This window comes from Hymenobacter sp. BRD128 (assembly GCF_013256625.1).
Taxonomy (GTDB): domain Bacteria; phylum Bacteroidota; class Bacteroidia; order Cytophagales; family Hymenobacteraceae; genus Hymenobacter.
Genome location: NZ_CP053908.1, coordinates 3763505 through 3819382, shown reverse-complemented (window position 1 = coordinate 3819382; position 55878 = coordinate 3763505). Strand labels below are relative to the sequence as shown.

At 63.8% G+C, this 55878-nt stretch carries 52 protein-coding genes, 1 tRNA gene and 2 pseudogenes (2 of these 55 only partly in view); 21 read left to right on the top strand and 34 right to left on the bottom strand.

Annotation, left to right across the window (positions count from 1 at the left end):
* From GKZ68_RS17025 to GKZ68_RS17010, 4 genes are all read right to left on the bottom strand, one after another.
* Window positions 1–701 carry the 5' portion of a M56 family metallopeptidase gene (locus GKZ68_RS17025; RefSeq protein WP_173116889.1) on the bottom strand. Its footprint begins 637 nt before the window's first position, so only the first 701 of its 1338 coding nucleotides appear in the window; its start codon is at window positions 699–701; the stop codon falls past the left edge of the window.
* 2 nt (window positions 702–703) lie between these two features.
* Window positions 704–1069 carry a BlaI/MecI/CopY family transcriptional regulator gene (locus GKZ68_RS17020; RefSeq protein WP_173116887.1) on the bottom strand — a complete coding sequence of 122 codons (366 nt, stop codon included), beginning with the start codon at window positions 1067–1069 and terminating at the stop codon, window positions 704–706.
* A 196-nt stretch (window positions 1070–1265) separates the two neighbouring features.
* Complete coding sequence (locus GKZ68_RS17015) at window positions 1266–1694, bottom strand: hypothetical protein (protein WP_173116885.1); 429 nt, start codon at window positions 1692–1694, stop codon at window positions 1266–1268.
* A gap of 46 nt (window positions 1695–1740) precedes the next feature.
* Window positions 1741–2991: a TCR/Tet family MFS transporter gene (locus GKZ68_RS17010; protein ID WP_173116883.1), complete on the bottom strand. Its 1251-nt coding sequence runs from the start codon at window positions 2989–2991 to the stop codon at window positions 1741–1743.
* A 208-nt stretch (window positions 2992–3199) separates the two neighbouring features.
* Between GKZ68_RS17010 and GKZ68_RS17005 the strand changes: the two genes are divergently transcribed.
* The 3 genes from GKZ68_RS17005 (at window position 3200) to GKZ68_RS16995 (ending at window position 7030) form a co-directional block, all read left to right on the top strand.
* Window positions 3200–3272, top strand: a tRNA-Met gene (locus tag GKZ68_RS17005).
* A 1428-nt stretch (window positions 3273–4700) separates the two neighbouring features.
* Window positions 4701–5684: an aspartate carbamoyltransferase catalytic subunit gene (locus GKZ68_RS17000; RefSeq protein ID WP_173116881.1), complete on the top strand. Its 984-nt coding sequence runs from the start codon at window positions 4701–4703 to the stop codon at window positions 5682–5684.
* Between the two features lie 68 nt (window positions 5685–5752).
* On the top strand, window positions 5753–7030 hold the full coding sequence (locus GKZ68_RS16995) for a dihydroorotase (protein ID WP_173116879.1): 1278 nt from the start codon (window positions 5753–5755) through the stop codon (window positions 7028–7030).
* Window positions 7031–7252: 222 nt separating this feature from the next.
* On the opposite strand, the gene GKZ68_RS16990 is transcribed toward GKZ68_RS16995, so the two are convergent.
* Entirely contained in the window at window positions 7253–7393 is a 141-nt protein-coding gene (locus tag GKZ68_RS16990; protein ID WP_173116877.1) for a hypothetical protein, read from the bottom strand.
* Window positions 7394–8198: 805 nt separating this feature from the next.
* Between GKZ68_RS16990 and GKZ68_RS16985 the strand changes: the two genes are divergently transcribed.
* Window positions 8199–12998 carry a gliding motility-associated C-terminal domain-containing protein gene (locus tag GKZ68_RS16985; RefSeq protein WP_173116875.1) on the top strand — a complete coding sequence of 1600 codons (4800 nt, stop codon included), beginning with the start codon at window positions 8199–8201 and terminating at the stop codon, window positions 12996–12998.
* Between the two features lie 87 nt (window positions 12999–13085).
* On the opposite strand, the gene GKZ68_RS16980 is transcribed toward GKZ68_RS16985, so the two are convergent.
* Entirely contained in the window at window positions 13086–13511 is a 426-nt protein-coding gene (locus tag GKZ68_RS16980) for a hypothetical protein (RefSeq protein WP_173116873.1), read from the bottom strand.
* A 98-nt stretch (window positions 13512–13609) separates the two neighbouring features.
* On the opposite strand from GKZ68_RS16980, the gene GKZ68_RS16975 reads away from it, so the two are divergent.
* Window positions 13610–14361, top strand: a protein-coding gene (locus GKZ68_RS16975) for an IS5 family transposase (RefSeq protein WP_217275360.1) whose coding sequence is annotated in 2 segments (ribosomal slippage) — window positions 13610–13942 and window positions 13945–14361 — 750 coding nt in all. Because the reading frame shifts where the segments join, the coding sequence is not laid out codon by codon here.
* A 411-nt stretch (window positions 14362–14772) separates the two neighbouring features.
* Here GKZ68_RS16975 and GKZ68_RS16970 read toward each other — a convergent pair.
* The 3 genes from GKZ68_RS16970 to GKZ68_RS16960 all read right to left on the bottom strand — a co-directional run bounded on the left by GKZ68_RS16970 (window position 14773) and on the right by GKZ68_RS16960 (window position 16618).
* Window positions 14773–15054 (bottom strand): hypothetical protein, encoded by a 282-nt coding sequence (locus GKZ68_RS16970; RefSeq protein ID WP_173116871.1) that lies wholly within the window; start codon window positions 15052–15054, stop codon window positions 14773–14775.
* A 122-nt stretch (window positions 15055–15176) separates the two neighbouring features.
* Window positions 15177–16340, bottom strand: coding sequence for a signal peptidase I (gene lepB / locus GKZ68_RS16965; protein WP_173116869.1), 1164 nt, complete (start codon window positions 16338–16340; stop codon window positions 15177–15179).
* Window positions 16341–16444: 104 nt separating this feature from the next.
* A complete protein-coding gene (locus GKZ68_RS16960) occupies window positions 16445–16618 on the bottom strand; it encodes a hypothetical protein (protein ID WP_173116867.1) in 174 nt (57 codons plus the stop codon).
* 184 nt (window positions 16619–16802) lie between these two features.
* Between GKZ68_RS16960 and GKZ68_RS16955 the strand changes: the two genes are divergently transcribed.
* The 3 genes from GKZ68_RS16955 (at window position 16803) to GKZ68_RS16945 (ending at window position 22870) form a co-directional block, all read left to right on the top strand.
* Window positions 16803–19829 (top strand): CheR family methyltransferase, encoded by a 3027-nt coding sequence (locus tag GKZ68_RS16955; RefSeq protein ID WP_173116865.1) that lies wholly within the window; start codon window positions 16803–16805, stop codon window positions 19827–19829.
* Window positions 19830–19968: 139 nt separating this feature from the next.
* Window positions 19969–22329: a PAS domain S-box protein gene (locus GKZ68_RS16950; protein WP_173116863.1), complete on the top strand. Its 2361-nt coding sequence runs from the start codon at window positions 19969–19971 to the stop codon at window positions 22327–22329.
* A 136-nt stretch (window positions 22330–22465) separates the two neighbouring features.
* Window positions 22466–22870: an STAS domain-containing protein gene (locus tag GKZ68_RS16945; protein WP_173116861.1), complete on the top strand. Its 405-nt coding sequence runs from the start codon at window positions 22466–22468 to the stop codon at window positions 22868–22870.
* 27 nt (window positions 22871–22897) lie between these two features.
* Here GKZ68_RS16945 and GKZ68_RS16940 read toward each other — a convergent pair whose 3' ends face one another.
* From GKZ68_RS16940 to GKZ68_RS16900, 9 genes are all read right to left on the bottom strand, one after another.
* The gene (locus tag GKZ68_RS16940; protein ID WP_173116859.1) at window positions 22898–23515 is read right to left on the bottom strand and encodes a lipopolysaccharide assembly protein LapB; all 618 of its coding nucleotides are present in this window, start codon (window positions 23513–23515) and stop codon (window positions 22898–22900) included.
* Window positions 23503–24708, bottom strand: a complete 1206-nt coding sequence (locus tag GKZ68_RS16935) for a hypothetical protein (RefSeq protein WP_173116857.1) — start codon at window positions 24706–24708, stop codon at window positions 23503–23505. The genes GKZ68_RS16940 and GKZ68_RS16935 overlap by 13 nt, the downstream gene beginning before the upstream one ends.
* The gene (locus tag GKZ68_RS16930; protein WP_173116855.1) at window positions 24705–26942 is read right to left on the bottom strand and encodes an urea transporter; all 2238 of its coding nucleotides are present in this window, start codon (window positions 26940–26942) and stop codon (window positions 24705–24707) included. The genes GKZ68_RS16935 and GKZ68_RS16930 overlap by 4 nt, the downstream gene beginning before the upstream one ends.
* Before the next feature lie 42 nt (window positions 26943–26984).
* A complete protein-coding gene (locus GKZ68_RS16925) occupies window positions 26985–28343 on the bottom strand; it encodes an alanine racemase (RefSeq protein WP_173116853.1) in 1359 nt (452 codons plus the stop codon).
* Between the two features lie 8 nt (window positions 28344–28351).
* Window positions 28352–29407, bottom strand: coding sequence for an ATP-grasp domain-containing protein (locus GKZ68_RS16920; RefSeq protein WP_173116851.1), 1056 nt, complete (start codon window positions 29405–29407; stop codon window positions 28352–28354).
* A gap of 16 nt (window positions 29408–29423) precedes the next feature.
* Window positions 29424–29672 (bottom strand): HPr-rel-A system PqqD family peptide chaperone, encoded by a 249-nt coding sequence (locus GKZ68_RS16915; RefSeq protein ID WP_173116849.1) that lies wholly within the window; start codon window positions 29670–29672, stop codon window positions 29424–29426.
* A 162-nt stretch (window positions 29673–29834) separates the two neighbouring features.
* Window positions 29835–31259, bottom strand: coding sequence for a gliding motility-associated C-terminal domain-containing protein (locus GKZ68_RS16910; protein WP_173116848.1), 1425 nt, complete (start codon window positions 31257–31259; stop codon window positions 29835–29837).
* The gene (locus GKZ68_RS16905; RefSeq protein ID WP_173116845.1) at window positions 31184–31741 is read right to left on the bottom strand and encodes a hypothetical protein; all 558 of its coding nucleotides are present in this window, start codon (window positions 31739–31741) and stop codon (window positions 31184–31186) included. Before GKZ68_RS16905 ends, GKZ68_RS16910 begins: the two co-directional genes overlap by 76 nt.
* Window positions 31742–31938: 197 nt before the next feature.
* Window positions 31939–32112: a hypothetical protein gene (locus GKZ68_RS16900; RefSeq protein WP_173116843.1), complete on the bottom strand. Its 174-nt coding sequence runs from the start codon at window positions 32110–32112 to the stop codon at window positions 31939–31941.
* Between the two features lie 321 nt (window positions 32113–32433).
* On the opposite strand from GKZ68_RS16900, the gene GKZ68_RS16895 reads away from it, so the two are divergent.
* The 4 genes from GKZ68_RS16895 (at window position 32434) to GKZ68_RS16880 (ending at window position 34827) form a co-directional block, all read left to right on the top strand.
* Window positions 32434–32592: a hypothetical protein gene (locus GKZ68_RS16895; RefSeq protein ID WP_173116841.1), complete on the top strand. Its 159-nt coding sequence runs from the start codon at window positions 32434–32436 to the stop codon at window positions 32590–32592.
* Window positions 32589–33479, top strand: a complete 891-nt coding sequence (locus GKZ68_RS16890) for a sensor histidine kinase (RefSeq protein WP_254244045.1) — start codon at window positions 32589–32591, stop codon at window positions 33477–33479. Before GKZ68_RS16895 ends, GKZ68_RS16890 begins: the two co-directional genes overlap by 4 nt.
* Window positions 33452–34222, top strand: a complete 771-nt coding sequence (locus GKZ68_RS16885; RefSeq protein WP_173116839.1) for a LytTR family DNA-binding domain-containing protein — start codon at window positions 33452–33454, stop codon at window positions 34220–34222. Before GKZ68_RS16890 ends, GKZ68_RS16885 begins: the two co-directional genes overlap by 28 nt.
* Window positions 34223–34326: 104 nt before the next feature.
* On the top strand, window positions 34327–34827 hold the full coding sequence (locus GKZ68_RS16880; protein ID WP_173116837.1) for a hypothetical protein: 501 nt from the start codon (window positions 34327–34329) through the stop codon (window positions 34825–34827).
* A gap of 102 nt (window positions 34828–34929) precedes the next feature.
* On the opposite strand, the gene GKZ68_RS16875 is transcribed toward GKZ68_RS16880, so the two are convergent.
* Window positions 34930–35985, bottom strand: coding sequence for a UDP-glucose--hexose-1-phosphate uridylyltransferase (locus GKZ68_RS16875; RefSeq protein WP_173116835.1), 1056 nt, complete (start codon window positions 35983–35985; stop codon window positions 34930–34932).
* A gap of 69 nt (window positions 35986–36054) precedes the next feature.
* On the bottom strand, window positions 36055–37224 hold the full coding sequence (gene galK / locus GKZ68_RS16870; RefSeq protein WP_173116833.1) for a galactokinase: 1170 nt from the start codon (window positions 37222–37224) through the stop codon (window positions 36055–36057).
* Window positions 37225–37392: 168 nt separating this feature from the next.
* On the opposite strand from galK, the gene GKZ68_RS16865 reads away from it, so the two are divergent.
* A complete protein-coding gene (locus GKZ68_RS16865; RefSeq protein WP_173116831.1) occupies window positions 37393–37605 on the top strand; it encodes a hypothetical protein in 213 nt (70 codons plus the stop codon).
* A 97-nt stretch (window positions 37606–37702) separates the two neighbouring features.
* Here GKZ68_RS16865 and GKZ68_RS16860 read toward each other — a convergent pair whose 3' ends face one another.
* The 5 genes from GKZ68_RS16860 to GKZ68_RS16840 form a co-directional block, all read right to left on the bottom strand.
* Window positions 37703–38365, bottom strand: a complete 663-nt coding sequence (locus GKZ68_RS16860; RefSeq protein WP_173116829.1) for a sterol desaturase family protein — start codon at window positions 38363–38365, stop codon at window positions 37703–37705.
* An 83-nt stretch (window positions 38366–38448) separates the two neighbouring features.
* Window positions 38449–38985: a shikimate kinase gene (locus GKZ68_RS16855; RefSeq protein ID WP_173116827.1), complete on the bottom strand. Its 537-nt coding sequence runs from the start codon at window positions 38983–38985 to the stop codon at window positions 38449–38451.
* Window positions 38986–39086: 101 nt separating this feature from the next.
* A complete protein-coding gene (locus GKZ68_RS16850) occupies window positions 39087–40148 on the bottom strand; it encodes an ABC transporter permease (protein WP_173116825.1) in 1062 nt (353 codons plus the stop codon).
* Between the two features lie 84 nt (window positions 40149–40232).
* The gene (locus tag GKZ68_RS16845; protein WP_254244044.1) at window positions 40233–41375 is read right to left on the bottom strand and encodes a BT_3928 family protein; all 1143 of its coding nucleotides are present in this window, start codon (window positions 41373–41375) and stop codon (window positions 40233–40235) included.
* Window positions 41376–41412: 37 nt separating this feature from the next.
* Complete coding sequence (locus GKZ68_RS16840) at window positions 41413–41970, bottom strand: DUF1599 domain-containing protein (RefSeq protein WP_173116823.1); 558 nt, start codon at window positions 41968–41970, stop codon at window positions 41413–41415.
* A gap of 192 nt (window positions 41971–42162) precedes the next feature.
* Between GKZ68_RS16840 and folP the strand changes: the two genes are divergently transcribed.
* Window positions 42163–43041, top strand: a complete 879-nt coding sequence (folP, locus tag GKZ68_RS16835; RefSeq protein WP_173116821.1) for a dihydropteroate synthase — start codon at window positions 42163–42165, stop codon at window positions 43039–43041.
* 69 nt (window positions 43042–43110) lie between these two features.
* Window positions 43111–43935: a diadenylate cyclase CdaA gene (gene cdaA / locus GKZ68_RS16830; protein WP_173116819.1), complete on the top strand. Its 825-nt coding sequence runs from the start codon at window positions 43111–43113 to the stop codon at window positions 43933–43935.
* Here cdaA and GKZ68_RS16825 read toward each other — a convergent pair.
* On the bottom strand, window positions 43913–44335 hold the full coding sequence (locus GKZ68_RS16825; protein WP_173116817.1) for a hypothetical protein: 423 nt from the start codon (window positions 44333–44335) through the stop codon (window positions 43913–43915). The genes cdaA and GKZ68_RS16825 overlap by 23 nt on opposite strands.
* Window positions 44336–44688: 353 nt before the next feature.
* Here GKZ68_RS16825 and GKZ68_RS16820 point away from each other — a divergent pair, with 353 nt between their 5' ends.
* On the top strand, window positions 44689–44988 hold the full coding sequence (locus GKZ68_RS16820; RefSeq protein ID WP_173116815.1) for a KGG domain-containing protein: 300 nt from the start codon (window positions 44689–44691) through the stop codon (window positions 44986–44988).
* Between the two features lie 98 nt (window positions 44989–45086).
* Here GKZ68_RS16820 and GKZ68_RS16815 read toward each other — a convergent pair whose 3' ends face one another.
* The 4 genes from GKZ68_RS16815 to GKZ68_RS16800 all read right to left on the bottom strand — a co-directional run bounded on the left by GKZ68_RS16815 (window position 45087) and on the right by GKZ68_RS16800 (window position 48845).
* Window positions 45087–45731, bottom strand: coding sequence for a response regulator transcription factor (locus GKZ68_RS16815; protein ID WP_173116813.1), 645 nt, complete (start codon window positions 45729–45731; stop codon window positions 45087–45089).
* A gap of 89 nt (window positions 45732–45820) precedes the next feature.
* A complete protein-coding gene (gene kbl, locus GKZ68_RS16810; protein WP_173116811.1) occupies window positions 45821–47017 on the bottom strand; it encodes a glycine C-acetyltransferase in 1197 nt (398 codons plus the stop codon).
* A gap of 26 nt (window positions 47018–47043) precedes the next feature.
* The gene (locus tag GKZ68_RS16805) at window positions 47044–47688 is read right to left on the bottom strand and encodes a hypothetical protein (protein ID WP_173116809.1); all 645 of its coding nucleotides are present in this window, start codon (window positions 47686–47688) and stop codon (window positions 47044–47046) included.
* 62 nt (window positions 47689–47750) lie between these two features.
* A complete protein-coding gene (locus tag GKZ68_RS16800; protein ID WP_173116807.1) occupies window positions 47751–48845 on the bottom strand; it encodes a patatin-like phospholipase family protein in 1095 nt (364 codons plus the stop codon).
* A gap of 124 nt (window positions 48846–48969) precedes the next feature.
* On the opposite strand from GKZ68_RS16800, the gene GKZ68_RS16795 reads away from it, so the two are divergent.
* Window positions 48970–49962 carry an NAD-dependent epimerase/dehydratase family protein gene (locus tag GKZ68_RS16795; protein ID WP_173116805.1) on the top strand — a complete coding sequence of 331 codons (993 nt, stop codon included), beginning with the start codon at window positions 48970–48972 and terminating at the stop codon, window positions 49960–49962.
* A 22-nt stretch (window positions 49963–49984) separates the two neighbouring features.
* Here the strand turns inward: GKZ68_RS16795 and GKZ68_RS16790 are convergent, their stop codons facing one another.
* The 3 genes and pseudogenes from GKZ68_RS16790 to GKZ68_RS22760 all read right to left on the bottom strand — a co-directional run.
* Complete coding sequence (locus tag GKZ68_RS16790; protein ID WP_173116803.1) at window positions 49985–50896, bottom strand: alpha/beta fold hydrolase; 912 nt, start codon at window positions 50894–50896, stop codon at window positions 49985–49987.
* Between the two features lie 17 nt (window positions 50897–50913).
* Window positions 50914–51495: pseudogene (locus GKZ68_RS16785) on the bottom strand (DUF475 domain-containing protein); the annotation flags it as partial.
* Window positions 51496–51533: 38 nt separating this feature from the next.
* Window positions 51534–51677: pseudogene (locus GKZ68_RS22760) on the bottom strand (hypothetical protein); the annotation flags it as partial.
* Window positions 51678–51806: 129 nt separating this feature from the next.
* Here GKZ68_RS22760 and GKZ68_RS16780 point away from each other — a divergent pair.
* From GKZ68_RS16780 to GKZ68_RS16765, 4 genes are all read left to right on the top strand, one after another.
* Window positions 51807–52562, top strand: coding sequence for a DUF3891 family protein (locus GKZ68_RS16780; RefSeq protein WP_173116802.1), 756 nt, complete (start codon window positions 51807–51809; stop codon window positions 52560–52562).
* Window positions 52563–52677: 115 nt separating this feature from the next.
* Entirely contained in the window at window positions 52678–53646 is a 969-nt protein-coding gene (locus GKZ68_RS16775; protein WP_173116801.1) for a YihY/virulence factor BrkB family protein, read from the top strand.
* A gap of 227 nt (window positions 53647–53873) precedes the next feature.
* The gene (locus tag GKZ68_RS16770; protein ID WP_173116800.1) at window positions 53874–54851 is read left to right on the top strand and encodes a hypothetical protein; all 978 of its coding nucleotides are present in this window, start codon (window positions 53874–53876) and stop codon (window positions 54849–54851) included.
* A gap of 20 nt (window positions 54852–54871) precedes the next feature.
* On the top strand, window positions 54872–55537 hold the full coding sequence (locus tag GKZ68_RS16765; RefSeq protein ID WP_173116799.1) for a hypothetical protein: 666 nt from the start codon (window positions 54872–54874) through the stop codon (window positions 55535–55537).
* Between the two features lie 61 nt (window positions 55538–55598).
* Here the strand turns inward: GKZ68_RS16765 and rlmN are convergent, their stop codons facing one another.
* On the bottom strand, window positions 55599–55878 hold the 3' end of the coding sequence (gene rlmN / locus GKZ68_RS16760; protein ID WP_173116798.1) for a 23S rRNA (adenine(2503)-C(2))-methyltransferase RlmN. 794 nt of this gene lie beyond the right edge of the window; the window shows 280 of its 1074 coding nt (coding positions 795–1074); the start codon falls outside the window, past its right edge; the stop codon is at window positions 55599–55601.

The window sequence follows — 55878 nt, the reverse complement described above, 5'->3', positions numbered from 1 at the left end:
TGCTGGCGCAGCAGGCTGTATTGGTAGGCGCGGCGGTCGAGGCCGGTGTGCAGGGCGGCGCGGTCGGCCAGGTATTCGAGGTTGTCGAGCACGGCGCGGCGCAGCAGCCACGCGGCGGGGTTAGCCCAGGCCAGGGCGGTGGCGAGCTGGGTCAGCAGCACATCGAGCGTATGATATTGACGCACATGCGCGTGCTCGTGGCGCAGGGCGGCGGGCAGGCTATCTGCGTCGGCCAGGGCCACCTCGCTTAGGTACACCGTGCGGCCAAATGAAAACGGTCCGCCCGCGCCCGGCAGCACTCGCACCGCCTGGCCCAGCACCACGGTGGGCCGGCTGCGCCGCCGCACCAGCGCCAGGCTGCCCAGCTGGCCCAGCAGGCGCAACAGCAGTCCGGCCGTGCCAGCCGCGTACAGCCCCAGCGCCAGCCGCGGCCAGTCGAGACCAGCGCTAGCGGCCACTTCCGGCGGGGCTGGGCTAGCCACGTGCGTCACTACTGTGGGCAATAGCGGCAGCGCCCGAGCCGGCAGTAGCGCCGGCACCGGCAGGGCCGGGTACACGGCCGCAAACAGCAGCGCCAGCAGCAGGTAGGCGCGGTTCAGGCCAAAGAAGGTGAGGCCGCGCAGCAGCCCGTAGTAGGCCGCCGCAAAGAGGGCTAGCACCACGTTGGCTTTCAGCAGGTAAGTGAGCAGAACGGCCGCCATGACTACTCTCCTTTCGGCTTTTCGATGAGGCGGATAATTTCCTGCAAGTCGGCGGCGCTCACTTTCTCCTCCTTCGCAAAAAAGGACACCAACTCCTTATAGGAGTCGCGGAAGTGCTCGCGCACCAGCATTCCTAGCGAGCGGCGCTGGTAGTCTTCGGCGCTCACCAGCGGGGCGTAGCGAAACGAATTGCCGAGCTTTTCGGCCTGCACATACAGCTTGCGCTCTAGGTTGCGCAGCGTGCTGGCCAGGGTGGTGTAGGGTGGGCGCGGGGCGGGCAGCTGCTCCAGCACGTCTTTCACAAAGGCCGGGCCGGTGTGCCAAAGGGCGCGCAGGGCATCTTCTTCGGGTTGGGTGAGGCGTTCCATAAAGAGATTTACGAATTTTTCGTAATACTACGAATTTTTCGTAAATCTGTATCAAAACGCACCTGACTTTTTTTGCGCAAAAACTATAAAAGGGCTTTTTAAGTCTAAGGACAGCCCTTTCAAGCCCGAACTTTTTTGAGAAGCTACCAGCTTCGGTACATTTAAGCAGCTAGTGGCAGCCGGGCTAGCCGGCGCACTACCGGGCGGGCTGGTGAGTCTGTAGCCAGTGAATAGCCGCTCCTTCATCGCCAAAAAAATTGAGCGAATAGGGAGTTTCCTCGAATGTTTGGGGCGGGGCGTAGTCGGGTGCCTCTGTTATCTGGCGGTGCATGTCGGGGCTAAAGAGGTAGGCCACGTACAGCCGCTGCCCCAGGCGCTGGGCCACGGCGGGGTAATACTCATCGAGCAGCCAGCGCTTGGTTTCTTGGTCGGGCGAGGCCCGGCGGCGCAGGTCCTGCAGCCAGAAGCGGCAGCCCGTAGCCAGGGCCAGATTGGCCAGGTGCTGGTAGCAGGGGCGCAGCGCGGCGGGGTGCTCGGGCTGATAGCGCCAGCGGCCCAGCAGCACATCCAGGTCGGGGCGCAGAGTTAGCTCCAGTAGTGGAGTGTCGGGTAGCTGGTCGGGCATACGGCAGCAGTGCCGGGGGCTAGCGGCACTGCCACTCTAACGAAAATTAGTGCCCAGCGGGTGCTGCCGGCAACGGTGCCGGGGCCGTTGGCAGGCGCCGCAGCGGCCCCAGCGCCACCAGCAAGGCGAGCAGCGTGAGCCCCGCGCCTACCAAAAACGGCATTCCCGGAAAATAAACCGGGGCCTGGGGCCGCGTAAACCAAGCGAATAAGCTCGTCATCAGCAGCGGCCCCACCACGCCGGTGGCGCTGATGAGCGAGGTGAGCGCGCCCTGCAGTTCGCCCTGCTCGTTGGGCGGCACCTGGCTCGAAATGCTGCCCTGCAAGGCCGGCCCCGCCAGCCCGCCCAGCGCAAACACGCCGGTGAAGGCAAACATCATCCAGCCCCGCGAGGCGAAGGCAAACAGCACAAAGCCCGCGATATAAAAGGCCATGCCCACCAGCGTGGCCCGCGCCACGCCCAGCCGGGGGATGAGCACCCGCACCAGCCCGCCCTGCACCACGAGGGCACCCACCCCCACGGCGCCCAGCGACCAGCCAATCATGCTTTCATCCCACTTGAACTTGAGGATGGTGTAGAACGTCCAGACCGACTGCGTGGCCGAACCGGCCAGGTAGAGCAGCACCAGGGCCACCACCAGCCCGATTATCTGCGGGTAGCGGCCTAGCCGCGCCAGCGAAGCCACGGCATTGGCCCGCGCCCACTCGAAGGGGCGGCGCTGCGCGGCGGGCAATGATTCGGGCACCAAAAACAAGCCGTAGAGGAAGTTGCACAAGCTCAGCCCCGCCGCCACCATAAACGGTACGCGCGGCCCAAAATGCGCAAATAGCCCCCCCAGCACCGGCCCGATGATAAAGCCCAGCCCGAAAGCCGCGCCCACCAGCCCAAAGTTTTGGGCACGCTTTTCGGGCGGGCTCACATCGGCAATGTAGGCCGTGGCCGTGGTGAAGCTAGCCCCCGTGATGCCCGCGATGATGCGCCCCACAAACAGCCAGGCAATGCTCGGGGCCAGGGCCAGAAAAATGTAGTCGCACCCCAGCCCCAGCAGCGAAGCCAGCAGCACCGGCCGCCGCCCAAAGCGGTCGGAGAGCCCGCCCACCACCGGCGCAAACGCAAACTGCGCCGCCGCATAGGCAAACGAGAGCCACCCCGCGTATTGCGACGCCCGGCTCACGCCCTCGCCCGTGAGCTGCTCGATGAGCGTGGGCAGCACCGGGATAATAACCCCTAGCCCGATAACGTCGATGAGAATGGTGACGAAGATGAAAGCCAGCGCGGCCGGGCGTTTGGGCGACATAAAGCAGGTAGCAAATAGAAACACTACCCCAAAGCTGGCACAGAAAACGTGCTATTCGTGCTAACCTAGCCGTGCTTGGTAGCAAGCAGCCCTAGCGGATGTAAAAAATTTCTCCTTGTAAATCAATAGGTCAAGTCGATAAGCAGTGATTTTTTACCTCATTACTTGCAGCCCGGCCCTTTTGATGTACCTTTGCACTCCCAAACAATGCGGGGTGGAGCAGTTGGTAGCTCGTTGGGCTCATAACCCAAAGGTCACTGGTTCGAGTCCAGTCCCCGCTACTAGTGAGAAAAGAGGTTGTACCTAGCGTATGGCCTCTTTTTCTTTTTTACTAGGTCAGTCCGTGGCAGATTTTGAGTCACTTTTTTCCTGCTGCAAATAGTAGCCCTGGTGTTGGGGCTTCACTTATACGCCCGCCCTACTGGTGAAGCTTTCCAAGCTGGCCAAGGATGGGAGACGGATGCTAGCATGGTGGTAGTATCCCACCGAGGAAGGGAAAATGAAGGCGGTAGGACTATACCCTTAACTCCATCACTGACCAAAAAAGCAGGGAGATGACCCAGCATAAGGATGACGCAGGGCATAAGAACGCGTATTTTTCCGTTATGTCAGCAAAGCTCAGTGGGGCGTTGCCCGACAAAGGGCGTAAATTATGATGAGGCGCTCAAAGCCGAAACCTTGCGCCTGGCTGGCGAGAGCCGCAGGTCGCAGCTGGGCCTCAACCCAAGCTGCTTGCCCGCTGGCAGCAAGCGCAATTCGTAGCTGAGGGGGCAGTGCGGAAGTGGCCTGTGCCCCGAGGTGCGCGGCCTGCTCTGCCCACCTCAAGCGGGCGGAGCAGGAGCTCGACCTTTTAAAAAGCCTTAGCCAGTCGCCCGCTATAGGCGCAGGCTCGGCCAGCTAGCCCGGTGAGTACTTATAGGGTGGCTGGCTCTACCTAGCCGTGTGGCCAGCCCGCCGCTGCTCGCGCAACATCGTGGGCTGGGAGGAGGGTGCGCGATACCGTGCCCGAAGACCTGGTGAGCACGGCCCTGCGCCGGGCCCTGGTAGTGCGTCGGCCCCCGGCCGGGCTCGTCATTCACTCCAACCAGGGCAGCCAATACACGGCCACTCGCTTCAAAGCCGCACCGCGCGACGGCAGGAGCTTTCCTAACCTGGCCGAAGCCCAACTCGGAATTAGCCACCGCATCGCCTATTACAAGGCCGCACGGCAGACACTCCGCACCCAGCTACTATCCGCCCCAATATTTCGAAACCTAATGCAAAACCGCGTCTTAATTCTGCCCGGCTTAGCTAGCCTGCCTCACGCGGTAAATTCGGATGCTTTGAGCTTGTTTGTTCGCCATACGCACGTTTACCGCAACGGAAATTCTTACTTAACATGCGTAAAGGACACGTAACACTGCCGTATCTTTGCCCCGTGCTTCAACCAAAAAACTTGTTGACGAAGCGCGGCCCCCTGCTAGCCAAGGAGCCGCGAGTAGGCCGCAAGGTCTTCGCCACCATTGGTTTTTCCGATTTTGTCTTCGGCACTTTCATTATTTTTTTTCTGTTTACTGCCCCGCCACCGTTTCGGATTTCGAAACGGTTTTTTTATGCCCGTTGAGGTCGGCCGCCGCTGCGCCGCCGAGCAGGCTACACGCCGCGGGTAAGGGCAAAACTTTACTTGATTTTTGTTAGCTAGTCACCCTCATTCTTCCTCCCCCTTCGGTATGGCACGTAAAGACCTGCTCGACATCGCCTCCCTCCACCGGGAGGAAATCGAGTTTTTGCTCGACCAATCCACGTCGTTTAAAAAGTTGTTCACCCACTCGGTGAAGAAAATCCCCGCCCTCGAGGGCAAGTCCGTGCTCATGCTGTTCTACGAGGCTAGCACCCGGACGCACTCCTCCTTTGAAGTCGCGGCCAAACGCCTCTCGGCGGAGGTCACGAACTTCGACGTGGCCCACTCCTCCATCACCAAGGGCGAGTCGGTGCGCGAAACCATCGAGACGCTTCAGGCGATGCGCACCGACTACATCGTCGTCCGCCACAGCCACCCCGGCCTGCCCGGCATGATTGCCCGTCAAACCACGGCCTCGGTTATCAATGCCGGCGACGGGGCGCACGAGCACCCCACCCAGGCCCTGCTAGATGCCTTCACCATCCGGGAGAAGTTTCCGGACCCCAGGGGCAAGAAAGTCCTCATCATCGGGGATATTCTGCACTCGCGCGTGGCGCGCTCGACCAGCACGTTGCTGCAAAAGCTGGGCATCGAGGTCGCTTACCTGGGGCCGGGCTCGCTGGTGCCCAAGTACGTGCCCGAAAGCATCCGCCGCTTCACCGACTACGAGGCGGCCATGGCCTGGGCACCCGACGTGGTGTACCTGCTGCGCGTGCAGCTGGAGCGCCAGGACGTGCAGTTTTTTCCCAGCGTGCGCGAGTACCACCGGGTCTACGGCATTACCAACACCCGGCTGGCCGAAATCCGCGACCGCGGCCTCTACATCATGCACCCCGGCCCCGTGAACCGGGGGGTCGAGCTGTGCGACGCCGTCATGGACTACGAGCGCAGCCTCATCACCAATCAGGTTGAAAACGGCATTTCCATCCGCATGGCCGTGCTCGACTGGCTCACGCCGGGCGGAGAATTTCCGAAGCAGGAATCGACCTACGCCACGCGGCAGCGCGCTGGCTCATCGGTGGTGATGCCCTAGCGGCGGCTCGCCCCATTCTTTATTTTATATCTCCCATAGCCCTAGCGGTTTACAAAAATTACCACTTCATGCTCCTCCTTCAAAACGCCCGCATCGCCTCCGAAAACTCACCCGGGCTGCGCGAGGGCGATGTCCTGATTGTCGAAGGAATAATTCAGGACATCGGTACTAAACTGGCCGCGCCCGCAGGTGCCCGCGTCATCGACGCGCGGGGCCGGGTGCTGCTGCCGGGCATGTTTGATGCCCACGTCCATTTCCGCGCGCCCGGCTTCGAAAACAAGGAAACCATCACGACGGGCAGTGAGGCGGCCATCAACGGCGGCGTGACCGGCGTGGTGATGATGCCCAACACCCGCCCGGCCCTCGACTCGGCCACCACCGTGGCTACAGTGCTGGAGAATGCCAAGGACCGCTCGCGCATTCCGGTGTACACCTCGGGCTGCGTCACTAAAAACCGCGAGGGCAAGGAGCTGGCCGAAATTGAGGGCATGCGCGGGCTAGGGGTCAAAATGCTGACCGACGACGGCGACACCACCAACGACCCGGCGGTGCTGCTGCGGGCTATGCAGTACGCCACCGAGTTCGGGATGTTTTTTGCCAGCCACTGCGAGGTGCCGGAGCTGGCCGGCCCGCGCGCCCTCAACGAAGGCGTGATGAGCTACCGGCTCGGCATCAAGGGCTCGCCGGCCTGCGCCGAGGAGATTATCATCGACCGCGACATTCGGCTGGCCCGGGCGGCGGGCGCGCACGTGCACATCCAGCACGTGTCGAGCAAGCTCGGCATGGAAACTATCCGCTGGTGGAAGTCGCGCGGCGACGTGAAAGTAACGGCTGAGGTAGCCCCGCACCACCTGCTGTTCACCGACGAGCACATCGGCGACTACGACACCAACTACAAGATGAACCCGCCGCTGCGCACGCAGGCTGATTGCGACGCGTTGCTTGACGGGCTTATCGAGGGGGTCTTCGACCTCATTGCCACCGACCACGCGCCGCACACGCCGTTCGAAAAAGCCCAGGATTTCATCAGCGCGCCCAACGGCATCACCGGCCTCGATACGGCCCTGGTTTCGCTCCACCACTTCTTCGTCGAGCCCGGCAAATTTGGGTGGGACTTGGTGGTGAAGCGCTACTCGGCGGAGCCCCGCCGCCTGATGGGCCTGCCGGTACCCACCATCGAAGTCGGCCAGCCAGCCAATTGCGTGCTGTTCGATACGGCAGCGGAAACGACCTTCACGCGCGACTTCATGAAATCCAAATCTCAGAACACGCCCTTTATCGACCAGACGCTGAAGGGCCGGGTAGACCTGGTGATTTTGGGGGCGGAAATTCTACTCGAGCGCTAACCGTTCGTTGCGCGGGAATCTGTGTTGTTTAGAATTTGCCTCGCAGCGGCCTCCGGAAGCAGAATCAGCTTCCGGAGGCCGCTGCGAGGCAAATTCTTTTAGCAAGACTTTGTACACGTCTTGCTAGCGATGGGTAAAGCTAGATTCGCTCTCTTTCAAATGTAGCAGCAAGGTATGCTTCGGCACCCCCGCAAACTGCTGTAAGCGACTTTTAGCGAAGCCCTAGTTGGGCTTAATTCCGGTGCTAGGCGCGGCTCCCCGCACAAAGCCGTCAGCGCCGTGCTGGACCCGGTAGTGGCGGTTGAAGCCCACATTCACCAGCCCGTCATAGCCGCGCCAGCCATCGGCATTGCCTAGCACCACGGGGTCGATTTTGCCGCGAATAATGCCTTGCCGCGCTGCTTTCGAGCAGTCCGGTAGATTTCCGTGTGCATTTGGCCGCCGCGTTTAGTTAGACAGCCTAAAGACCAGTGTTTTGCCCCCGCCCTCACTTGCTCCGTGCCCGGCGCAAACCAAGGTGCGATTCTTTGAGTTCGAGCGCCCGCCCAGCTCGGCCGGTACTGGGCAGAGCTGAAGCAGCCGGTGGTGAATGAGCAGATAAATGGTGTTGACCGAGCTACACGCAAGCCGGTCAGCCGGGCCGCGTCCGAGGCCGCCAAATCCAGGGCAAGCAGGCGCAGCAAGTGCCGAATTTGACCGTCGAAATCCTACTGTACTCGTAGTGATAATTAAGTATCTATATAACAACAAGTTAAGCTTATTACTCTGCTTTGCGCTTCCCAAGCCTCATGGCTAATAGCCTACCGGCCTCTAGCGCGCGCAACTATCACAATCAACTGCTTGCCGGACGGGGATAGACTGATTCAGCTAGCACGTTTTTGCGCTGCTTACTGCCTGCGGGGCGCAAGCGGCTAGGGCTGGTATTTATTACTATTCGAGCATTAGCTTGCATAAACCTGGCCGGCAGTGCGTAGCTTTACTAAACCCGGCTAGCCGCGCTTTTTTAAGCGGTAGCTAGTCTCCCGGCTCCGTTCCTTTCAAGGGTTGCAAGTGGGGCTCTTTTTGCTGATTACCTGCTTATTGCCTGCCCCTTACCCGCCCCACTATGCCCGCAGAGCTATCGCATCCTGCCCTTGCTACTACCAGTACTCCCGCTTCGTTCATTTGTATGCCTGGCCAGGGGGCTAATCGCCGGCGCCCGGTGGCTGGTTGGCTGCTGACCCTGCTGCTGCTCTGGCTAAGCGGCGCGGCTACTACCGCCGTTGCCCAAGGCACACCGCCCCCGGAGTGCGCGGCCGATGAGAAGTTTGCCAACACCTGGTACTTTGGCTTTAAGGCGGGGCTCGATTTCAACCAGGCTACCGACTCTATTCCGCCCAAGGTGCTCAAGGATGGGGCGATGGATGCGCCCGCCGGCTCGGGGATAATGTCGGACAGCAACGGCAAAATTCTCTTTTACAGCAACGGCGAAACCGTGTGGAACGCCGACGGCACCGTGATGACCAACGGCACGGGGCTAGCGGGCAACCGCTTTACCACCGACGGCCCCCTGCCGCTCAAGATGCCGGGCATCGTTATGCCGGGCCAGCCGACGCGCTACCTGCTCTTCACCCTGAACAGCACCGTGGGCCTGAGCTACTCGGAAATAGATATTCCGGCGGGCGGGGGGCCGGGTACCGTCATTGCCGCTACCAAAAACAAGCCCCTGGCCCGCGGCACGGCGGAGAAGCTAACGGGCGTTTTTCATAAAAACGGCTGCGATATCTGGGTTATCGCCCACGGCTGGGGCGATGCCAAGACCGGCAATAACAACCGCGGTGATGCCTTTCTGGCCTACCGCCTGCGCCTGACCGGCTTGGATACCATTCCTATTATCTCGCCCGTTGGCAGCTTGCACGCGCCGCGCAAGGCGGCCCTGGGCTACAAGGGCCAGATGCGGGTAACCCCCGATGGGCAGCGGCTGGCCCTGGCCCGCTACAGCGAAGTAGTAGGCGACAGCAGCAGCACCGTCGAGTTTTTTGGGTTTAATGCCGGTACGGGCCAGGTGAGCGTCAACCCGAGGGTGCCGTACATCGTGGACAGTGGCGCCGGGAAATACTACGGGGTGAGTTTTTCGGCCGGCAACTACCTCTACGCCACGGTACGCAACCCGCCCAAGCTGCTGCAATTTAATGTCAGCGGCAATGGGCCGGTGACCAAGCAGACTATTCCGCTCAAGCAGAAAACGCCCGTCGACCTGGGCTCGATGCAGGCCGCGCCCGATGGCAAGATTTACGTGGCCCGCGACAACCAGCCCGCGCTGGGCTTCATTGCCCATCCCGACTCGCTGGGGGCCAAGGCCCGCTACGCCGACGACAGCCTGCAGCTAGGCGGCCGCCTGAGTGGCCTGGGCCTGGTCAACTTCAACCAAAGCTCCCTACTGCGCGTGGGACCTAGCGCGCAGATTACGGGGTGCCGGCAAATCTCTTTCATGGCCCCGCCCATTGATTTTGACGGGAAAACCTACGCGTGGAAATTTGGCGACGGGGCTACCTCTACTGAGGAAAACCCCGTGCACGTGTACGCTACGCCCGGCGACTACGTCGTGACGCTGCGCATCACGACCGCGTGCTTTTGCCGCGAAAGCTCGGGCCGGATTCGGGTGCCGAGCCTCCCCGCCCCGGGGAGTATTGCCGCCCCTCAGGTGCTATGCGCCGGCACCGCGCCGGCCGCGCTTACCAGCAGTGCCGCAGCTGCGGGCGATGCCGGCTTGCCGCTCGTCTACCAGTGGGAATCATCGACGGATAATGTCACGTTCAGCGCCATCTCCGGGGCTACCGGGGCTAGCTATGCCCCCCCCAGCTCGCTGCCGGTTGGCACGACTTATTTCCGGCGGCGGGCCCAGTTGCTGCTGCCCAGCGGCTCGGGGCCTTATTGCACGCCCAGCTTTACGGCTTCGGTAGCCATTACTGTGCTGCCGGCCGTGGTAGCCGGTACTATCGGCACCGACCAGACCGTGTGCGCCGGCACTCCCGCCGCGCCGCTCACGAGCACGGCCCCGGCTACGGGCGGCACCGGCAGCTTTGCCTATCAGTGGGAATCGTCGCCGGATAATTCGACCTGGACGGCCATCGCGGGCGCCACCGGCGCAACATTTGCGCCCGGCTCGCTCCCGGCCACTACGTATTTCCGCCGCCGGGTCTTTTCCGGCGCGTGCACCACTGCTCCTTCTAACACCGTCACGGTAACGGTGGTGCCAGCCCTCGTGGCCGGTACTATTGCCGCCGACCAGGCACTGTGCGCGGGCGTTACCCCTAGCCCCTTCACCAGCCCTACCCCGGCTTCGGGCGGGGCGGGCGCGCTCACTTACCAGTGGGAAGCATCGGCGGATAATGTGAACTGGTCGGCCATTGGCGGGGCTACCGGGCCGACCTACGCACCCGGCCCGCTGAGCGCGACTACTTACTTCCGGCGCCGCGTGACGGCGGGCACCTGCGCGCCCGCCATCTCCAACGTCGTTACGATTACGGTGACCCCGGCGCTGACGGCCGGCACCATCGGCGCTTCCCAAACGCTGTGCCTGGGCGCCACGCCCGCGCCGCTCACCAGCACGGCGGGGGCTAGCGGGGGCACCGGCAGCTTCGCCTATCAGTGGCAGTCGTCGCTGGATAACGCGACCTGGACGGCCATCCCCGGTGCTACCGGCGCAACGTATGCACCGGGGCCGCTCACGGTCACGACCTACTACCGCCGCCAGGTGACGTCGGGCCCCTGCGACCCGGTGTACTCGCCGGCCGTCGCCCTGACGGTGCTGCCCGCCCTGACGGCCGGCCGCATTGCCGCCGACCAGGCTATTTGCACGGGCACCGCGCCTAGTCCGCTGAGCAGCGCGGCGGGAGCTAGCGGGGGCACGGGCACGTTTGCGTATCAGTGGGAATCGTCGCCGGATAATTCGACCTGGTCGGCCATCGCGGGCGCTACCAGCGAGACGTATGCACCCGGCCCGCTCACGGCCACTACCTACTACCGCCGCCAGGTGAGTTCCGGCGCGTGCACCACTGCACCTTCTAATACCGTCACCATCAGCGTGCTGCCAGCCTTGCTGGCCGGTGCCATTGGCGCCGACCAGACGTTGTGCGCGGGTGCCACGCCGGCGCCCCTTACCAGCACGGTGGGGGCTAGCGGTGGCACCGGCACAGTTGCCTATCAGTGGGAAGCATCGGCGGATAATGTGAACTGGTCGGCCATTGGCGGGGCTACCGGGCCGACCTACGCACCCGGCCCGCTGAGCGCGACTACTTACTTCCGGCGCCGCGTGACGGCGGGCACCTGCGCGCCCGCCATCTCCAACGTCGTTACGATTACGGTGACCCCGGCGCTGACGGCCGGCACCATCGGCGCTTCCCAAACGCTGTGCCTGGGCGCCACGCCCGCGCCGCTCACCAGCACGGCGGGGGCTAGCGGGGGCACCGGCAGCTTCGCCTATCAGTGGCAGTCGTCGCTGGATAACGCGACCTGGACGGCCATCCCCGGTGCTACCGGCGCAACGTATGCACCGGGGCCGCTCACGGTCACGACCTACTACCGCCGCCAGGTGACGTCGGGCCCCTGCGACCCGGTGTACTCGCCGGCCGTCGCCCTGACGGTGCTGCCCGCCCTGACGGCCGGCCGCATTGCCGCCGACCAGGCTATTTGCACGGGCACCGCGCCTAGTCCGCTGAGCAGCGCGGCGGGAGCTAGCGGGGGCACGGGCACGTTTGCGTATCAGTGGGAATCGTCGCCGGATAATTCGACCTGGTCGGCCATCGCGGGCGCTACCAGCGAGACGTATGCACCCGGCCCGCTCACGGCCACCACCTACTACCGCCGCCGGGTTACTTCCGGCACCGGCAGCTGCTCGACGGCGGTTTCCAACGTGGTGACGATACTGGTGCAGCCCCTCGTGACGCCTACTGTGAGCCTGGCCACCCCGCCCGTGCAGTGCGCCGGCACACCCCTCACCTTCACGGCCGTGGTTACCAATGCGGGCGCCGCGCCCACCTTCCAGTGGTTTGTCAACAACGTGGCCGTGGCTAGCGGGCCCACGTTTACCAGCAGCACCCTCGCCACCGGCGACCAGGTGCGGGTGCAGGTAACGCCCACGGTGGGCCTGTGCAGCACCGGCCCCGCCACGGCCACCGTTACGGTAACGCGCACGGCCACGCCGCTGCCTACGCTGGCCATTTTTGTGCAACCGGGCGGGCCAGTGTGTCCCGGCACGCCGCTTACGTTCAGCATCACCAGCGCAACCGGTACCGGGTCGGCCCCCACTTACCAGTGGCAGGTAAATGGCAACGACGTGGCCGGAGCCACTACCCCGGTGTTTACCAGCAGCACCCTGCGTGATGGCCAGACCGTGACGCTGCGCCTGCGCACCACCGACGTGTGCGGCCAGCCCGTAACGGCCGTGTCGAACGGCGTGGTGGTGCGAATTCAGCCGCCGGTGGTGGTGAATGCGGGGCCCGATAAGGAGATTCTGGCCGGCTCTTCGGTGGTGCTGGAGGGCAGCGCCGACGGCAGCTACCCCGTAACGTGGACGCCGGCCCTGGGCCTCACCATCCCGGCCAACGACCCGCTGCACCCCGTGGCCGCGCCGCTGGTCACCACCACCTACACCCTCTCGGCCGGCACGGGCGGCTGCGCCAGCTCCGATGAGGTGACCGTGACCGTGCGCCCGGCCATTCGCATTCCCAGCGCCTTCTCGCCCAACGGCGACGGCGTGGACGATACCTGGCAGATTGACTTTATCGAGCAATTTCCCGACAACACGGTGAATATATTCAACCGCTGGGGCGATAAGATTTTCTCGGCCGAGAACTACAGCCGGGCCAATGAGTGGCGCGGCGACATCAACGGCCAGCCCGCGCCGGTGGGCACGTACTACTACGTTGTCGTCACGAAAGGCCCGCTGGGCCGCTCCTACGCGGGGCCCATTACGATTGTGTACTAAGGCACCAGCCCGGCGGCAGTAAGCGCCGCCGGGCTAGTAATGGCAAGCTGCTGAGGCTAGGCTGCGCAGCAAAGCGCGCCGCTACGGCTAGCCCGGCGAAACAGTAAAAACCTGGTTATCATTCAGCAACGCTTGGTCGACGCGCGTGCCACTGCTGGGGTCAACCCAGGCGGTGGGCGTCAGCTGCCGGTAAGTGGTGTTGAAAAGGCACACCATCGTTTTGGCGCCGATGCCGCGCGTCAGCAGGTACACGCGCACCAGCCGGTTATCGCGGAAAATGCAGGTGCGAATGCTCTCGCTGCCCCGCAGCGACTGCGGCAGCCGAAACGACATCTGGCTCAAATGGCCGGAGTCGGCCGTTTTTTGCAGGGGGCGCAGCTGCTCCCACCCCAATTGCTGCACCTGCTGCTGCACCTGCGCGGGGCTACTTCCCCACCCCCATTGCAACTCGGCGGGCCGGCTAGCCCAGGCCGGCGCAGCAAGCAGCGTCAAAACGAGTAGCGTTGTTTGCATAGTAAGATTTAAACAGGTTTTTGTAGGACAAAGGTAGGGCGGCCTCTGGTAGTAGTTGCTAGGTTGTACGGACAATTATCTTTGCGTTCGTGAGCAATCTGGATGAAATCAGTGACCGTGCTTGGACCGCTTTGGCCCCACATTTATCGGGCAAAGCGGGCGACGTGGGCCGAACAGGCGTCGATAACCGACTCTTTCTCAACGCCGTGTTCTGGGTGGCGCGCCACGGCTGCGCCTGGCGTGCACTGCCGGCCCGCTTTGGCAAACACGACACGTTGCGCAAACGCAGCCGGCGCTGGGCCCAAAAAGGCATTTGGCAACGCTTGTTCGAAGCCGTGCAGGAACCAGACCTGGATTGGGTGATGCTTGATTCGACCGTGGTGCGGGCCCACGCGCAGGCGGCGGGCAGCCGAAAAAAAGCCGCGTCGGCGACGAAGCCCTCGGCCGCAGCCGCGGCGGGCTGACGACCAAAATCCACGCCCTCGTCGACGCGCTGGGTAACCCGTTGCGCGTGGTGCTCGGTCCCGGCCAGCAAGCCGATTGTCGACGCGTAGCGGAACTGCTGCCGGCCGCTGAGGGTACCAGCAACGTGCTGGCAGACAAAGCCTACGATACGGACGCCGTACTCGCCAGCGTGGCCGCCCTCGGTGCCCAAGCGGTGATTCCCAGCAAAAAGAACCGCCTCGTCCAACGCGTGATTGACCGAAATCTGTACCGCGACCGCAACAAAGTCGAGCGCTTTTTTAGTCGCCTCAAGCAGTTTCGCCGGCTGGCCACGCGCTATGATAAAACGGCCAGCAGCTTCTTAGGAATGGTGCATTTCATCTCAGCACTCTTGTGGCTTCGCTAATTGTCCGTGCAACCTAGCTTGCTATTCCTGAAGTGTAAAAATTTCTGGTTATTTTCTTATTAAGTATATTCCAAGTGTTTGATAAGGCAGGGCATAAGCAAAAAGCTGCTTACTGTTATTGCCCACCTAGCCAAGTGCTTAGCATAATAGCTGATAGTGCTCCGCAGCAATTGCGGGTTTCACCAACTGCTGGCTGGCTAGAATAATACAACCCACTACAGAGCGCGGCTTGCTGACAGGTGGCCAAGGCCCGATAAAAACCTGCTGGCAGCGTCCCCGTCATTTTTGCCCAACTGCCGGCTCGGCGTCAAAACGCAGGGCTGAAAAATTCAATAAAAAGGCCGCTGGCATTGCGCCAGCGGCCTTTTTGGCACGCGATAGTGAAACAGTAAGTGCTTAGACAACAGTTGGCTACATCTTGGCCTTCATCTTGCCTTTGCCGTCGGGCATGGTGCTTTTATCTTTTCTGTGCTTCATGGCGCGGCGATTGCCGGTGCTGCCGTTGGGCGCGCCCGTAGTAAATACTTCGCCCGCTGAAACGGCGCCTTTGGGGTCGTTAGGCATGGGAGCCGTACCGCTGGGTACCGTGCTGGGAGTAGCCGTACCGACAGAGGTCGAGTTGGGCGTGGTTTGGGCCGAAGCGGCGGTGAAGCTGCACAAGCCAGCGGCGAGGAGAAAATGCGAGAGTTTCATGAGGAAAAGGAAAAATCGTAAATCGGTGGCCGTTTTACCTCAAAACCCGGTGTAAGGTTGTGACCTGCGCTAGTAAGCTGTCCATCAAGCGGCTAGCCACTCGATTTGCTGAAATTTGCTGGCTAGCTCACGGGGCGCAGCACGCGGCTCCAGCGCACGCGGTGCCAGAAATCGGCGTGGGGGTCGAGCGAGAGCCACACAAACACGGCCTTGCCCACCACGTGGTCTTCGGGCACGAAGCCCCAGAAGCGCGAGTCTTCGGAATTGTGGCGGTTGTCGCCCAGCATAAAGTAGTAGTTCTGCTTGATGGTGTAGCGCGTCAGCGGCTTGCCATTTTGCTGAATCATGCCGTCCGGGCCCCAGGTAACGCCCGGGTTGTGCTCGTACTGGCTCACGATTTTGTAGTAAATGGCGGCGTTGGCGGGCGTGAGCGCGATGGTCTGGCCTTTTTTGGGCACGGGCAGCGGGCCATAGGTGTCAAGCTGCCACTTGCGCGGCACCGCGCTCCGGGCGCCCGATACGTCAAAATCGGCCACGTCGGGGAAGAGTTCAGCGGCCGGCTCTGCTACGCTGAGCGACTGCACGTAGGGCTGTTTTTTGAAATAGGCGGCCACCGTGGCCGGGCAGCTGATGAAGTAGCCTAGCTGGCCGGTTTCAGGATTGGTGCCGGCGGCGGGCAGGCCATCGGGCTGGGTGTAGTCGGCCACGCCCTGGTCGTGCAGCGCCTGGCGCACCTCGTCGTTGGGCTGGGGCACGGCCATGAAGTAGGTAGTCTGGGGCTGGCCGGCAACGGCACCGGGCTGGCCATTGAGAAACACCTGGCCCTGGCGAATAGTCAGCGTATCGCCGGCCACCGCGATGCAGCGCTTGATGAGAAACGTGCGCAGGTCGGCCGGGCGCTGCTGCTCGTGCGGCACGTGAAACACCACCACGTCGTTGCGCTGCACCGAGCTAAAGCCCGGAAAGCGGTACGTGGGCAATTGAATGAGGTCGGAATAGCTTTTCCACCCCAGCAGCGGCAGCGTCTGGTGCGTCAGGGGCACCTGCAAGGGCGTCTGGGGCGTCTGGGGGCCGTAGTGCAACTTGCTCACAAACAGGTAGTCGCCCACCAGCAGCGAGTGCTCCATGCTTTCGGACGGAATGACGTAGGCCTCGACCGCCGACCAGCGCAGCAGCGTGGCCGCCACCACGGCAAAGATGAGCGAGCCCAGCCACTCGCGGGCTTTGCTGGGGGCGGGGGCCGGAGTAGGCGGGGCGCTAGGCTGCGGGCGTGAAAAAAGAGCCATGAAAGTGAAGAAGTAAGAGGGTGAAAAAGAAAGAGCTTCGGCAAGAGAATCTCGGCGAAGCCCAACGCTAAATACCTTCGTTTTCTTGTGCTTACCGGCCCGGGCTAGCCCGGGCCCGGCTCGGTGGGCGCCATGCCCTCGCTACCGTTGAGCAAGAACTCGCGCAGGCAGTTGAGGTGGCGCTTCATGTCTTCAACCCGCCCGGTTTTTTGCTGGCTCCAATGGCCTTCGCCGTGGGTGGCCATATTGCCGAGCAGGCTTTTGCGCTCTTCGAGCATGCGCAGGGCCTCGCCGGTACCCTGGGCGGCTTTGCGGCGAAGACCGGAAATATGATAACGCAGCCCACTACTTACCTTAGCCAGGCAATTCCCGCACTCTTTGCGCGGCTGGCTAGCCTGTTGCGCTGGCCAAAATCAGTGCGGCCGGGCCCGTTGTGCCCGGTAGTCTCTTCCGTTATTTCTTATGACTTACACCGCTAGGCAGGATGGGGAGCCTGCTGAGGCCGCCGGCACGGCTCCCAGTAGGGCCGAGTCGGTAAAGCCCGAGTTGCCGCCCGGCCCCAGGGGCAGCCGCCCCCGCGCCGGGCGGGGCGCCGCCGACAAGTTTCCGGTGGTGGCGCTCTGCGGCTCGGCCGGCGCGCTCGAAGCATTTGAGAAGTTTTTTGTCCACCTGCCGGCCCAGAGCGGGCTAGCCTTTGTAGTGGTGCTGCACCGCCTGCCCGACCCCGCGCAGGGCACGGCCCTCGCCCAGGTTATTCAGCGCTTTACGCCGCTGCCCGTGGCCGAGGCCCACGACGGCCTGCGCGTGCGCCCCAACCACGTCTACGTCATTCCGCCCGGCTGCGACCTGAGCCTGCTGCACGGCAGCCTCTTTTGGCGGCGGCCTACCCAGCCGGTGGGCCGCCGCCAGCCCATCGACTTTTTTTTGCAAACCCTGGCCAAGGAGGTGGGCGAGCGTGCGGTGTGCATCATCTTTTCGGGGCCGGGGGCCGATGGCACCATCGGGCTGAAGCTCATCATGGAAAATTTTGGCGTGGTGATGGCCCAGGCCCCCGAAACGGCCGCCTTCGATGCCATGCCCCGCGCCGCGATGGCCACCGAGTTTGTCGATTTTGTGCTGGCCCCCGAGCTCATGCCCGCCCAGCTGCTCGACTACGTGGCGCGCCCCCTGCGCGCGCCCGCCGCCGAAAGCACCAGCCAGCCTAGCCACGCGCTCCAGAAAATATTTCTGCTCATTCGCCAGCAAACGGGCCACGACTTCAGCTTTTATAAGCGCAATACGGTATTTCGGCGCATCGAGCGCCGCATGAACTCGCACCAAATCAAGGAGTTTACGCACTACGTGCGCTACTTGCAGGAAAACCCCGCCGAGGTCGAGCGGCTGTTTCACGAGCTGCTGATTGGCGTCACCAGGTTCTTCCGCGACCCCGAGGCCTTCGCTAGCCTCAAGGAGTACCTGCGGCCGATTTTGGCCGAAAAAGAGCCCGATAGCACCGTGCGGGTATGGGCGCCCGGCTGCTCGACCGGCGAGGAGGCCTACTCGCTGGCCATGATGCTTTTTGAGTGCCTCGACGAGGTAGACAGGGGCCGCCACCTCAAGGTGCAGATTTTTGCTACCGACATCTCGCCCGAGAGCGTTGCCCTTGCCCGCGTGGGGCAGTACCACGACACTATTGAGGGCGACGTGAGCCCCACGCGCCTGAAGCGGTTTTTTCAGAAAAGCGACGGCCAGTACCAGATTCGCAAGGAAGTGCGCGACGTGGTGGTGTTTGCCCTGCACAACATTAACAAGGACGCGCCTTTCATCAAGCTCGACCTGCTGGTGTGCCGCAACCTGCTCATCTACCTCACTGCCGAGCTGCAGCGCAGCCTGCTACCGGTCTTTCACTACGCACTCAATCCCAGGGGGCTGCTCTTTCTGGGGCCCAGCGAGAATATGACCGGCTACCACGACCTGTTTCAGCCGCTCGATGTGAAGTGGAAGATTTCGCGGCGCAGCACCCAGGCGGCGGCGCTGCCGCACCTCACCAAGTTTCCTTTTTTCCTGGCGCGGCCCATGGCCGCGCCGCCGACTACGGCCCTCATGTCCGCCTCTGCCGCCAACCACCGCCAACCCAGCACCTTTGCCGCGCTGGTCCAGAAAAAGCTGCTGCAAGCCTACGCCCCGCCCGCCGTGGTCATCGATGCCAAGGGCGAAATCCTGTACGTGAACGGCCGCACCGGCAAGTATCTGGAGCCCGCCCCCGGCCTGGGTGGCATGAACCTCTTCGAGATGGCCCGCGAGGAGCTGAACTTCGAGCTAAGCGGGGCCGTGCACCGCGCCACCCAAAGCCGCGAAGACGTGACCGTGGACAACGTGCGCGTGCGCACCGATGCCGGCCAGCAGCTGCTGCGCCTGAGCGTGCGGCACCTGGCGGGTCCCGAAACCCTGGCCGGCCTGCTGCTAGTGGTATTTGAAGACCAGCCCACCCCGCGCAAAGTGCGGCTAGCCAAGCACAACCCCCAGGACGACGGCCGGCACCGCGACGCCGTGGTGGCCGCCCTCAACAAGGAGCTGCAATACACCAAGCACCGCCTCCAAACTACTGTGGAGGAGATGGAGAGCAGCCTCGAAGAGCTTAAAAGTGCCAACGAGGAACTGCAAAGCACCAACGAGGAGGCCATGACCAACAAGGAGGAAATGCAGAGCCTCAACGAGGAGCTGATGACCCTCAACATGCAGTACCTGGCCAAAACCCAGGAGCTGGGCCAGACGGCCAACGACATGAAAAACCTGCTCGACGCCACCGAGATTGCCATTGTTTTTCTGGATAATGACCTGGTGATAAAGCGGTTTACGCCGCCCGTGGGGCGCATCATCAGCCTGCTGCCCGGCGATGTGGGCCGGCCGCTGGCCCACTTTACCAGCAGCCTGCGCTACGAGCACCTGCTGCGCGATGTGCAGCAGGTGCTCGACCGCCTCACCAGCGTCGAAACCAACATCCAGACCACGCGTGGCGAGTGGTACACGCTGCGCATTCTACCCTACCGCTCGCTCGACAACTACATCAACGGGGCGGTGCTCACCTTCACCGACATCACGGCTCTCAAAACCCTCGAAGCGCGCTTGCAGGCAGCTGCCCGCTTTGGCGCGAGCATGATGGCTACCATGCGCGAGCCCCAGCTAGCCCTCGACGCCGACCTCGCCATCGTGAGCGCCAACCAGGCCTTTGCCGACGCCTTCCGGCAGCCGCTGGCCGGGCTGGCTGGCCGGCCGCTGGCTAGCCTGGGGGGCGCCTGGGCGCAGCCGGCGCTGCTACAGCAGTTGCAGCAGCTGCTCGACCTGGCCACACCCACGGCTGAATTCAGCGGCCTGGCCCTCACCGCCGACTTTCCGGGCCTGGGCCGGCGGCGGGTGGTGCTCTACGGCTGCCGCCTGCTGCACCAGGGCCAGCCCACCGGCCAGCTCATGCTGGGCGTGCGCGCGCAAACACCAGCGGAAGGGCCCTAACCAGCTACCCGCTACATTCGTAGCTAACGCTCCAGTCGCCAAGCTTTTGTGCGGGCTTGCGCCAGGCAGGCAGTTTTATTGCTTTATTGCCTAGGGCTGGTTTTGGCCTGGGTTTGTGTGTCGTTGTCCTAAACGTCCTATGTCCGTCCCGCATACTCCCCTCCCCGACCCCCACCTGGCTTTGCAGCAGCTGCGCAGGCGCGCCGAGCGCCAGCGCCTGGCGTCGGAAAGCCTGCCGCCCGATACTCCGGCCGAAACGCAGCGCCTGGTGCACGAGCTGCAAACCTACCAGCTGGAGCTGGAAATGCAGTACGAAGAGCTGCTGCGCGCCCAGGCCGAGGCCGAGCGCAGCCACCGGCAGTACCTCGATGTCTACGATTTTGCCCCCGTAGGCTACTGCACCCTGGCCGCCGATGGCACGCTGCTCCAGCTCAACCTGCGCACCAGCCAGCTGCTGGGCCAGGAGCGCCAGCGGCTGCTGGGCCGGCGGCTAGGCCTGTTTGTGGCCCCGGCCGAGCGCATGCGGTTTGCCGAGTTTCTGGGGCAGCTGTGGGCCGCGCCCGGCCAGCGGCAAAGCTGCGAGCTGGCCATGCGCGGCCCCCACGACGAGCTGTTTTTTGCCCAGCTCGAAGGCGCGGCCACGTCGGAAGGCGACGACGAAAGCCTGCCGCCCAGCAGCTGCCGGCTGGTGCTGCTCGACGTGACCGCCCGCCGGCAGGCTACCGACCAGCTGGCGGCGAGCGAGGCGCGCTTCCGGGCCACTTTCGAGCAGGCCCGCGATGGCATGCTGCTGCTCGATGGCCAGCGCTTTGTCGATATCAATGTGGCAGGACTAAATCTACTGGGAATCAGCGATAAACGACGGGTAGTGGGCCAGCCGCTGGCTGCATTCTGGCCCAGGTTTCAGCCCGATGGCCGGCGCTCGCTCGATATGCTCACCCACTGCCTGCACACGGCCCAGGCGCGCGGCTGGTGCCGCCTCGTATGGATGCGCTATAGCCCGGCCGGTGAGGAGCTCTGGGACGAGATGTCGTTTAACCCCGTGCTCATCAACGGCCAGCCAATGCTACACGCGGCTTGGCGCGACGTGACGGCCGCCAAGCAAGGCGAGCAGCAGCTGCGCGAAAGCGAAAGCCGCCTGCAGTTGGCCCTGGCCGCCGCCAATACGGGCGTGTGGGCCTGGGAGCCCCCTTCCGACCTGCTGTATCAAGATGTTCGCGCCCAGGAAATCCTGGGATTAACTCTGCCGGCCGAACCTGATGGCATGCTGTTGCCTTTTGGGCGGCTGCAACAAGCGGTGCACCCCGCCGATGCGGCCCGCGTAGAAGAAGCCCTGGGCCAGGCCCTGCGCGAGCACTCGGTATTTGACCAGCAGCACCGCCTGTTGCGGCCCGATGGCACCGTGCGCCACGTAGCGGCGCTGGGCCGCTTTAGCTACGATGAGCGCACCGGGCAGCCAGTGCGCTTTGTGGGCCTGGTGCGCGATATCACCGACCGCCGCCAGGTAGAAGAGGCGCTGAATTATAAAAACCGCCTGCTGGGCAACATTCTCCAAAACCTGCCCGTGCTGCTGGCTCGCCTCGGCCCCGACGGCCGCTACCGCGAGCACGTGGGCCAAACGGTGGGCCGCCTGGGCCTGGCCCAAAACGAGCTGGTGGGCCAGCTGGCTGCCGAAATGTTTCCGGAAAGTGCTGCCCACTTTCAGCGGCTGCTGGCCGGTGAGCGCCACAGCTACGTGGCCAGCGTGGTGCGCAACGACCAACCCATTCACCTGCAATGCTTTGGGTTTTTTGACGAAGAGCAGCAGGAGGTCGTCATCTTTGCCCTCGACATTACCGAGCCCGAGCTGCTGAAGGAAGAAGCCACCCGCCTGCGCCTGCGCCAGCAGCAGGAGCTGCTCTCGGCCATTCTCAGCACCCAGGAAGAAGAGCGCCGCCGCATTGCCGAGGGCCTGCACAACGGCGTGGGCCAGCTGCTCTACGGGACCCGCCTGCACCTCGATGCGCTGCCACCTTCCGCGGCCGTGCAGGCTAGCCGGCTGCTGCTCAACGAGGCCATTGAAACCACGCGCAGCATCTCGTTCGAGCTCACACCCAGCATTCTCGAAGACTTTGGGCTGGAAGTGGCCCTGCAAGAGCTGGTGAGCCGCATTCCGGCTAGCCTGCCCGTCGACCTCAACCTGCACGGGCTGGCCGTGCCGCTACCCGCCCTGCTGGCCATTGCCGTGTACCGCATCGTGCAAGAGCTGCTTAACAACGTAATGAAACACGCGCAGGCGCAGGAAGTATTTGTGCAGGTATCGCGTGAGGAAAACCAGCTGTACCTGAGCGTGGAAGACGACGGCGTGGGCTTCGATACCGGCGCCGAAACCAGCCTGAGCGGCATTGGCCTGGCCGGCATTCGCACCCGCGTGGGGCTGCTGGGCGGCACGGTCAGCATCAATTCGCGGCCCGGCCGGGGCACCGGGTTTTTCTTGCAGGTGCCCATACCGGCGGCCTAGCCGGTGGGTGAAGTACGTAACAGATTATCAGCAGGCTTATCGAAAAAAAACAAGATTTTTTGACTGGATTTTGTGGAAGTTATCCCCTAGCTTTGTCTAACAAATTCATGCTTAAAACCTATTTAATTCCTGAGCCATGGCAACGACTGCCACCTTTACCGTGCACGCAAGCAGCCAGCAAACCAACGCGGGGCTGAGCTTGCGCGGTAGCTGCCACAGCACCAGCGCGGCCCGGCAGCTCGAGCAGGCCGTGTCCGAGCTGCTGGCCGCCGGCCGGCCGTTTATCTGGGTAGATTGCCGCTACCTGCTGTTTTTGAGCTGGCACGGGCAGCGGGCCGTTTTCAATGCCCACCAGCAGGCGCGCCAGGCGGGCTGCACCTTGTACTGGTGCGGCTTCACACCGTCGGTGCGCGGCCAGCTGGCCGATACCGGCCTGCACCTGCTGTTAAATCTATTGCCCGCCGGCAGCTACCAGGGGCCTACTGCCCTGCTAAAGGAACCACTGCCGGCGGCCCTGCATACCCGCACATTTAAGCAGTGAGTAGTTCTTCTAACTGATAATTGCCTATTACAGTCGCCGCAGGCCGGCCAGGGCGTTGGCGTCGTTGGGCCGGATGAGCAGCACCTTGTTGTAGAGGGCGCGGGCCTCGGCTTTCTTGCCCAGGTTGAGGTAGGTCCAGGCCAGCGAGATATTGCTGTCGTAGTCGAACGGATACAGATTGACGACGCGCTCGAAGTGACGGGCGGCCTGGTCAAACTGCTTGCGGTTGAGGTAGATAACGCCGGCCCAGTAGTTGGCCTGGGTGTTTTGCGGGTCGGCTTGCAGAACGGCCGTGTACAAGCCCAGCATCTTTTCGACCTGCCCGAGCGCGTTCAGGGGCTTTATCAGGCCAAGCTTGGGCTCGACGGCATAGGGGCGCTGCTCCACCGCCTTCTGGTAGTAGGTGACGGAGGCGGTGTAGTTTTTGGCCAGAAAGTAAAGCCAACCCAGGCGCAGGTTTTGCTCGTACATGCCCACGTAGGTCGGCCGCAGGGCCGCAATGGCCTCGGCGTAGTCGGCCTTGGCCTCGGCCGCGTAGCTAGTGGCAAAGGCCGCCGGCAGGTCGGCCCCCTGAGCCCGGGCGTGGGCCGGAGCCAGCAGCCCCAGGGCGAGCGCGGCGGCGAGGGCGGGCTTTACCAGGTCCATGCGAGGCGGGCGGTGAGGGAATAGAGCGTGTAGGTAGTGGGGTAATAATCAGCCAGCAAACGCCGCTCGGCAATGCCGGAGAGGCGCAAACTTAGGCGCTGTGGCCCCAAGATAAGGAGGCTGGCCCCGGCGCGCCGGCCCAGCGTGTCGAAGAGGTTGTAGACGTAGGTGCCATCGGCCTCGGCCAGCACGGGCACCCGGCCGGCGCTGCCCCAGGCTTCGGCCCACAGCCAGGGCCGCAGCCGCCCGCCCGCCCCGAGCAAAAAATTGGGAAAAGCATTGCCATTCGAGCTTACTACGCTGCCCCACCCAAAAGCGTAGAGCGCGGGCCGCCCCAGCGGAAACACCATGAGGCGCAGGTCGGCCTGCACCCGCGCCGTGTCGGTGAGCTTGCCCGCATACAGGCCCGCCTGCGCCACAAGTACCGGCCGGGTATAGGCCAGCGCCAGGTAGCCCAGGTGGTTGACGCTCTGGCTGATGAAATGGTAGCCGGCCTTCAGCTGCCAGCGCGGGGCCAGCTGCGCCAGCAGCAGCGCCTGGTACTGCACCTGGCCGATGGCGCGGTTGTCGGCCTGGCCGGGGATGCCGTGCCGGGCCAGCTCTATTTCCTGGTGATAAAAACTCACGCCCTGGCTCAGGCTGAGGTGCGGACTCAGGCGGCTGCCCACCCCTAGCCGCCCAAAAGTGGCGGCCCCGCGCCGCCGCTCATCGGTCTGGAAAGTGCTGCCCTCCAGCTCGACGTAGGTAAGAACGCGGCTGGGCGTCAGGCGCAGGGCACGCCGCAGCGAGTCGGGCAGGTCGCGGGCCAGCAGCGCGGCCGCCCCTACCTGGTTGAAAGCCAAATAGCTGGCGACTAAGCCGGCGCGGGCCGTGGTATCGAGGGGGTTGGCGCGCAGGGCCACGCGGTAGTGGCGCTGCGCCGCCGCGCTGCGGCCCGTAGCCAGCGCCCCCGCGCCCAGGCGGCGCCGCAGGGCCGGGTAGTCGGTGCCCAAGGCCAGGGCTAGCCGGCCCACCGAGTCGAGGTCCGCCCAGCGCTGCTGGCCAGCCAGCGCCTGAGTAAGGCTGTCGACATACGGAAAGTCGAGCAGGCGCTGCGCCTGGGCGGCGGGCGTGGCTGCCAGCAGCCCGGCCAGCAGCCCTAGCCAGCCCGCTCGCCGGCCGTGCCCAATTAGAAACCCCCGCGCCTCGCTCATAGCTCAGCCTTTAGGAGAAAGCCTACGGCCTGCCCGCCGCGCTGCGCGGTGAGGCTAGCCAGCTGCCCGTCCTGCACAGTTAGTTCGGCCTGCTGCACCAGGTGCTCGCGGCCGAAATACGCTACCTGCACCTCGCTGCGCAGCCGCAGGCTGCGGGCAGTGGGACCCGGGTCGCCGCCCTCCCAGCGCAGGCGGTAGCTTGGCCGCACAAAGCGCGCGAAGGGGGCTAGCGCATCCTGCAGCCAGCTCAGGCCCCAGCGGCGGCCCACGCTTAGGGGCAGCGCCACGGCCTCGGGCTGCGGCAGGTGCAGCAGCGGCACCCGGTAGGCGGCCAGGTAAAACCAGTAGAGTGCCGCCTGCGGCGAGCCGTAGTAGGCCGTGAATTGCAGCACGGCCCCATCCTGCTCAAAATACGCCACTGCCCCGGTGCTATGGCAGCGCAGGTAGCGGGCATTGTAGGCATTGGTAAATACCTCCCAGCGCTGGCCGGGCGCGCTGGCCGGCGCCTCGGCCAGGCGCACCTCCAGCACCTGGCCGGGCGGCAGGCGCAGGGCCCGCGCTAGCTGGGGCTGCGGCACGGGCGGGCGCACCACGTCGCCGGCGTGGGGCACGGCGTAGGTTTTCAGGGAATGAGGAATTACGAAGGTGGAATTTAAGATAATGGCCCTGGTGGTAGCGCGCTGGCTAGCTGGTTTTTGCACCAGAAAATCGGCCAGCGGATACGCCACCGTGGGCGAGCCGATGGCCGGCGCGGCCTGCACCTGAAAGTGCAGGTGCGGCTCGGGCGAGCGGCCCGAGCTGCCGCAGGCGGCCAGCACCTCGCCGCGCCGCACGGCCTGGCCGGGGCGCACCCGCACCGAGTGCGCCCGCAGGTGCGAGAGCTGGGTATACAGGCCCGCGCGGTGGCGCAGCACCACGGTATTGCCCCAGTTCTGGCGGGTATCGACCTGGCCGATGGGGTTGTCGGGCAGGTGCTCGATTACCTCCTCCACCACGCCGTCGGCGGGGGCCAGCACGGGCTTGTTGTAGCAGTAGTAATCGCTGAGCAGCAGGCCCTCGTTTTCGTAGGTACGGCCGTCGGGGTCGGCCACCACAAAGTCGAGCGCCTGGCCCCAGGGGCCCTGGTGAGTGGGGCCGCCGTCGGCGTAGCCCTGGGTGCAGCGCCATTCGCCCAGAAAAGGCAACGCCAGCGGCACGTAGGTAGGGTCGGCGGGGCGCCGGCTGAGGCCAGCCAGGTGCGCGTAGAGGTTGGCCTCGGGCGAATACCGTTGCACCGGCGTGAGGATAAGCCGCTTGCCGGGCTTTTCGCGCAGCAGCAATACGTAAAGAAACAGCAAGGACGTGAGGCAGTATGGGAGCGACAGCGCCGGTAGCCCGGCCGCCCCGCTCGCCGGCCGCAGCCCCGCGTCGAGGCTAGTCAGAAATACCGCCGTGACGGGCAAACTCAGCGCGCCCCAGCCGTAGCTCGCGGCCGAGGGCAGCGCAAACACCGCCCCCACCGCCACGGCCGCCATGATGTAGTTGGCCCCCAGGTCGTAGGCATCGGGCGTGCCGGTGAGGCGGGCTAGCCCCCACGCCCCGCCAAAGGCCAGCACCGACAGCGAAAAGGCAATGCGCGAGTGCCCCAGCAACCCCGCGGCCACCAGCAGGCCCACCCACGGGTTGTCTTGCAGCAGCACCGCGCTCAGGGCCCGCAGGTAGGTGCCCAGCGCGGCCGGCCAGCTCAGCTCGTGCAGCCAGGTGGTTTCACTCACCAGGCGCGGCCCGCCCACGGCATACAAGGTATTGAGCCAGAAGGCGCTGGGTTCGGCGGGCAGCAGCTGCGGCACCTGCCGGCTACCCAGCAAGAGCAGCCACATCGTCAGCACAAAGGGAATAGACAAAAACGGCAGCCCACGCGCCCCTAGCCAGCCGCCCAGCGCCACGCTCAGCAGCAGCGCCACACCGGCGCCCACCAGCACCAGCGCCGCCAGCGCCGGCCCCGGCGCAAAGTAGAGCGGCAGCGCCAGCCCCACCAGCAGCGCATTAAAGCTATAAGCGCCCAGGTCGGTGTAGTCGCGCCGGAAGCCGCCCAGCCGCGCCCCGGCCACCGCCAGGCCCGCCGCCGCCAGCCCCGCCGCGCCCGCGCCGGGGCTAGCCAGCGTGGCCAGCAGCAACAGCCCCGCCAGCCCCCGGTGCTGGGAGAAAAACAGCATACTGTAGCTGCGCAGCACGGCACGGAGATAGGCAGGCATTAATTTGATAATTAATAATTTATAAAAAATAATTTTTAACTGTCATTGCTCACTGACTAAGTGAGCCGGCACGCGCTCGTTCTGTTGCAGGTATTCCAGGGTTTCAGCTTCGCGGATAACGTGCGCCTGGCCTTGCGTATCCAACAGTACCACGTTGGGCCGCAGGGTGATGAATTGCTGCCACTGGCTCATATTATAGGCGCCCACGCGGTGCACCACCACTTGGTCGCCGGCCACGAGCGGGGGTAAGCTGATGCTTTCGCGCAGCACGTCGATGTTCATGCACAGCGGGCCGTAGAGCACGGTGGCCTCCGTCTGGCCCGAGGCGGCGCGCACGGGGCTGATGTGGTGGTCGTACCAGTAAGAGGTGAACAGCAGGTTCACCCCAAAATCTACCACGGTGGCGCGGCGGCCGTCGGCCAGGCGCTTGGTAGCCAGCACGGTACCTAGCAGGTAGCCCGCCTCATCCACGAGGGCGCGGCCGGCTTCGAGCACCAGCAAAGGCAGCGCATCGGGCCGGAAGCCCGCGCCGAGCAGCGCGTCGGCCACGGCGGCGGCGTAGTCGTCGAGGGGCGGCACGGCGTCGGGGCCGGGCAGGTAGCTGCCTTTCAAGGTATTTTGGGAAGGGAAGCCGCCGCCCAGGTCGAGGTAGCCGATGGGCAGTTGCAGCTCCTGCTGGCAGCGCAGGGCTAGCGCGGCCAGCTTGGCGGCCGCCGCGCCGTAGGCCGCCGGCTGCAAGATGAACGTGCCCAGGTGGCAGTGCAGGCCCACCAATTCGAGCCGGTCGCTAGCCTCCGCTACTTGCTGTAAGGCCTGCCAGGCCTGCCCGTTTTCGAGGTTGAAGCCGAAGCGGTCCCACTGCGGGAAGATGCCGGCGTCGAGGTTCACGCGCAGGGCCACGCGGGGGCGGTGCGGCCGGCCGGCGGCCACGTCGAGCAGGCGGTGCAGCTCGTCGGCATTGTCGAGGTGAATGATGGCCTCGACCTCGGCGGCGCGCCGCAGGTCGGCCAGGGTCTTGCCCGGGCCGTTGAAGAGAATCTGGGGGCCGGGCACGCCGTTGGCGAGCGCTTTTTCCAGCTCCATACCGCTCACCACCTCGGCCCAGGCGCCTTCTTGGTGAAACACGCGGCACACGGCGTTGAGGTAGTTGGTTTTATACGACCAGGCCAGCTGCACCCGTGGGTAGCGCGTGCCAAAGGCCCGGTGCATGGCCTGGTAGCTGCGCCGCAATTGCCGCTCGCTCAGCACAAACAGCGGCGAGCCAAACCGGGCCAGCAGCTCGGGCACGGGCACGCCCTCCAGCTCGGCCACCGGCCGCGGGCCAGCCTGCGGGCCAAACTTGGCGAGCGGCGCGGCCGTGAGGCGGCGCAGCGTGGGGCGCTCGTAAGGGAGTTTAGGCATGAGGTAATTTATAATTCGCCTAACCCGGCTATCTGTTGAAAATCAGTGTAATCCGTTATCAAATCCCAGGCGTAGCGCACGAAAAGCTTGCCGGCCGCCACGGCCCCGAAGGGCGCCACCGGCTCGCCCAGTGCCAGGCGCAGCAGGGCGGCGGGCTGGTTGTGGCCGGCGGCGGCGGTGAGGTAAACCCAGGCCGGAAAGCGCGGGTTTATTTCCAGGATGAACACCTCGCCACTGGCCGTGCGCAGCAGCTCCAGCTCGAAGGGGCCGCGCCACTGGCTAGACGTGGCGAAGCGCCGGGCCAGCTCAGTAAGGCGCTCATCTTCAATGGTGATGCCGGCCCAGGCCTTGCCTTTGTCGGTGATGGTGAGCTTGCGCATGGGCACGGCGCTGAGCAGGTGGCCCCGGCCGTCGGCCAGGCCGGCCACGTTCAGCTCCTGGCCCTGCACGTACTGCTGGGCCAGCAGCGGCAGGCCCCAGCGCGCCGCCAGGCCCGCAAAAACCGCTTCGGCCTGGGCGAGCGTGGGCACTACCTGGGCCTCGTACCAGCGGCCCTTCAGCACCAGCGGCCAGCCGAGCGCCTGGCCGGCGGCGGCTAGCTCGGCAGCGTGGTGCAGGGGCTGAGTGGCGGGCACCGGCAGGGCGTGGGCTGCGCCAAAGGTGTTCAGGTTCAGCTTATCACGGGTGTCGAGCTGGGCGGCGGTGGGCAAGAATACGCAGATGCCCAATGCCCGCAGCTGCGGCGCGAGGCGAATGAAGTGCGGCAGCTCGGCATCGAAATTGGGGATGATGACCTGCACATTTTCCCGCTCATGGATGTAGGCCAGCCGCTCAAGCAGGGCCGCCGAGCCGGCGGCCGGGTAGGGCAGCAGGTAGGTTTTCTGGAACAGCTCGCGCAGAAAAATGCCCGGCTCCAGCGCCTCGTAGCTCAGGCCGATGAGGCGCACTTCATAATCGGGGCTAGCCAGCAGGGCGCGCGCCACGGCCACGCCCGCGCCGGGGCTGTCGGTGGCATTGATGCCAGTGAGGGCCACGGTGAGCGGCGGGCGGGAGGCGGCGGGCACGGATAAAGGTAGGGCGCTAGGCAGCGGACTCAAGTAATTGGAAGCTATGCAGCTGGGCCAGAAAATCGTCGAGGTCGCGCCGCAGCTGGCTTTCGCTCACGTCGTAGCGCGCCAGCAACTGCGCCACGATACCCGCCGCTGGCTCGCCGGCCCGCAGCAGCGCCAGAATTTCGGCCGCCAGAGGGCTAGCGGCGAAGGAATCGCCGGTGGCGGGGTTGAAGACGAAGCCGGCTTCGCTGGTGGCTATGTTGGGCTTGAGCTTCAAAGGGGGGCAATGGAATAAATGATATTTAGGTACTGGTCGATAAAAACTGTCTGTCATTGCGGGCCTGCGAAGCAATCGCACTAGGACGGCCCTAGCGGAACGACCGGCGCGGGTATCGTGCGGGTGCGATTGCCGCGCTTGCAATGACAGGCGGCGCAGTGCTTACGGCACCACTTCCAGCCAGCCTTTGTACTTGCGGCCGTCGGTGTAAGTGATGAGGTAAAAATACATGCCGGCCGCCGCCGCACCGCTCCAGCGGAAGCCGCGGTCGGGCGACTGATACATGAGCCGGCCCCAGCGCGAGAAGATTTGCACGCTGGCAAACTGCGCGTCGCAGAAATCGGGCGGCAGGTCGGGCAGCGTGAACACGTCGTTCAGCCCGTCGCCGTTGGGGGTGATGATATTGGGCGGTCGGAAGGCCAGCGAGTCGGCCGGTCGCTTCACCACGAAACGAATGGTGCGCGTGAGGATGTGCGGGGTGCAGATGGTGCCGCTTTGGGTGAGGGTGAAGTGCACCAGCAGGCCATTGGGGCTAGCCGTGGCGGTGGCGCAGGTGGGCGTCCAGGCAAAATTGGCGGTGGCGCGGCCAGTGCCGTTCTGGGCCGCGAAGCTCATGCCCACGCTGGGCAGGTCGAAGCCTTCGCCGGCCGCCGTGAGGGCTAGCGGGTTGGGCGCGGTGTCGGTGCCGAGTAGGGTGGCGGTGTAGGGCTGGTTGAGCGCTACGCGCACCTCGGTGATAATGCCGGGCACTTCGGGCGGAAAACTGGTGGTGAGCACCGGCACCGTGCTAGGGGGCGGTGTGGCCAGAAAGGCCACCCGCACGGTGTCGCGCTTGGGCAGGGCGCAACCGTTGTCGGCTACCATCACGTTGACATAGTACACTTTACCCTTCGTGTCTGCGCACTGCGGGAAGCAGAGCGTGGCGGTGAGCGTATCGGGCTGGCCGCTGGCGCGCACCGTGCCGCTGGCGGTGGTGGTGAAGCTCGGGGCCGTGGCCGGGTCGGTAAAATTGACGGGCGCGGCCGTGAGCGTGAGCACCGAATTGGGGTCGGGGTCGGTGTAGCGCAGCGTGAGGCAGCGCGGGCCAGTGGGCGCGATGCGCACCGTGTCGCGGCCGGCGCGGTAGAGGCGGCCGTTGGCCTGCACCGTCACCACGGGCGGGTTGTTGCTGGGGCAGTTGAGCACGTAGAGCTGGAAGTCGCGCCGCGTTTCGCCGATTTTCACGCCCTTGCGGTATTCCGAGCAGCGCACCCCAAACACGAACAAGCCCAGCCGGCTAGGCCGCACCGTGAGGCGCCCGGTGTGCGCATCGATGGCCAGGGGCGGCGTGCCGGGTATCTGGTTAGTGGTGCCCAGGCCGGTAGTCCAGGTCACGGTAGAGTAGGGAGCAGCGGTGGGCAGCGGGGCGGGGTTGGCGGCCGTGGAGTGGCCGTTGAGCGGCGTCACCATGTCGTAGGCCAGCGAGTCGCCGTCGGGGTCCTGGCCGCCGAAGTCGTAGTAAAACAGGTTGTTCAGGCAGGCATAATCGCCCAGGGCCGGGAAGATGCGCGGCGTCGAGTCGATAAACGAGGCGCCGTTGCGCACCACGGCCGGAAACTCCAGGTAGAAGGTTTGGGCCGCCCGCCGGGGTTCACGATGTTGCTGATGGCCAGGTTGCGGCAGCAGCGCTCCACGGCCACGTAGTAGCCGCTAGGGCTGGTGTAGGTAGCCGCGTCGAGGGTAATATCCTTCACATACAGCAGCTTGCGCGTGCTGAGCGAGCCCACGGCGCAGGCCGGGTTGGTGTAGCTCACGAAGGTGTTGCTGATGAGCGGCAGCGTCACGCTCTGCAACTGCCCGTTGGTGACCTTATCAAAAACCCCGGCCACGATGGACTGGTCGAGCGCCGCCGCGTTGCCATTGATGGCGTCGAAATACAGCGTCAGCGTAAGCGTGTAGGTGCTGCCCGTCTGGTGCTGCAAGTCGAGCTCGCCGCCCACAATGTGCGTGGCCCAGGCTAGCTGAGAGGTGAAGAGCAGGCTAGCCAGCAGCAGCCAGCGGCGCCAGGTGGTAAGGTAGCCGAGCGGCATAGAAAAGGCATGGAGTAAAGGATAAGTAAGCGTTTTTCAATAGCCTAACTAGTTAACCAGCAATAAAAAACAATTGTCATACTGAGCTTGCGAAGCATCTTGCTCGCATCGTGGGGTAGCACCCTGGCGGCACGGGCAAGAGGCTCCGGCAAGCTCAGCATAACGTTCTGTTGGGCTTCAGCTACAAGCTGCCCGGCCTAGCTAGCCCCCGTCGTGGTCGTAGTGGTTTTCGTCTTGGTCGAGTCTTTGGTGCAAGTGCCCGATTTGCTCGCGCTAGGCTTGGCGCAGTCTTGCTTGCTGCAGGCGGTGAAGCCGCTGCCGCTGCTGGCAATCAGCAGCCCGAAGCACAGGTAGATAAACGGAGTCCGCATAGGAAAATGGGGGTAAAAGGGTGAAAACGAAGTACTCAAAATTGCCAGCGAAAGCCGGCGGCTAAAGGCGTCAATCGCCGATTGGCGGTTTGGCGTCGGCGGTTGGTGGGCTAGGGTCGGCCGGGCGGGGCTAGCGGTGGCCCGCCGGGGCCGGCCGATGGAGTAGGCTAGCCCGCCGATTGCGCGTGGGCCGCCCGCCCGCGCCCGCCGTAGTTTGCAGTAGTTTCCAACACCTCGATTCTCCGTGCCCCTTCGCCTCCTTCGCCCGGCTTCTACGCTGCTGCTGCACGCCCTGGTGTGGGGGCTGGTGGTGGTGCTGCTGTGGGCGCAGCAGCCCGACTACCCCGGCCCCAAGCCCCCGAGTTCTGGCTCACGCAGGCGCTGGTGTTTGGCCTGCTGGTGGGCTTGTTTTATCTGAACCTCAACTGGGCCGCGCCGCGCCTGCTCTACGGCCGCCGCCTGCCCGCCTACTGGCCGTGAACGCCGTGGCCGGGCTAGCCATCCTGGCGTTGCATCAGCAGGCCGAAACCCGCCTGCACGTGCCCGAGCTGGTGGCCCGGGGCCGCGAGGCCGTGCTGGACCCGCCCAACCCGTGGTCGGCGCCGCGCCCGCACTTTGCCCCTGGCCCCGCTGAGGAAGAAGGCTCGCCGCTCTTCGATACCGGCGTGCTGCTGCTCACGCTCATGGTGCTGGGCTTGTCGGCTAGCCTCTCGGCCGTGCAAAAAGCCCAGCGCGACGCTGAAAGCCGCCTGGAGCTGGAGCGCCGCCAGGTAGCCACCGAGCTGAGCTTGCTGAAGGCCCAAATCAACCCGCATTTTTTCTTCAATACGCTCAATAACATCTACGCCCTCACGCTGATAGATGGCGAGCGGGCCCGCGCCGCCCTGCACCGCCTCTCGCGCATGATGCGCTACGTGCTCTACGAAACACCCGCCGGCCACACTCGCTTGAGCCAGGAAATCAGCTTCTTGCGCGACTACATCGAGCTGATGCACCTGCGCCTCACCGACCAGGTAGAGGTTGTGTTTGACACGCCCGCCGACCCTAGCGGGCCCGACCCCTACCTCGCGCCCATGCTGTTTCAGCCCTACGTCGAGAATGCCTTTAAGCACGGCATCAGTGCCAGCGCCCCGAGCCGCATCACCATCGTGCTGCGCCAGCCCGGCCCGCAGCAGGTCGAGATGTGCGTGCGCAACACCTTGTTTGCCAACCACCAGCCCGAGGCCGACGAGCCCGGCGGCATCGGGCTGGCCAACACGCAGCGCCGCCTCGACTTGCTCTATCCCGGCCACTACCAGCTGCGCGTCACCGCCCCCACCCCCCAACACGAGTACGAAGTATGTCTCAGCCTGCACCTGCGGCCGTAGCCGCCATCCCCTGCATCGCCGTCGATGACGAGCCGCTGGCCCTGGGCCTGGTGTGCTCGTTCATCGAGCAAACCCCGTTGTTGAAGCTCGTGGGGCGCTACGCCAGCGCCGTGGCTGCCCTGCGCGCCCTGCACGAGCAGCCCGAGGTCAAGCTGTTGTTCCTGGATATCAAGATGCCCGACCTCAGCGGCCTGGAGCTGGCTAGGGTGCTGCAGGGCGGCGGCCAGCGCGTCATCTTCACCACGGCCTTCAACCAGTACGCGCTGGAAGGCTTTCGGGTCGATGCGCTTGATTACTTGCTGAAACCCTTTAACTACGAAGAGTTTCTGCGGGCCGCGCTCAAGGCCCGGGCCTTCTTCGAGGCGAAACTACCGGTAGCGCCCGCGGCGGCCGTGCCCGCTAGCCCCGCCCCGCCGCCCGCGGAGGACCACATCTACCTCAAGGTAGAGTATCAGCTCGTGCGCGTCATGCTGGCCGATATCCTCTACGTGGAAGGCCTGAAGGACTACGTGAAGGTGCACCTGGCTAGCCAGCCCCGCCCGCTGCTCTCGCTCACCAGCCTGCGCAGCATGGAGGAAAAGCTGCCCGCCGGCCGCTTCATGCGCATCCACCGCAGCTACATTGTGGGCCTCGACCACGTGGCCGCCGTGGGTCGCGGCACCCTGCAAGTGAAGGCCGAAACGCTGCCCGTGAGCGACGGCTACCGCGAGGCGGTGGACGCGTTTTTTGCCCGGTGGAAGTAGCCTGGTAACTAAAAAGAGGCGGGCCGCAGTCTAAATGTATCCTACCGCGTCTAAATGGCCGCGCCAGCCCTAGCTTCGGGTATTCGCTGGCCTAGCTCTGTGGTATGAATCTGTTTAAAAAGCTGTTTGCGCGTTTTGCGGCGGCTCCGGCCGCGCCGGTGGCGGCCCCGGCCCCCAACTGGCTAGAGGTAGAGGGCCAGTTTGTAGACCTCAATGGCCTGGGCCCCGAGCAGCTGGCCGCCCTAGCTGCCGACCTGCAGGCCCGCCGCCAGCAGCGCGAAGCCGAGCTAGCCGGCTACCTACACGGCCTCGCGGCCGAGCGTGAGCGCCTGCTGGCCAGCGCCGATGTGAGCCTGTGGGTGCTCACGCTCAAGCTGATGTTTGGGGAGGCGCTGGGCCGGCGGGTGGCCATCCAGGATATTGGGCCGGGTATGCAGCTTCAGCACCTGGTGCTCAGCTTCGGCGAGCCTACGCAGGTGCTGGCCGAAGGTGGCGGGCTAGCCCTGCTCTACGGCGCGCCGCCCACCATCAGCTACTTCGAGATTGAAGGCGATGTGATAGTGAAAGCCGTGATTAATTGGCGGCCCGCGCTGCCCTTTGGGTAGCAAACCTACTCGTGTGCCAGCACTCGCGGGGAAGCATCGAATGTCGCAAAAGCCCCCGGCTACCTAGTAGCCGGGGGCTTGTCAGCATTATAAGTCAATCTGTTAAGCAGGTTTGGCCTGAGCAGCTTTGTAGTGCACTGCGGGCAGCGCGCGCAGGCGCTCGGCAGCCTGCTCGGCAGTGATGTCGCGCTGGGCATTGGCCAGCAGCTCGTAGCCGACCATGAATTTCTTCACCGTGGCCGAGCGCAGCAGCGGCGGCAAAAAGTGCATGTGCAGGTGCCATTCGGGGTATTCCTGGCCATCGGTGGGGCGCTGGTGGAAGCCGGCCGAGTACGGGAAGCTGATTTCGAACAGGTTATCGTACTTGATAGTGAGCTGGCTCAGGATGTCGGCTAGGCCATCGCGCTCGGCGTCGTTGAGCTGGGTGAGGTCTTGCACGGCGCGGCGCGGCAGCACCAGCGTCTCGAAGGGCCACACTGCCCAGAAGGGCACCAGCACCACCCAGGTCTCATTCTCAACCACAAAGCGGGTCTTGGTTTTCTCCTCAATGACCAAGTAGTCGCTCAGCAGGGTGCGGCCATTTTTCTCGAAATACGCTTTCTGGGCGCGGGCTTCCTTGGCGGGCAGGTCGGGCACGGTGCGCTCGCTCCAGATTTGGCCGTGCGGGTGCGGGTTCGAGCAGCCCATCACAAAGCCCTTGTTTTCAAATATTTGCACGTAGTTGATGTTCGGGTCAGCCCCGAGCGTGCGAAACTCGTCGGCCCACACATCCACTACCCGGCGAATCTCCGACACCGGCATTTCGGGCAGCGTCAGGTCGTGGCGCGGCGAGAAGCAGATAACGCGGCAGTGGCCTGTTTCGGCCTCGGCGCGCAGCAGGCCGCCTTCCTCGTAGGTGCCGGTTTCGCCCTCGGGCAGCAGGGCCGCAAAGTCGTTGTCGAACACAAACTGGTGCTCGTATTTCGGATTCACCTCCCCGCTGGTGCGCTTGTTGCCGGGGCACAGGTAGCACGTAGGGTCGTAGGCGGGGCGCTCGTCGGGCTGTGGCTTTTCCTGCTGGCCCTGCCAGGGGCGCTTGGCGCGGTGCGGCGACACGAGGACCCACTCGTCGAGGAGCGGGTTGAAGCGGCGGTGGGGCTGCTCGGTGAAATCGAACATGGGGTAGGGAATTAAAAAGAATGAACAAACACCGCCCCGCGCCAGCTGCAGCGCAGTAGCGGGCTAGCCTTACTCCGCGTTTAGCAGCTCGCCCACGCCGTCGGCCAGCGTTGTTACGTAAGTGTCCAGCTTCAGGCCGAGCTGGTCGTGGTAGCCCTGCTTCATGTACGTCAGAAATTCCTTCACCTGGTCGGTGGCCACCAGGTTGAGGGTGCAGCCGCCAAATCCTCCGCCCATCATGCGGGCGCCGTAGCAGCCGGGGGCGGTGTGGGCCAGGGTCTCGAGTACGTCGAGCTCGGCGCAGCTCACCTGGTAGAGGTCGCGCAGGCCGGCGTGGCTGGCGTAGAGCAGCGCGCCTACTTCGGCTAGGGGCTTGCCCTCCGCGAGGCGGGCGGTGAGGGCCTGTACGCGTAGGTTTTCCTCTACCACGTAGCGGCAGCGCTTTTCTACTACCTCGCCCAGCTCGGCCTTGGCGGCGTCGATGTCGGCTAGGGTCGCGTCGCGCAGGCTCTTAATGGCCGGGTTGTGCTTTTGCAGAATCTCGACCCCCCTAGCGCACTCCTGGCGGCGGGTGTTGTACTCCGAGTCGCCGAGCGCGTGCTTCACGCCCGAGTTGCAGAGCACCAGGCGGCAGGCGCTGGTATCGAACGGAAAATACTTGTACTCCAGCGAGCGGCAGTCGAGTTCTACCACGTGGCCGGCGCGGCCGAAGAGGCTGGCAAACTGGTCCATGAGTCCGCACATTACCTTGGCGTACTCGTGCTCGGCCATCTGCGAGATGTGGGCCAGCGTCATGGTGTCGAGCTTGAGGCCCAGCAAGTTATTGAGGCCCCAGGCCACGCCGCACTCGGCGGCGGCCGACGACGACAAGCCCGCCCCGCTCGGAATATCGCCCCCGAAGGCGCAGTCGAAGCCCGGCACCACGGCGCCGCGCTTCAGCAGGCCGGCCACTACCCCTAGCTGGTAGTTGGCCCAGTGGCCGCCGGGCAGGGGCGCCATATCGGCCACGGCTACCTCGTAGGTGGCGTCGAAGTCGAGGGCCGCCAGCCGGATGCGGTCGGTGCCATTGAGGCGCAGCGCAAAGCGGATTTCCTTGTCGATAGCGGCCGGCAGCACCAGGCCGTCGTTGTAGTCGGTATGCTCCCCGATGAGGTTGATGCGGCCGGGGGCGCGCAGCAGCAAGTCGGGGGCGGCGCCAAAGCGCTGCTCAAAGGCGGAGGTAAGGGCAGGAGCGGTCATAAGTGGACGCAAAAGTGGCGCATATTCCTGGCATACGCAGTCGGGAAAATCGTCAAACAAGGGGGGCGCATCGATTAGCTCAACCTTTTTATGGGTATTGCAGTAAGCCAAGCCATGAATCTGCTAAGTAGCAGGGGTTCATATCTACTTCATTTTCTGATTATTCTCATGACTACTTCGCGACTCTCTCTGCTCATGCTATTCGCCGTGCTGGCTTCGACGCTCACGGGCTGCGCCGCTATCGGCGATATTTTCAAGGGCGGCATCTGGGTGGGCGCCATTGCCGTGTTTCTGGTCGTGGCCATCGTGTGGTGGCTGGTGAGCAAGATGAGCGGCGGCAGTGGCAGCGATGGCGGTACCACGGGTGGCACTTCAGCCTAACGGCCGGCACCGGCTTGCTGGGCCGGCGGCCGGCATGGCTACAAAAAAGGCGCGGCTCCCAATCCGGGGCCGCGCCTTTTTGTGCTTGTAGCGCCCGCTAGGCTTGCTCGCTGCGCTTGGTGGGCATGGTGCCGATGATGTGGTCCCAGAGGGTGCTGCTCACCCCAAAGGCCACCTCGTCCTGGCGGTAGTGGTGCTGGGCGTGGTGCGTCCACCACACTTTCAGGAAGTTCTTCGGCGGCGCGTACATGTGAATGGCATAGTGCACAAACAGATACATGGCGTAGCCAAACGTGAAACCCGACAAAATACCGAACGCCCAGGTGCCAAACACAAACCGAAAGATGAAAAACAGCAGCGACGCCACAAACACCGTCAGAATGGGCGGCATGGCCAGCCGGGTTTCGTCTTTGGGGTACTCGTGGTGCACACCGTGCATGGTGTACTGAAACTTGGCCCGCCCCGGCGTGGTGGCCGGAATGTGGTACACGTAGCGGTGCACTAAATATTCTACGAACGTGAACAGCAGCAGCCCGCCCAAAAAGAGCCCGAGCCCCGACAGCCCCGACACGAAGCCCTTGGTGATGCCATAGTATAAGCTCACCAGGGCGGTGGCGATAAAGATGCTGACCGGTAGCGCAATGTGCGTGTGCGAGAGCCGCTCCAGCACCGGGTTTTTGAAGAGCTGCGCCGAGCCTTTGTGCTTGGGCCGCACCGGCTGGGGCGCCGGCGCAACGGGAGTATCGGGAAGGGTAGCCATACGAAACCTAAAACGTGATTGCTAGCTGGTAAAACAGCTTATCTACAAAGTTACGCCCCGTCTGGTTCTGCCAAGGCCGGGGGCTAGGGCTGAAAGCCAGCCGCTTCGAGGGCGGCGGCCACCTCGGCCACCTTGCCGCCGGGGTGGCGCAGCCGCGCCTGGGCATAGAACCCCGCCCGGGCCTCCAGGGTTCGGGCCAGCCATTCGGCCAGGGCTTGCTGGGGCGTGGTGGCGGTGGCCGTGGCGGCTAGCAGCGGCCGGGTGGCGGCCTGGTTGCGGCGCACCAGGCGGCGCTTCAGCTCGGGCAGGCCCACATCGAGCCACAGCACAAAGCCCGAGGCGTGCAGCACCGCCAGGTTGTCGAAAAAGCAGGGCGTGCCGCCGCCGGTGGCCACCACCAGCGGCAGGCCCTGGCTAGCCACGGCCGCCAGCGCCACTGCCTCGCGCCGCCGAAAGCCATCTTCGCCCTCCCTGGCAAAAATCTCGGGTATCGTCTGGCCCGCGTCGGCCACAATGCGGTGGTCGAGGTCCAGAAACCCCCGGCCGTAGTAGGCGGCCAGTTGGCGGCCCAGCGTGGTTTTGCCCGAAGCCGGCAGGCCGATGAGGTAGAGATGATTCATCTTTTCAGGTAGCAATTACCAGGTAGCACTTATCAGTTGACAGGCATACCGGTGGCCCAGGAAAACAAATAGAACGACTGATAACTGATAAGTGCTACCTGTTAATTGATTCTGACGCGTGGGTCGAGCAGAGCATACAGCATATCGACGGCGATGTTGACCAGCACGAAAATAGCCGCTACGAAGAGCGTGGCGCCCATTACCACCGGAAAATCGAGGTTCTCGACGGCGCGCAGCGTGGTAGTGCCCAGGCCTTTCCAGTTGAAAATATATTCGATGAAAAACGCGCCCGCCATGAGCGAGGCTAGCCAGCCCGACACGGCCGTAACTACCGGGTTGAGGGCGTTGCGCAGGGCGTGGCGCCACACCGTGCGGCGGGGGCTCAGGCCCTTGGCCCGCGCCGTGCGGATGTAGTCTTGGCTCAGCACATCGAGCATGCTGGAGCGCGTGAGCTGCATAATGACGGCCAGCGGGCGCACCCCGAGCGCCACGGCGGGCAGCAGCAGGTTGCGCAGCACCAGGTGGCGCTGGGCGGTGAAGGGGTTGGTTTCGTAGAGCTGGCCGGTCAGGCTCAGGCCCGTCCAGTGGCTCCAGTAAAAGCCGAAGCTGACGGCGATAAGAATAGCCGCCACAAACGAGGGTACCGAAATGCCCAGCACCGAGGTAGTTACCAGCGCGCGGTCGAGCCACGACTGCGGCTTCAGCGCCGCCACTACCCCTAGCGCAATGCCCCCCACGGCCGCCAGCAGCATGGCCGCCAGGGCTAGCCACAGCGTGCCCGGAAAGCGGTCGAGCAAGAGGCTGAGCACGTCCTGGTTGCTCTGAAATGAGCGGCGCAAATACGGCCACTTCAGCACCAGCGCGCGCTGCTGGCCTAGCGGCAGCAAAGCCACGCCGCCGTAGCGGGCCACCCCGGCCGAGTCGCGCCGGTGCACCCCGAGCGGCGAGGCATCGTTAAGATACCCGAGCAGGCGGGTGGGCAGCGGCTGGTCGAGGCCCAGGTCGGCGTTGATGGCGGCCTTGGTGGCCAGGTCGGTGCGCTGGCCGGCCAGCAGCGCCGCCGGGTCGCCGGGCAGCACATTAAACAGGAAGAAAACCGCGCAGGCCACGCCCACCAGCACGAGCAGGCCCTGACCCAGGCGGCGCAGAAGAAAGGAAAGCATGAGAAGTAGTGCGGACTTTGTAGTCCGGACCTGAACGGTGGACGAACGGCGCGGGCGCGGACTACAAAGTCCGCGCCTACGCCCCTATTGCAACGCCTTCTCGACCTGATACAGGGCCGGAATGTCGTGGTAGTGGTACTTGGCCACCACGGTGCCGTTGTGCAGCACCAGCAGGCCGGGATTGGCCCGAATGACGGACTTGAGCACCGTGGCGTCGGCGAAGGCGTAGGGCGTGGCCAAGTTCACGTCGTGGCGGAAGGAGTCGAACTTGCCGGCCGCCGTGCTCGTGATGGTGAGTACGTCGATGTGCTTGCGCGATTTGCTGGCCTCCTCAAACAGCTTGTTGAACTCGGGGAAGCGCTCGCGGTCGGCCTTATTGGTATTCTGTACAATGAGAATCAGCTTGTTGCCGGTGAGCACCTGCTTGGTAATGTCGTTGCCCTCGGGGTCGGTGATGACGAAATCGGTGATGGCGGGCGTCGATTGCAGCGGGTTGAGCACCGTCATCGACTTGTATTGCCAGGTCGAGTCGGTCGGAAACTGCTCGGCCTCCAGCGTCTTGCCACCGCGCTCGAAGGTGTAGCGGTAGCGCGGCGCCTCGGCCGGCTTCATGAGCTGCGGAATGCTGTTGCCCACCTTGTAGGGCAGAAAGTCGAAATACGGCAAGTGCCCCAGCGCCCGCACCCCGATGCCAATGGCCAGGGCGCTGGCAAACGTCATGGCCATGAGGGCCGCCGTGCCGCGCAAAAACGAGTGCCGCAGGTGCTTCTGGTTGAAGAACACCACCAGCCAGAGCCCGAGCAAAAACAGGTCTTTCACGAACGACGTCCAGGGCTTAAGCTTGATGAAGTCGCCGAAGCAGCCGCAGTCCGTCACCTTGTTAAAGGCCGCCGAGTAGAAGGTGAGAAACGCGAAAAACACGAGCAGCGCCAGCAGCGCCAAGAGCGTTTGGCGCAGGTACCAGCGCAGCAGCAGCGCCACGCCCAGGATAACTTCGAGCGAGCTCAGGGCCACGCTCAGAAAGCGGCTGGCATTGTGCAGCGGGTCGAAGAGCCAGCTCAGCGCCGGCACATCGCCCGAAAATACTTCGAAATATTCTTCCAGCTTGTAGGCCGTGCCCACCGGGTCGTTGAGCTTAACGAGGCCCGAAAAAATAAACAGGATGCCCAGCAGCGCCCAGCATAAGCGGGTAACCTGGCGCATGGGTTGGGGAAGAGAAATCGGCATAGTTGTAAGGCAAAGGTCGTGGGGGCCGGCTAGCCCCTTACGGGCGCGGCGCGGGGCTGGCCGCTTCTTCGCGCAAAATGAGGGCAAACACGGCGTAGTTCAACATGTCGCGGTAGCCGCCCTCCACACTTTCGCTCACCAGGGCCGCCCCGCCAATATCTTCGAGCTGCTTGATGCGGTGCAACTTCATCAGAATGAGGTCGGTGATGCTGCTCACGCGCATCTGGCGCCAGGCCTCGCCGTAGTCGTGGTTTTTGGCCAGCAGCAGCTCGCGGTTCTGGGCGTTTTCGCGGTCGTAGGCAGCGGCTACCTCGGCGGTGGGCAGGTCGAGGGGCGCACTAGGGGGCAGGCGCAGCTGCATGAGCGCGATGAGGCAGTAGTTGATGATAGCCACAAACTCCTCGTCCACGCCATCGGCAATTTTTTGCGTGCCCGTCTCCTGAATAGTGCGGATGCGGCTGGCCTTGATAAAAAGCTGGTCCGTAACGGAGGGCAGGCGCAAAATGCGCCAGGCCGTGCCGTAGTCGTGGGTTTTGGCCAGAAACAGCTCGCGGCAGCGGCTCAAAATCAAGTCGTAGTGGTCGGGGGTTTGCAACGGAGAAAATCAGTAAGGAAGACCAGAAAGCAGCCGCGCTCTGCGCACCGCTGCGTAAACCGCTGCGCCCGCTGCGGGAAATGACGCCCGCGCCGGGAAATGGCGGCCAGGCCAGACGGCCCGGCAAGTTCGCCCGCAGCGCCGGATATTTAACCCACCGCGCTCGCTACCCCGCCCACCCACCCCGCCCTCATGCCCCTGCAAAATCCACAAAATCAACCCTTCACCAATGTATTGCGCAGCCCCCACGGCCGGCTGCTCGACCTGCGCCAGCCCCAGGTGATGGGCATTCTCAACGTCACGCCCGATTCGTTTTATCCCGGCTCGCGGCTAGGCCCGGCCGACGAGGCGGCCCTGCTGCACCGCGCCGAAGCCATGCTGGCCGCCGGCGCTGCCGCCCTCGACGTGGGCGGCTACAGCTCGCGCCCCGGCGCCGACGACATCAGCCCCGCCGAAGAAAAAAGCCGCCTGGTGCCCGCCCTGGCCGCCCTGCGCCGCGAGTTTCCGGAGGCCTTTATCTCGGCCGATACCTTCCGGGCCAGCGTGGCTGCCGAGGCCGTGGCCGCCGGCGCCGACCTCATCAACGACATTGGCGGCGGCACCCTCGACGCCGAGATGCTGGCCACCGTGGCTAGCCTGCGCGTGCCCTACTGCCTCATGCACCTCAAGGGCACGCCCCAAACCATGCGCGCGCTGGCCCACTACGACGAAGATATCGTGCTCACGCTCTTGCGGTTCTTCCGCGACCAGCTAGATGCCCTGCGCCAGGCCAACGGCGGGCTAGCCCTGCCCGACGTGCTGCTCGACCCCGGCTTTGGCTTTGCCAAAACGCCCACCCATAACCACGAGCTGCTGCGCCGCCTGCCCGAGCTGGCCCCGCTCGGCCACGGCCTGCTGGCGGGCCTCTCGCGCAAGGCTATGGTGTACAAGCCCCTAGGGCTAGGCCCCGAAACGGCCCTCAACGGCACCACCGCCCTGCACGTGCTGGCCCTGCAGGGCGGGGCGCGCCTGCTGCGCGTGCACGACGTAGCCGAAGCCCGGCAGACCATTGCCTTGGTGGGCGCCAGATGAAGTAAAAAATGGCTCACCTTGCCCACGGCGGCGCAAAGACCGTTCTTTGTTGTACCAACCGCCTGCTCCTTGCCGCTCCCTTTTCCCTTTTACTTCCTGCACCTCGGGCTAGCCGACGTGGCCGACGTGCTGCTCGTGACTTGGTTGCTGTATCAGCTCTACAAGCTGCTGCGCGGCTCGGTGGCCCTCAACGTTGCACTCGGCCTGCTGAGCTTGTACCTGGTGTATCTGGTGGTGAATGCGCTGGGGCTGGGGCTGCTCTCGGCCATTCTGGGGCAGTTTATGAGCGTGGGCGTGCTGGCGAGCATCATTCTGTTTCAGCAGGAAATCCGGCGGTTTTTGCTCAATGTGGGCAAGGTGGCGATGGAGGGCGGCGGCCCGCTAGGGTGGTGGCGGCGGCCCAGCCGGCCGGCCAGCGGCGCGCCCAGCGTGGCGGCTTTCGTAGAAGCGGCTAAGAGCCTGGCCGGCAAGGAAACCGGCGCGCTCATCTGCTTCACGCTCACCTCCGACCTCAGCTCCTACGCCGAGTCGGGCGACCGCCTCGACGCCGAGCCCAGCAAGCGCCTGCTGCTGGCCATCTTCAACAAGACCTCGCCCCTGCACGACGGCGCCGTGATAGTGGCCCAGGGCCGCCTGGTGGCCGCCCGCTGCATCTTGCCCGTGAGCCAAAACCCCGAGGTGCCCGCCGCGCTGGGCCTGCGCCACCGCGCCGCGCTGGGCCTCACCGAAGCCAGCGACGCGGTGGTGCTGGTAGTGAGCGAAGAAACCGGCCAGATGAGCCTGGTGCGCCACGGCGAAATTCACCGGGGCCTGGCCGCCGCCGAGCTCAAAACCCGCTTGCAGGAGTGGCTGCTGGTCGCGCCCACGCGGCCTAAGCCTGCGGCTGCCGGGTAGAAGAAACCAGCTGCGCGGGTAGCAGAAAGCTAGGCCCCCCGTAGCTGGCAGCGGGTTGAAGCGTGAGCTGCCCGGCGAGGCCGCTGGCGTGCAGCTCGCGACGCAGGGCAGCCGACATCCCGCACCAATAGAGCTGCGTGCCAGCTCGCTGGCTGGCGGCGGTGGCACGCAGGATGGCCTGCTGGCCCAGCTGGCTGAGCTCGTGCAGCAGCTGGCTGTCTACCCAGGCCTGGGTGGGGTGGCGCTCCAGCAGCTGTTGCACGGTTTGCAGCAGGTGCGCGGCATCGGCCGCGCTGGTGCAGCTGCCGCGCAGGCTCAAGCCCGCGCATTGGCGGTAGGTACCCAGGTGAATGGTAAGGGTACGCGTGGGGAGGATAAGGAGGAAGAAGGCGTCATTCATAGCGAGGAAAGAGAGCGATGCCGCAAATGTACAGGTGTAAATCAGTTGGTTACTAGGATACGAGGCGGATTTCCGCTACGTATTTATACCTGTTTTCTACCTTGGATAACGTTCAGCGCCGCCAGCTATTGCAACAACTATATAGCTCAGCTACGTATTTTTTTAAGAGTTGCGGGATTTCGCGCGCATTACCGGGGAAAACCCGCAGAGGTGCTCCGTATTACTCGGTAATTATGTTGTGAATTAGGCATTTATTAGTAATAAAGCCAGACTTAGTGGGCTATTTAGTTGTTGCAAGTGCCTAGCAGGTTTACTCCCTTTATCCTTTTCATTTTACTTCTCCCTGTTCTACTATGAAACCGACCCTGAGCTCCCAGCCCCTGGCCACTGCGCCGCCCCTACCATTCAAAACCCGCCCGGCCGCCCGCATCGGCGATGGCAGCCGCACCAGCCGCCGGGGCTTTGCCAGCATGGACCCCGCCGAGCAGCGTCGCATTGCCAGCGAAGGCGGCAAAGCCTCGCACGCCAGCGGCCAAGGCCACAAGTGGACGGCCGAAGAAGCCCGCGCCGCCGGCCGCAAAGGCGGCCTCACCAGCCGCCGGGGGCCTAGCCGACCCGCTGAAACCAAAGCCAGCGCGAAAGCGGCCAAGTAGCTGCCCCGCCTGCTAGCCCACGCAGCACCAAGCCCGGCTTCTCTCTGCACTGCTATGAAGGAGCCGGGCTTAGTGCTGCCTAGTCAGCTAAGGCGGGGCTAGTCAAGCAGGCCCTGCGTCACGGCCAGGCGAATGAGCGCGGCCGTGTTTTTGGTCTGGGTTTTTTCCAGAATGTTCTGGCGATGGGTTTCGATGGTGCGCTTGCTGGTAAACAGCTTTTCGGCTATCTCATTGGTAGTAAGACCTTCGGCTAGCAGCTGAAGCACCTCGCTCTCGCGGCGCGAGAGGCGGCTGGCCTTGGTAGTTTCGTCGGGCTCGTCGTCTTTGGCCAGTACCTTGCGCAGCATATTCAGGCCCAGGTCGCTGCACAAAAACTGCCGCCCCGAAATAACCATCTGAATGGCCACCAGAATCTCGTCTTTCTCGGCGCTCTTAAGCACGTAGCCCGAGGCCCCGGCATCGAAGAGCTGGCCGATGTAGCGCTCGTGGGCCAGCATGCTCAGGATGAGCACGCGCACCTGCGGATACTCGGCGCGCAGGCGCAGGGTGGTGGCTAGCCCGTCGAGTACCGGCATGTTGGCGTCGAGCAGCACCACGTCGGCCGGCGTGGTGGGCAGGCGGTCGAGCAGTTCCTGTCCGTTGCTGGCCTCGCCCACTATCGTAATGTTGGGCTCATGGGTGAGCAGTGCCCGCAGGCCATCGCGGACGATGGTGTGGTCGTCGACTAAAAAAATTCGGCTCATAGCGGTGAAGAAGTAGAGTGAAGCCTATTCTACGGTAAACCGGCAGGGAATAGCTAACCTCCTGGTTTTCCGAAGTTCCGGCGCCGCGCTTACTTCAGCACGCCTAGCTCCTTGCCTACTTTGGTGAAGGCCGCCACGGCCTTTTCGAGCTGCGGGCGGGTGTGGGCCGCGCTCAGCTGCACCCGGATGCGGGCCTTGCCCTGTGGCACTACGGGGTAGTAAAAGCCCACCACGTAGATACCTTCGTCGAGCATGCGGGCCGCAAAGTTCTGGGCCAGCTTGGCATCGTAGAGCATGACGGGCACGATGGGGTGCTCGCCGGGCGTGATGTCGAAGCCGGCGGCCGTCATTTGCGCGCGGAAGTACTTGGTATTTTCTTCGAGCTGGTCGCGCAGGGTAGTGCTTTCGGTCAGCAGCTCCAGCACGCGCAGGCTGGCCCCCACAATGGCCGGCGCCAGGGTATTCGAGAACAGATACGGCCGCGAGCGCTGGCGCAGGATTTCGATAATCTCCTTGCGGCCGCTCGTGAAGCCGCCCATCGCACCGCCCAGCGCCTTGCCCAGCGTGCCGGTAATGATGTCGACGCGGCCCATCACGTTGCGGTACTCGTGGGTGCCGCGGCCGGTTCTGCCCAAAAAGCCCATCGAGTGGCACTCGTCTATCATCACCAGCGCGTCGTACTGGTCGGCCAGGTCGCAGATTTTATCTAATTGCGCAATGGTGCCGTCCATCGAAAACGAGCCATCGGTGACGATGATGCGGTGGCGCATGCCGGCGGCCACGGCGTCCTGGAGCTGCTTTTCCAGGTCGGCCATGTCGTTGTGGGTGTAGCGGTAGCGCTTGGCCTTGCATAGGCGCACGCCGTCGATGATGCTGGCGTGGTTGAGGGCGTCGCTGATAATGGCATCGCGCTCGTCAAACAGCGGCTCAAACACGCCGCCGTTGGCGTCGAAAGCCGCCGCGTAGAGAATGGTATCCTCGGTGCCCAGAAACTCGGCTAGCTTGGCTTCGAGCGCCTTGTGAATATCCTGGGTGCCGCAGATGAAGCGCACCGACGACAGGCCGTAGCCGTGCGAGTCGATGGTTTCTTTAGCTGCCTTCACCACCTCAGGGTGCGAGCTGAGGCCCAGGTAGTTATTGGCGCAGAAGTTGAGTACCTCGCCCGCCTCCTGGGTGTCGATTTCGGCGCCCTGGGGCGAGGTTATCACGCGCTCTTTCTTATAGAGGCCCGCGTCTTTAATTTCTTGAAGTTGGTGCTGAAGGTCAGCCTGCAGGGTGCCGTACATGGGTGGTAGGGGAGGGGAGTAGTCGGTTAGAGAAAAGAACCGAATAGACGTCGGGAGTAAAAATCGGTAGGTAGCCAGGCATACTTCTGTTGCATAGCGGTTGTTTTCACACCGCGTACTAGCGTGCCCAGGCTTGCATAATCGCATAGCAGGCTGGAGACGACTAGTTCGGTGCTGTCCATAAAGGTCAACACCGTGTAGCTGTAATCGTCACTAGCAGCGCGGTTTTGAAGCGAATGATAAAAAGTAAGCTGTACTACGTCTGCCAGCGCAAATTTGAGGTGAAATACCCGGTTGTCATAAAATGCCATCCTTTGTGCCTTGTCAAAAACAAGAACGGCGCGGCCATCGTGCCACCAATACGTCAAGAATAAGCGCACGGCGGGAAATTGCCACCAGGCAACGCGAAGGATGAGCGTAGCCAACAAAAAGGCGAGAAGCGGCGCTTGCAGCGTTACAAGCGTGGCTCCGGCTCCTATTACCAGACTTAAGCCAAAAGTGGTCTGGAACAGCGTCCAGAGCAGGCTTGGCACCCGCCAGCCATCGTAGGCAAACCGCACAACGGGCCGAGCCAGCTTTTTAGCCTGAAAGTGCTCGTGCGCACTAAGGGCCAGCGGCAGGCCTACTATAAACAGTAGCAGCCCAATTATCGCAACGGTATTCTCACTCATAAAACCTGGCCTTATAAGCGCCAGCTTAAGTATCGTCTCACCGCTTCTAGGATTACCGCCGGCTACCGGAGCTTGCCGCGCGCGGCAAAAAACGCCTGCACGCCGGCCCGGCCACTGGCCATGAGCTGCTGCTTTTGCGCAGCGGAAATCCGCTTAATCTTCGGGCCGAACCCCAGGAAATTGATGCTGATGGTGCGCTGCCAGTCGGCCGCCTGCATGGGATTGAGGTTTTCGAGGGCCACGGTGTAGAGGGCGCCCACGTAGGAATTGAAGTCGGTAACGGCGTAGGGGGCGAGCTGCTGGCGGCCGGTGGCGGCGGTGTCGCAGGCAATCTGCTCGGCGCGGTCGAGGCGCAGGCCCAGCGTTTCGGGGTTGTAGACGTGGCCGCGCGCATCGGGCCGGGCGGTGGCGGCGAGGCTAGCCGGCAGGTAGCGCGGGTAGTCAAAGAGGTCGATGGGATAATTAGCCAGCAGGCCGCCATCGACGAGCACCTGCACCGATTGGCCGGGCGCCGGCTGGCCGGTGATGACGTTGTTCTGGGCATCGAGCAGCACGGCCCGGAAATAGAGCGGAATGCTCATGCTGATGCGCACGGCGTCGGCCACGCGCATGGTGGGGTTGGTTTCGTAGCTGAACACCTGCGTGCGCTGGGTGGTGAGGTTGGTGCCGGTAGTGTAGAGGTCGCGGAAGTGGCCGGGCTGCGCCAGGGCCAGAGCGTGCAGCTCGCCTAGGGTGAGGCCGGGCCGCTGGGTTTTGCGGGCCACCAGCTCGCTGAGGTAGCGCGCAAACTCGTCGCCCCGGTACCAGCCGTACTGCTTCACCAGCCGGTGCGTGCCGCCGAGGAAGATGAACCGACCGTCGTTGAGGCGCTGCACGGGCGTGGCGTTCACCACGTTGATAATCTCCTGGGCCGAGTAGCCCACCGCCAGCAGCGCCGCCTGAATAGCGCCCGCCGAAGTGCCGCCCACCCGCTCGATGCGGGCCAGCACGCCCCGGCTTTCCAGCTCCTGCAATGCCCCGCCGTAGGCAATGCCCCGGATGCCGCCGCCCTTCATAATGAGGTTGCGGTAGGGCGAAGGCGGGGCCTGTGCAAAGCCAGGCTGAGAGTTGCCAAGAGAGGTCAAAAGCGTGAGGATAAAGAGTAGACACCTGGTCATAGACCGGAAAGATACACGGGGCGATAGTCCGCGTTGCACGCGGCCTCAAACCCCAGCCCTGGCCCTGGCCGTATCTTTGCGGCACGCGCTATCCCACCCCCTCCCTCACCCGTTTTTGTATTTCATGGAAACCACGCCCGGCGATACTGCCACCCCCCGAACACCCGGAACCGTCCTCGTTATTGGCGCCTGCGGCCAGCTTGGTCTGGAGCTGACCGCTGCCCTGCGCCAACGCTACGCGCCCGAAGCAGTGGTGGCCGCCGATGTGCGCCCGCCTAAAGACCCAGCGGCCCTAGCCGGCGGCCCATTCGAGCTGCTCGACGTGCTAGACAAGCCGCGCCTTGAAGCCCTAGTGCAGCAGTATCGGCCGGTGCAGATATATCACCTCGCGGCCTTGCTCTCCGCCACCGCTGAGAAAGACCCGATGTTTGCCTGGAAGCTTAATATGGATGGCCTGCTGAACGTGCTGAACCTGGCCGTGCAGTACCGGGTGCCGCAGGTGTACTGGCCCAGCTCCATTGCCGTGTTTGGCCCCGACACGCCCCGCGCGCGCACCCCGCAGGTCACGGTAATGAACCCCAACACGGTGTACGGCATCAGCAAGCTGGCCGGCGAGCAGTGGTGCGAGTGGTACCACCGCCACCACGGCCTCGACGTGCGCAGCCTGCGCTACCCCGGCCTCATTGGCTATAAGAGCCTGCCCGGCGGCGGCACCACCGACTACGCCGTGGACATCTACCACAAGGCCGTGGCCGGCGAGGACTTCGAGTGCTTCCTCAAGCCCGATACCTACCTGCCCATGATGTACATGCCCGACGCCCTAAAGGCCACGCTCGACCTCATGCACGCCCCGGCCGAAAGCATCAAGGTACGCACCAGCTACAACCTGGGCGCCATGAGCTTCTCGCCCCAGGAAATCACGGCCAGCATCCGGCAGGAAATGCCGGGCTTCCACGTCACCTACAAGCCCGATGGCCGCCAGGCCATTGCCGACTCGTGGCCGGCTAGCATCGACGACACCGCCGCCCGCCAGGACTGGGGCTGGGTGCCCGGCTACGACCTGGCCAGGATGACCCACGACATGCTGGCCCACCTGCGCGAGCCGGTAGAGGCCTAGCGACATCGGCTAATCCAAGTCATCACGCCGGCATTTCGGCCCGGAGCTGGGTCAGAATTTCTGCCCAGTTTTCGAGATACAGCATGTGGCCCTGGCCGGGCAGCAGGTGCAGCCGGGCGCCCACAATGCGGCTAGCCAAGTACGGAATATTGCTGGGCGCCCACACGCCATCGGCCGCGCCGTGCCAGAGCGTGGTGGGCGCCCGAATGGCTTCGATGCGAAAGCCCGGCGGCCGGCACCACGCCTGGGCATCGTCGTAGACGCCCCGGCCGGCGTGGGCAAAGCCCTGCCTAGCCGCATCGCGCAGCAGCGCCCGAAACTCCTGCGTCACCCGGCGCTCGGCGGGGCGCAGGAGGCAGATAAACCCGGCGATGGTGCGGTCGGGGTGGCGCGCCCACTGCCGGCTCAGCCACAAGAAGGTAGTGCGGTTCAGCCACGGAAAGCCGAGCTGGCCCCAGCGCAGAAATTTCCAGGTGGGGGAGAGGTGCTGGTAGCAGGCCGGCTCGCCCAGCGGCAGGCAGGTGCTCAGCAGGTGCACCGCCGCCACGCGCGCCGGGTAGAGCGCGGCCAGCGCCTGCGCGTGCACGCCGCCCACCGACCAGCCCAGCACGCCCACCGGCCCGGCGATGCCCAGCGCGTCGAGCACCGCCACGGTTTCGGCGGCAAACGTGGCAAACGTGTGGCGGCGGTACACGTCGCTCTGGCCCACGCCGGGCCGGTCGAGCGCCAATACCTGCAAGCCCAGGCTAGCCAGCAGCACCGGGGCGGGCGGCAGCTCGAGGCTGCTGGAGCCGAAGCCGTGGTGAAACACCGCCACCGGGTGGCTAGGGTCGCCGTAGCGCGTGAGGCCCAGGCGGCGGCCGTCGGGCAGGCGCACGGTGAGGGGCACGGGCCGGCCAAGCATGTCGGGAGTACTGCCGCTAGGGTCGGGCATGGGAACAAGGGGCTAGGCTACTGGCTGCCCAGCCGCCGTGGCCAGCCCAGCAGCCGCGAGGTGAGCAGCGGTACTCCAAACGTAGCAATCGTGAGCACCGTGAGGCCCGCATCGGCGAGGTCGCTGTCGAGAAAGTCGCTGACCGGGTGGCCCGGCGCGAAGTGTTCGAGCAGCGACAGCAGCAGCTTGAGCCCCAGCACACCGATGACCACAAAAGCCGAGGTTTCGAGAAAGGGGTATTTGCCCATCAGCCCCACAAAGGCCTGCGCCACCAGCCGCATGGCCAGGATGCCGATGAATACGCCCACTATAATGAGGATGAGATTGTTGCTAAACGCCACCACCGCAAACACGTTGTCAATGGAAAAAGCCACATCCATCAGCTCAATCACTGCCACGGTGGCCCAGAAGGGGCCGAGCAGCCCGATGGTGCTGCGGTAGAGCCAGCTCTTCTGCTTATCGGGTGACTCGTCTTCCTCGGTCTTAGTAGTGCGGAAGTAATTGAAGCACAGATAAAGTAAGTAAAGGCCCCCAGCGGCTTCAGAAACCAAAAGCCTACCAAGTAGGAGGCAAATACCAGGCACAACCCCCGAAACAAGTAGGCCCCAAAAATGCCGTAGCGCAGTGCCTGCTTGCGCTGGGCGGCGGGCAGGTCGCCCACCAGCGTGGCGAGCACGGCGGCATTATCCACCGAAAGCAGGCTCTCGATGATTATCAAATTTCCCACCACGGCCAGCGAAGGCAGTGGGTGGTCAAGAATATCCTGCAACTGGACGTACATAAAACAAGCGCGCAAAATTTAGAGGAAGGAAAGAATCGCTATTGCGCAACCAATACCAATTTTGTGGTCCAGCTTCCTCTTTTTAGCGTAAACGGCCCCAAAACTGCGACAAAATCCCGGCATCTACGCATGATAGTCAACCCCATTCCCACCGGCTGGCAGATAATCTACCAACAAGCCCACGCTTTGTTAGCAACGCAGCTGGCTTGGCACTGGCCGCCTTTTCTGGCCCCCGACCGCTGGGTGGGCCTGCTGGCGGCCACCGCGCAGCATGACGATGAGCAGGATGCCTGGCACGGGCGCGGCGGCCACCACGGCCTCACGCCGGCCGGCGCCCCGGCCAATTTCACGCAGCAGGCTTTTTCTATCGAGCAGGCTACGAAGGTGTTGCACGCGGCGCGCTTTCAGGGGCGCTGGCGCAGCCTGCTCACGAGCATGCACCTGAGCACCCTGTACGAGTCGCTACGCGGCAGCAGTGCCGAAATTACCAGCTTTCTCGACGAGCTGCGCGCGCGCCAGGAGCGCTGGCTCAAGGAGTTGAGTTTGACCAAGGCCCAGGCGGCCCAGGCCTACGACCTGCTGCACTGGTGCGACCGGCTGTCGCTCATCCTGTGCCGCAATGAGGTGCCTGAGATGGGCCGCGCCGTCGAAATTTATCCCGACCCGCTGGGCAACGGCCACCGCACGGCGCACCTGGTGCGGCAGCCGGCCGGGCCGGGCACGCCCCTAGTGGTAAGCCCCTGGCCTTTTGTGGCTAAAGAATTGACAGTAAGTGTAGAAGCCAAGATATTGCACCAGTTGCAGTTTCGCGACGATGCCGAGCTGGCCACTGCCCTGCACTACTGCCCCACCCAGACGCGGAGCTGGACGCTGCACGCGGGCTAGCCGAATTTATTCGGGCACTTTTCGGGCAAAATGTTGCGCCGCCCGTATGGAGGCTAGTACTTCGTGCCGGGCAGCAGCTACCTAGCCGCTAGCCGGTACCCCAACAGCTACCTGGATGGCGCGCTATCAGTTTTCCGACATTCTTTCGCTGGTCAAAGCCACGGCTACCGAATTCAGCAACAACAACGCCTTTCGCCACGCGGCGGCGCTGTCGTACTACACCATTTTCTCGCTGCCGCCGCTGCTGCTCATCGTCATTACGTTGGCCAGCGCCGTGTATGGCGGCGAGGCGCTCACTGGGCAGATTTACGGCCAAATAAAGGGGCTGGTGGGCGCCGACGCAGCCGCTTTTTTGCAAGAAAGCATTGCCAAGTTCACTTTACAGCAGAAGGGCGGGCTAGCCACCACCATCGGCGTGGGTACGCTCATTTTTGCGGCCACCACCTTTTTCGTGACGCTGCAAGACAGCATCAACGACATCTGGAACCTCAAGGTGAAGACCGAGGGCATTGGCATTGGGCAGTACCTGCGGCAGCGCGTGCTCTCGTTCGGCCTTATCCTGAGCGTGGCTTTGCTGTTGCTTACTTCCTTCGTAGTGAGCGCGTTGCTGAGCGTATTTACCGGCTATTTGCAGCGGCTACTGCCCGATGTGGGGCTCATCGCCATCAAGCTGGTCGATGTGAGTTTGTCGCTGGTGGTGACGACGCTGCTCTTCGGGATGATATACCGGTTCTTGCCCGATGCCATTATCCGCTGGCGCGACGTGGGCATCGGGGCTTTCATCACGGCGGTGCTGTTTATCCTGGGTAAATATCTGATTTCCTTTTACATATCTAAATCAGACCCTGGCTCGGCATTTGGGGCGGCGGGCTCGGCCATTGTGCTGCTGGTCTGGATTTATTATTCCTCGCTCATCCTATTTTTCGGCGCCGAGTTTACCCAGGAGTTTGCCGATGCCTATGGGCAGAAGGTGCAGCCCCGCTCCTACGCCGTGCGCGTCGAATTAAAGGAAGTGCCGGCCGGCGAATCGGCCACCGAAAAAGCTACCGGTCGCCCACCGAGCACCGGCAGCTGGCGCGGGTAGAGCTGCCTGAATGCTCCAAAAGTCAGATTTTTGACACGGTAAAAAAGCCAGCGACGCAGCTTAATCAATTATTCATCAACTAATTGTGTATGGCCGGTGTGTGGGAAAATACATCGGAAAGTGCCTGATTTAGTGTCTGACTGTCAAACAATTAACTTTGCAACTGCATAGGAGATGCCCTGCATCTTTGTGAAAGCAGCCAACCATTTCCCTGGCAGCTTTTGCGAATGCGTATTCACTTACTACTGTGGGGGTTGCTAAGTCTGGTAGTTGGGCCAGGGTTTGCCCAGCAGCCGGTTTTGCCTGGTGCTCCGCAGCCACCCCAGCCGCTGCCCGCTAGCCCGGAGAGCCCTGCCCGCCTGGCTACTGCGTTGCCATCGGCCATAGTCATCGGTCATTCGGAAGTTATTGGGCAGCTATACAGTATAGAAACCGTTGGGGGCACGCAGTTTAGCGGCACGCTCCGCGCCAGCACCGACCAAACGCTGACCTTCGAAACCAAGGAATTGGGCCTGGTTACGGTGCAGCGGGCCAGCGTGCGGCAGCTCATGTCGCAGACGCCCGAGCAGGCCCGGCGGGGCTTCGATTACGTGGGCAACGGCACACGCATGTTCATTGCCCCTACGGCCCGCAACCTGTACCAAGGCGAAGGTTACGTGCAGGCGCTCAACGTGTTTCTGCTAGGAGTCAATTACGGCCTGACCGATAATATTTCGCTGGGGCTGCTAGTGCCCGTAATCCCGTTTTTTGGCGTTCCGGCCATCGCCATCACGCCCAAAGCCAGCGTGCCGGTGAGCAATAACTTTCGTGTAGGCGCGGGGGTGCTCTACGGTTTTGCTACGGGTGTAGGCGGCGGCAGTGGCAGCGCCGGCGTGGGCTATGGCCTGGCTACCTATGGCTCGGCCGATACCAACGTGACCTTCGGCCTGGGCTATGGCTTTGGTAGCGACGGCATTGGCAACTCACCAGTGGGCGTTTTCGGGGCCAACGTGCGGGTGTCGCGCCTGTTTTCGGTGGTCAACGAAACGTATATCACCAGCTTTGATGGCAGCGGCGGCATTGCCGGGCTGGCAGGCCTCCGCTACGCCTCGCCGCGCTTTAGCGGCAGCCTGGGGGCATTGTATTACAACTCGCGGAACGACAGTGGCATCTATCCGGCCTACCTGGATGTAGCGTACCGCTTTGGCAAAACCAAGCTGCGGTAGGCTAGCAGTAGTTTCGTAGCATGAAGCAACTCGTTTTAGTGGCTAGCTTGTGGCTCCTTGCCGCAGGCCCGGCCGCCCTAGCCGCATCGCTAGCCCTCGCCGACACGGTAGCCGGCCAAACTCAGCTAGCCCGGAGCCTGGCAGGCGAGGCCTGCCAGCAGCTGGCGGCTGGGCCTAGCACGGCCACGCTGAGTCCGGTACAGGCGCAGGCTGCCTTTGAGCAAGTACTCTCCCAAACCATCGAAAAGCGAGTGGCCACCATCCGGCAAGTAGCCGCCCAAGCTAAGGTGGCCGGGGCCTACGAGCAGCTACGCGCCTACCTGCCAACTGCCGTGGCCGTGCAGCTCATCCGGGCCTGCCCGGCAGCTACGCAGCTCTACAACCGATTCAGGCAGACGGCCGCCGGTGAGGACGAGTTTATCAAGGCGTGGGGCGACGAGCTGTGCCAGCGGCTAGCCGCTTTGCAAACCGCCGGGGCTTTCAAAGGCAAGTCATCGGCCGAGCGCGTCGAGCTTTTTCACCAAGAATTCAATGCCTCCCTCATCAGGCGCGGCCCACAGATTATGCAGTTATACGGGCCCAACGGTAATAGCCAGCCGGTGATAGAGCGGCTAGCCGGCCGCGTCACGGAAGACATGCAGCAAAATTGCCTGTCAACGCTTATGCTCTTAAAAGATACCAAGTGATACCACACAAAACCCCCGCTGCCAGGCCGGCAGCGGGGGTTTTGTGTAATAAGCGCGCGGGCTACGCTGCTTCTGCCTTCTCCTTGTTGGCGAGCTGCCCGCAGGCGGCATCAATGTCCTTGCCCCGGCTGCGGCGGATGTTGGTTTGCACGCCGCGGTCGGCCAGATACTTGTGAAAGGCCGTGATTTTATCGGCCTCCGCGTTCTGGTAAGCCGCGTTTTCGATGGGGTTATACTCGATGAGGTTAATCTTGCAGGGCAGCCACTTCGAGATGGTGTAGAGCTCGGCGGCATCCTCCAGGCCATCGTTAAAGTTCTCGAACACAATGTATTCGTAGGTG

Bases quoted from the DNA above. Each gene is read 5' to 3' on its own strand.
- GKZ68_RS16900 (WP_173116843.1), bottom strand. From the start codon at position 32,112: ATGCGGACTCCGTTTATCTACCTGTGCTTCGGGCTGCTGATTGCCAGC.
- GKZ68_RS16955 (WP_173116865.1), top strand. From the start codon at position 16,803: ATGACTTACACCGCTAGGCAGGATGGGGAGCCTGCTGAGGCCGCCGGC.
- folP (WP_173116821.1), top strand. From the start codon at position 42,163: ATGCCCCTGCAAAATCCACAAAATCAACCCTTCACCAATGTATTGCGC.
- GKZ68_RS16875 (WP_173116835.1), bottom strand. From the start codon at position 35,985: ATGTTCGATTTCACCGAGCAGCCCCACCGCCGCTTCAACCCGCTCCTC.
- GKZ68_RS16885 (WP_173116839.1), top strand. From the start codon at position 33,452: ATGTCTCAGCCTGCACCTGCGGCCGTAGCCGCCATCCCCTGCATCGCC.
- GKZ68_RS16805 (WP_173116809.1), bottom strand. From the start codon at position 47,688: ATGAGTGAGAATACCGTTGCGATAATTGGGCTGCTACTGTTTATAGTA.
- GKZ68_RS16815 (WP_173116813.1), bottom strand. From the start codon at position 45,731: ATGAGCCGAATTTTTTTAGTCGACGACCACACCATCGTCCGCGATGGC.
- GKZ68_RS16880 (WP_173116837.1), top strand. From the start codon at position 34,327: ATGAATCTGTTTAAAAAGCTGTTTGCGCGTTTTGCGGCGGCTCCGGCC.
- GKZ68_RS16945 (WP_173116861.1), top strand. From the start codon at position 22,466: ATGGCAACGACTGCCACCTTTACCGTGCACGCAAGCAGCCAGCAAACC.
- GKZ68_RS16950 (WP_173116863.1), top strand. From the start codon at position 19,969: ATGTCCGTCCCGCATACTCCCCTCCCCGACCCCCACCTGGCTTTGCAG.
- GKZ68_RS16925 (WP_173116853.1), bottom strand. From the start codon at position 28,343: ATGCCTAAACTCCCTTACGAGCGCCCCACGCTGCGCCGCCTCACGGCC.
- lepB (WP_173116869.1), bottom strand. From the start codon at position 16,340: ATGGCTCTTTTTTCACGCCCGCAGCCTAGCGCCCCGCCTACTCCGGCC.
- GKZ68_RS16770 (WP_173116800.1), top strand. From the start codon at position 53,874: ATGCGTATTCACTTACTACTGTGGGGGTTGCTAAGTCTGGTAGTTGGG.
- GKZ68_RS16940 (WP_173116859.1), bottom strand. From the start codon at position 23,515: ATGGACCTGGTAAAGCCCGCCCTCGCCGCCGCGCTCGCCCTGGGGCTG.
- GKZ68_RS16970 (WP_173116871.1), bottom strand. From the start codon at position 15,054: ATGAAACTCTCGCATTTTCTCCTCGCCGCTGGCTTGTGCAGCTTCACC.
- GKZ68_RS16845 (WP_254244044.1), bottom strand. From the start codon at position 41,375: ATGCCGATTTCTCTTCCCCAACCCATGCGCCAGGTTACCCGCTTATGC.
- GKZ68_RS16860 (WP_173116829.1), bottom strand. From the start codon at position 38,365: ATGGCTACCCTTCCCGATACTCCCGTTGCGCCGGCGCCCCAGCCGGTG.
- kbl (WP_173116811.1), bottom strand. From the start codon at position 47,017: ATGTACGGCACCCTGCAGGCTGACCTTCAGCACCAACTTCAAGAAATT.
- GKZ68_RS16790 (WP_173116803.1), bottom strand. From the start codon at position 50,896: ATGCCCGACCCTAGCGGCAGTACTCCCGACATGCTTGGCCGGCCCGTG.
- GKZ68_RS16995 (WP_173116879.1), top strand. From the start codon at position 5,753: ATGCTCCTCCTTCAAAACGCCCGCATCGCCTCCGAAAACTCACCCGGG.
- GKZ68_RS17020 (WP_173116887.1), bottom strand. From the start codon at position 1,069: ATGGAACGCCTCACCCAACCCGAAGAAGATGCCCTGCGCGCCCTTTGG.
- GKZ68_RS16905 (WP_173116845.1), bottom strand. From the start codon at position 31,741: ATGCCGCTCGGCTACCTTACCACCTGGCGCCGCTGGCTGCTGCTGGCT.
- GKZ68_RS17015 (WP_173116885.1), bottom strand. From the start codon at position 1,694: ATGCCCGACCAGCTACCCGACACTCCACTACTGGAGCTAACTCTGCGC.
- GKZ68_RS16800 (WP_173116807.1), bottom strand. From the start codon at position 48,845: ATGACCAGGTGTCTACTCTTTATCCTCACGCTTTTGACCTCTCTTGGC.
- GKZ68_RS16820 (WP_173116815.1), top strand. From the start codon at position 44,689: ATGAAACCGACCCTGAGCTCCCAGCCCCTGGCCACTGCGCCGCCCCTA.
- GKZ68_RS16850 (WP_173116825.1), bottom strand. From the start codon at position 40,148: ATGCTTTCCTTTCTTCTGCGCCGCCTGGGTCAGGGCCTGCTCGTGCTG.
- GKZ68_RS16930 (WP_173116855.1), bottom strand. From the start codon at position 26,942: ATGCCTGCCTATCTCCGTGCCGTGCTGCGCAGCTACAGTATGCTGTTT.
- GKZ68_RS16780 (WP_173116802.1), top strand. From the start codon at position 51,807: ATGATAGTCAACCCCATTCCCACCGGCTGGCAGATAATCTACCAACAA.
- GKZ68_RS17000 (WP_173116881.1), top strand. From the start codon at position 4,701: ATGGCACGTAAAGACCTGCTCGACATCGCCTCCCTCCACCGGGAGGAA.
- GKZ68_RS16985 (WP_173116875.1), top strand. From the start codon at position 8,199: ATGCCTGGCCAGGGGGCTAATCGCCGGCGCCCGGTGGCTGGTTGGCTG.
- GKZ68_RS16825 (WP_173116817.1), bottom strand. From the start codon at position 44,335: ATGAATGACGCCTTCTTCCTCCTTATCCTCCCCACGCGTACCCTTACC.
- GKZ68_RS16765 (WP_173116799.1), top strand. From the start codon at position 54,872: ATGAAGCAACTCGTTTTAGTGGCTAGCTTGTGGCTCCTTGCCGCAGGC.
- galK (WP_173116833.1), bottom strand. From the start codon at position 37,224: ATGACCGCTCCTGCCCTTACCTCCGCCTTTGAGCAGCGCTTTGGCGCC.
- GKZ68_RS16935 (WP_173116857.1), bottom strand. From the start codon at position 24,708: ATGAGCGAGGCGCGGGGGTTTCTAATTGGGCACGGCCGGCGAGCGGGC.
- GKZ68_RS16795 (WP_173116805.1), top strand. From the start codon at position 48,970: ATGGAAACCACGCCCGGCGATACTGCCACCCCCCGAACACCCGGAACC.
- GKZ68_RS16855 (WP_173116827.1), bottom strand. From the start codon at position 38,985: ATGAATCATCTCTACCTCATCGGCCTGCCGGCTTCGGGCAAAACCACG.
- GKZ68_RS16980 (WP_173116873.1), bottom strand. From the start codon at position 13,511: ATGCAAACAACGCTACTCGTTTTGACGCTGCTTGCTGCGCCGGCCTGG.
- GKZ68_RS17010 (WP_173116883.1), bottom strand. From the start codon at position 2,991: ATGTCGCCCAAACGCCCGGCCGCGCTGGCTTTCATCTTCGTCACCATT.
- GKZ68_RS16960 (WP_173116867.1), bottom strand. From the start codon at position 16,618: ATGCTCGAAGAGCGCAAAAGCCTGCTCGGCAATATGGCCACCCACGGC.
- GKZ68_RS16865 (WP_173116831.1), top strand. From the start codon at position 37,393: ATGACTACTTCGCGACTCTCTCTGCTCATGCTATTCGCCGTGCTGGCT.
- GKZ68_RS16775 (WP_173116801.1), top strand. From the start codon at position 52,678: ATGGCGCGCTATCAGTTTTCCGACATTCTTTCGCTGGTCAAAGCCACG.